The sequence below is a fragment of the Methylobacterium oryzae genome (assembly GCF_021398735.1).
Taxonomy (GTDB): Bacteria; Pseudomonadota; Alphaproteobacteria; order Rhizobiales; family Beijerinckiaceae; genus Methylobacterium.
The window spans coordinates 4415993-4470784 of record NZ_CP090349.1; the positions used below are offsets into that span (position 1 = coordinate 4415993).

The window sequence follows — 54792 nt, forward strand, 5'->3', positions numbered from 1 at the left end:
CCGTCCGGACGTGATGGAGAAGGCCTTCGCCATCGCGGGCTACGGGCACGAGGTGCTGGAGCAGAAGTTCGGCGGCATGCTCAACGCCCTGCGCATGGGCGCCCCGCCGCACGGCGGCATCGCGCCGGGCGTGGACCGCATCGTCATGCTCCTGTGCAACGAGCCGAACATCCGCGAGGTCGTGCTGTTCCCGATGAACCAGCGCGCCGAGGACCTGATGATGGGCGCGCCCTCCGAGGCGACCCCCAAGCAGCTGCGCGAGCTGCACATCCGCCTCAACCTGCCCGAGAAGAAGGCCTGAGGCGCCCATAGTCCCCCGCGGTGGCGAGCCTCGTCGCGATCGTCGTCGCCCACGACAGCGCCGACGTGCTGCCGGCCTGTCTCGCGGCGCTCGCCGGCGAGCATGTGCCGGCGATCGTCGTGGACAATGCCAGCCGGGACGCCTCCGCGTCGGTCGCGGAGGCGGCCGGCGCGCAGGTGATCCGCAACGCCCGCAACGAGGGCTACGGCCGCGCCAACAACCGGGGCGTCCGCGCGGCCGAGACGGCGGAGCACGTCCTCGTCGTCAACCCGGACGTCGTGCTGCGGCCGGGCACCGTGGACGCCCTGCTGGACGCGGCCCGCACCTGGCCGGATGCCGGGCTTATCGCCCCGCGCCTCGTCGAACCCGGCGGGCGCTTCTTCTTCCAGGCGCGGTCCCTGCTCGCGCCCTACCTGACCAATCCCGCGGGCCGGCTCGCGCTGCCGCAGGGCGATGCCTGCGCGCCGTTCCTCTCCGGGGCCTGCCTGATGATGCCGCGCGCCCTGTTCCTCGACCTCGGCGGCTTCGACGAGAACATCTTCCTGTTCTACGAGGACGATGACCTGTGCCGGCGCGTGGCCGATAGCGGCCGCGCCCTGATCCACGTCCACCGCGCCGAGGCGCTGCACGGTCGCGGCCGATCGTCGGCGCCGGAGCCGGGACGGGTGTTCCGCGCGCGCTGGCATCAGGCGTGGTCGCGCGCCTATGTCAGCCGGAAGTACGGCCTTTCGGACCCGAGCCTCGCCGTCCTGGGCGCCAACCTGCCGAAGGCGCTGCTGTCGGGTCTGGTCCTCCGGCGGGCCGGGCTCGAGCGTTACGGCGGCTCGGCCGCGGGCGCCCTCGCCTTCCTGCGCGGCCGGACCGCGCTGGCCCGCGAGGGTCTGACCGGATGAGTGCGCCGACGATCGCGACCGCTCTGGCGCGCGGGCGCAACGGCTTCACCGGCCTGCGGCTGATGCTGGCTCTGGCCGTCGTTGTGTCCCACGCGTTCAGCGTCGCGACCGGCGCGGCCGGCGACGAGCCCCTCGCCCGGCTCACCGGCTACACGCTGGGCGAACACGCGGTGAACGGCTTCTTCGCGGTGTCGGGCTTCCTGGTCACCATGAGCTGCGACCGCCGCGGCCTCCGGGACTACGCCCTCGCCCGGACCCTGCGGATCCTCCCGGGACTCGTGGCGGCGACGCTCATCGTCGCGCTCGGGCTCGGCGCGGCCCTGACCCGCCTGCCCGTCACCGAGTACTGGCGCGATCCCGCCCTGTGGTCGTTCATCCGCGGGACGCTGACGACTTTCAAGAGCAACGCCGCCCTCCCCGGCGTCTTCGAAGCGAATCCCTACCGGGCGCCCCTCGGCACGGTCTGGACGCTCAAGTACGAGGTGCTGTGCTACCTCGGCGTCCTCGTCGCTGCCCTGAGCGGCCTGCTCCGGCGCCGGTGGTCGGCGCCCCTGATCGTGGCCGGCCTGACGCTTGCCCTGACGATCGCCTGCGGCCTCCGCGGTCCGGACCTGCCCAAGGGCACCGAGACGGCGCTGCGCCTGCCGCTGATCTTCGCGGCCGGGGCGTGTCTCTACCTGTGGCGCGACCGCCTGCGTGTCTCGGCCGCGGCCCTCGCCTGCCTGGTCTTCGGCGCCTTCGTCCTCGCGCGGACGCCGGCCTACCCGGCCCTTCTGTTCCTCGCCGAGGCCTACGGCGTGGTCTGGCTCGCCCTCGGCCCCCTCGCGCGCGGCCTTTTCGACCCTGCGGCCGACCTCTCCTACGGGATCTATCTCTACGGCTGGCCGGTCCAGCAGACCCTGCATGCCCTGTGGCCGGCCGCCTCCGGGCCCGCGCTGCTGGTGCCGGCCCTCGCCCTCACGCTGCCGGTCGCGGCGCTGTCCTGGTACGGGGTCGAGCGGCCGGCCCTGTCGCTGAAGGCGCGCGCGCTCGGGCGGCGGCGCCTCGGCACGATCGAGCCGGCCGGGCCGTGACCGCCGACGGGCCTCTCCCGCCCCTGAAGACGCTCGCTCGCGCGGCGCGGATGCTGGAGGCGGACGGCTTCGCGATCGTCGCCCGGAACGAGCGCGGCGACAGCCTCTACCTGCGGCGACCGGACTGCGCCTGGCACCTGCGCGTCTCGAACCACCGGCGCACCGCCAAGCAGCGCGCCCGGCGCTCCGATATCCTCGCGAGCCTCGTCATCGACGGGCCGCGCTCCTCGGATCAGATCGGGAACCTCGTCCGCGAGGCCGTCCGGAACTTCGAGGCCGCCCTGGCGCGGGTGGCGGATCAGGCGTCCGCGGCGGGGTCGCGGAAGTAGGGCTCCACGGTGCCCTTCAGCTTCACGGTCATCGGGTTGCCGGCCCGGTCGAGGGCCTTGCCGGCCGAGAGGCGGACCCAGCCCTCGCTCACGCAGTACTCCTCGACGTTCGTCTTCTCGACGCCCTTGAACCGGACACCGACCCCGCGCTCCAGCACCTTCTCGTCATAGAACGGGCTGTTCGGGTTGGAAGCGAGGCGGTCGGGGGGCGTGTCGGTCATCGTCCGGATCTCGGATGGTCTTCGTATGGGGCCCCGCCGGTACGGGAATCCGCGCCCGCGCGCAACGCCGCGAGCAGGTCGGCGATCCGCCCGCTCTGGAGCAGCGGCACCAGCCGCGTCACCGCGTCGTGCGGGAGGTCCCACCACGCCGCCGCGACGAGCGCCTCCACGGTCGCCGCGTCGAAGCGGTGGCGCACGACCTTGGCCGGGTTGCCCGCCACCACGGCGTAGGCCGGCACGTCGCGGGTCACCACGGCGCGGGCCGCCACCACGGCCCCGTGCCCGACGGTCACCCCCGAGAGGATCATGCAGCCGGACCCGAGCCAGACATCGTGCCCGATCACCACGTCGCCCCGGGAGGCGTGGAAATCCTCCGGCGCCGCGGCGTCCGGGAACAGCCCGCGCATCGCCGCGAACGGATAAGTCGACGCCCAGTCGAGGCGGTGATCGCCGCCGAGCAGGATCTCGACCTTGTCAGCGATGGAACAATAGCGGCCGATCGTCAGCCGCCGACCGCTCTCCGGGAAGCGGACTTTTGGACGCCCGTACGAATAAGCGCCTATGGAGAACCCGTGGGTCCTCGCCAGCTCGGCGAGGTGGATCCGGGTCTCGTTGTGCGGGTTGCGCCCCCTGCGCAGCCGGTGCAACAGACCGGTCATGACGCGAGCCCGCGCGATGCGCGACTGCGTCGTCCTCGGTGAAAAAGGTGAGCGGGAGCGTGGGCGATGGCCGATAACATGTCCGAGGACCTCAAGGCCGGGGCGCTCGTCTACCACCGCCTGCCCAAGCCCGGGAAGCTGGAGATCCAGGCGACCAAGCCGCTCGGCAACCAGCGCGACCTCGCCCTGGCCTACTCGCCCGGCGTCGCCGCGGCCTGCATGGCGATCCACGACGACCCGCAGCAGGCCGCCGAACTCACGGTGCGCCAGAACCTCGTGGCGGTGCTGTCCAACGGTACGGCCGTGCTCGGCCTCGGCGATATCGGCCCGCTCGCCTCGAAGCCCGTGATGGAGGGCAAGGCCGTCCTGTTCAAGAAGTTCGCCGGCATCGACGTCTTCGACATCGAGGTCGACCAGAAGGACGTGTCGAAGCTCGTCGACGTCGTCTGCGCCCTCGAGCCGACCTTCGGCGGCATCAACCTCGAGGACATCAAGGCGCCCGAGTGCTTCGAGGTCGAGGAGCAGTGCCGGGCCCGGATGAACATCCCGGTCTTCCACGACGACCAGCACGGCACCGCGATCATCGTGGCCGCCGCCGTCCTCAACGGCCTGGAACTCGCCGGCAAGAACCTGTCCGACGTCCGGATCGTCACGTCCGGCGCCGGCGCGGCGGCTCTGGCCTGCCTCAACCTGCTCGTGTCGCTCGGAGCGACCCGCGAGAACATCACGGTCACCGACATCAAGGGCGTCGTCTACAAGGGCCGCGCCGAGCTGATGGACCGGTGGAAGGACGTCTACGCCCAGGAGACCGACAAGCGGACGCTCGCCGAGGTGATCCCGGGGGCGGACGTGTTCATCGGCCTCTCGGCCGGTGGCGTGCTCAAGCCCGAGTACCTGAAGGAGATGGCCGAGAAGCCGCTGATCATGGCGCTCGCCAACCCCTACCCGGAGATCATGCCGGATCTGGCCGAGAAGGAGCGGCCGGACGCCATGATCTGCACCGGCCGGTCGGACTTCCCGAACCAGGTCAACAACGTCCTGTGCTTCCCCTACATCTTCCGCGGGGCGCTCGATGTCGGCGCCCACAAGATCAACGAGGAGATGAAGAAGGCCGCCGTCAAGGCGATCGCGGGCCTGGCCCACGAGACCACCTCGGACGTGGTCGCACGCGCCTACGGCGGCGAGGCCCGGCCGTTCGGACCGAAATCCTTGATCCCGAGCCCGTTCGACCCGCGCCTGATCCTGCGCATCGCCCCGGCGGTGGCCAAGGCCGCGATGGATTCCGGCGTCGCCGGCCGGCCGCTCCCGGACCTCGACGCCTATGTCGAGAGCCTCGACCGGTTCGTGCACCGGTCCGGCCTGATCATGAAGCCGCTGTTCTCGAAGGCGAAGGCCGAGCCCAAGCGCGTGATCTATGCCGAGGGCGAGGACGAGCGCGTGCTCCGCGCCGTCCAGGCGATCGTCGAGGACAAGGTCGCCCTGCCGATCCTGGTCGGCCGGCCGCGGGTGGTCGAGACCCGCCTGAAGCGCTTCGGCCTGTCGATGGTGCACGGCCGCGACTTCGAGCTGATCGATCCCGAGGACGATCCCCGCTACCGCGCCTACGTCCAGACCTATCTGGAAGTCGCCGGTCGCCGCGGCATCACGCCGGACGCGGCCCGGACGCTGGTCCGCACCAACAACACGGTGATCGGCGCCATCGCGGTCCGCCGCGGCGAGGCCGACGCGCTGATCTGCGGCCTGGAGGGCCGCTTCGAGACGCGCCTGCGCATCATCCGCGACGTGATCGGGCTCGCGCCGGGCGTGGAGCAGTGCGCCGCGATGAGCCTCGTGGTGACGCATAACGGCGCCTACTTCCTGGCCGACACCCATGTCCGCCAGAACCCCACGGCCGAGGAGATCGCCGACGTGGCGCAGGCCTGCGCCAGCCACGTCAGCCGGTTCGGGATGACGCCGAAGATCGCGCTCCTCAGCCACTCCGATTTCGGCCAGTCGGATTCGCCCTCCGCGATGAAGATGCGCGACGCCCTCGCGCTCCTGCACACGCGGAATCCCGAGCTGCAGGTCGACGGCGAGATGCAGGCCGATTCCGCCCTCAACGAGATGGTGCGCGAGCGCGTCCTGCCGGGCTCGCGCCTCAAGGGCGCGGCCAACGTCCTGATCTTCCCGAATCTCGACGCCGCCAACATCGCCTTCCAGTTCGCGAAGGTGCTGGCGGACGCGCTGCCGGTCGGCCCGCTCCTGATCGGCCCGGCCAAGCCCGCCCACATCCTGACGCCGTCGGTGACGGCGCGCGGCATCGTCAACGTCACGGCCGCCGCCGTGGTCGAGGCCCAGGCGGACGAGGCCGTCGCGCGCGCCGAGGAGGGCGGCGTCGGCATGCTCTCGGAGTGAGGGGCGCCCGTCGGCGGCCGCCAGCGTGGCCGTCGATTTGCTTGCCCGCCCCGGGACCACGAAACCACCGGGAGACGACGCGATGTGCGCGGGCGACGATCCAACCTGCCACGCCTTCGAGGAGCACCGCCGCCGGTTCCGGCGGGATCTCGAGCCTGAGCGGCGCGCCTTCCTTAAGAGCGGCTTCGCGGCGACCGGCGCCGCGGCCGCGGCCCTCGCGGCCGGCGGTCCGTCGCTCGTGAGCCCGGCCCTGGCCCAGGCGAGCGGCGCCAAGATCGCCGCCACGGCGCATTACCACCTGCCGGCGAATGCCGAGACGGTCCACTGGGGCTTCTTCAGCCGCAGCCTCAAGCCCAAGGTCGAGATCGGCTCGGGCGACTTCGTCACGATCGAGACGCTCACCCACCAGGCGAGCGACGATGCCGAGCGCATGATCCAGGGCGATCCGGGCGCCGAGAGCGTCTATCTCTGGACCAAGGACAAGATGGGCGTCTCGCCCCGCGGAGCCGGCGCCATGGACGCCAAGGTCGGCCCCGGCGGTGGCCTCGGCGTGCACATCTGCACCGGCCCGGTGGCGATCCGCGGCGCCGAGCCCGGCGACGTCCTGGAGGTGCGCATCCTCGACGTCGCCCCCCGCCCCTGCGCCAATCCCAGGTACAAGGGACTGGCCTTCGGCAGCAACGCGGCGGCGTGGTGGGGCTACCACTACAACGACCTGATCACCGGCGATAAACCCCGGGAGGTCGTGACCATCTACGAGGTCGACGCCACCGGCGAGCGCGACTGGGCCCGGGCGGTCTACAGCTTCCGCTGGCCGGGCGTGACCGACCCGTTCGGCGTCTCCCACCCGACCATCGATTATCCCGGCCTGCCGGTGGACCACACGAAAACCCAGAAGACCTTCGAGGTCCTGAAGGGCATCCGCGTGCCGATCCGGCCGCATTTCGGCACCATGGGCGTGGCGCCCGCCGAGGCCGACCGGGTGAACACGATCCCGCCGAGCTACACCGGCGGCAACATCGACAACTGGCGGATCGGCAAGGGCGCGACCCTCTACTACCCGGTGGCGGTGCCGGGCGCCCTGTTCTCCGTGGGCGATCCCCACGCCAGCCAGGGCGATTCCGAACTGTGCGGCACCGCGATCGAGTGCTCGCTCACCGGCACCTTCCAGTTCATCCTGCACAAGAAGGCGGACCTGCCCGGCACGCCGCTGGAGGCGCTCGACTTCCCGATGATCGAGACCCGGGACGACTGGGTTCTGTCCGGCTTCAGCTACCCGAACTACCTGCGGGATCTCGGTCCGGACGCGCAGAGCGCGATTTTCCAGAAATCCTCGATCGACCTCGCCATGCGCGACGCCTTCCGGAAGATGCGCCAGTTCCTGATGCACGCGAAGGGCCTCACCGAGGACGAGGCGATCTCGCTGATGTCGGTCGCGGTCGATTTCGGGATCACGCAGGTCGTGGACGGCAACTGGGGCGTCCACGCCGTGGTCAAGAAGGCGATCTTCTCCGATCGCGTCGCCTGACGCCTGACCCGGTCACGCGGCCTTCGCGGCTCCGGTCATCGTCATGAGGCCGGCGATGACCCGGTAGGTCTCGGTCCAGGCTTCCCGGACCTCCGGCGTGAAGTCCGGGCCGAGCCCCTGCTCCAGGGTCCAGAGCAGTGCCGCCCCGACCGCCTCGAAATGCGCCTGCAGCGCGCCGTAGCCGACGTGCCGGTCCCCGAGATCGCGCACGGCGGCGACGAGCGCCTCCGGCTTGTCGAGGTTGGCCACCGCCAGTGCCAGCATGGCGACGAGTTTGCGCTTCTGCGCGGTCATGTCGTCCGGGAAGAGCGACCGGACCTGCGGCGCGATGTCGAACAGGCGTCCGTAGAACAGCTCTGCCGCGGTGTCGCCGAGCGCCTGCACCGTCGCGAAGCTGCGCTGCACGATCGCGACCTGGGCGGCGGAGACCGCGTAGGACACGCGAACGCTCGCCAGGAACCGTTCGACCTCGGCGGTCAGACGGTCCGACTGGTCCGACAGGGCGGAGGCCGCCGCGAGAACCTGGCTCGCGGCCAGGCCGGTGCCCTCGGCCGCCTGCGCGACGCCGGTCATGGTTGTGGTGACCTCGCCTGTGCCGGTGGCCGCCTGCCCGACGTTGCGGACGATCTCCTGGGTCGCCGCACCCTGTTCCTCGACAGCCGCCGCGATCGTGGTCGCCGCCCCGTTGATCTCGCGGATCCGCGCGGTGATCGCCGCGATGGCCTCCACCGCCTGCCCGGTGGACGCCTGCACCTGCGCGATCTGACCGGAGATCTCGTCGGTGGCCTTGGCGGTCTGCGCGGCGAGGGCCTTCACCTCGGAAGCCACCACCGCGAAGCCGCGGCCGGCTGCGCCCGCGCGGGCCGCCTCGATGGTGGCGTTGAGCGCCAGCAGGTTGGTCTGCTCGGCGATCGACGAGATCAGCCCCACGACGGCACCGATCTGGTCCACGGCGCTGCTCAGGTCCTGGACGCGCGCGGCGGTCCGGTCGGCCTCGGCCGCGGCCCTCTGCGCGAGATCCGCCGATCCGTCGGCCTGCCGCCCGATCTCCTGGACGGAGGTGCCGAGCTCCTCCGCGGCCGCCGCCACGGTGTTGACGTTGCTCGAGGCCCGCTCGGCGGCGGCCGCGACCGCCGTCGACTGCCCGGCCGTCTGGGTGGCCGTCGCGGTCATCGTCTGCGCCGTGACCTGCAGGGCGTTGGCCGAGGACGCGACCGAGCCGATCATGCCTCCGACGGCCTCCTCGAACCGTTGCGCCATCTGGCGCAGGCTGTCCCGGCGCTGGTCGTCGGCGTCCAGCCGCGCCCGCTCGGCCCCGGCCTCGAGGTCGCGCGTGCGGATCAGATTGTCCCGGAAGGCCTGCACGGCCACCATGATCGGCGCGAACTCGTTCCGGTACGCTTGCACCGGGACGGCGACGGCGGTGTCGCCCCCCGTCAGCGCGCGCATCGCGGTGGCGATGATCCGGAGGGGGCGCAGCACGCCCCCGAACAGAGCCATGAGGCCCAGCCCGACGAGCAGCAGGACGGCCAGCAGCGCCGCGGCACTGTGCAGGAGAACGCGGTCCGCCTCCGCGGCGAGGCTCTCGGCCCGCGCCACCATCTCGGCGAGGGCGGCATTGGCGAGATCGACGATCGTCATCTGCTCGACGCTGTTTCGCTTACGGAGATCTTGGAACGTGATGGGGGACGCGCGATGCTGGCTCAGGGCGTTGAAGATCGCGCGCGCCGCCTCCGCCGCCTCGCCCTCGAAATTGCTGCGCTTGGCCTTCTCGAACGCGGACCGCACGGCGTCCGAGCTCTGGGCGGCGGCCTCGCTGGTGCTCGACCACGCCGACTGGACCCGCGCCCGCTCCTCGGCCGCCGCCACGGTCTCGGGCAGCGACCACGACGTTCCCGCCGCCAGCGAGGTCTGCACGCGCAGGGCGACGTTCCCGATCGCGACACGGGTCGCCCAGGCGGACCGCTTGAGGACGAGGTAGTGCTGCAGGACGGCGTCGGAGCGCGGAATAGCCGAATCCACGGCGTCCGTGGTCGCCGTCAGCGCGTCGAGAAGTTCCTGAAAGGCCGTCAGCACGGCGGGCAGCAGCGCCGGGTCCCGCTTCGGCTTCGGTACGCGCAGGGCTTCATCGATCCGGGGGCGGAGCAGGTTCACGGCGTCCTGCGCCGCGTTGAGCCTCGCCATCGTCGCCGTCACGGAGGGCAGATCCCGGTCCCGCAGCAGGTCCTGAACGCTCGCGAAGCCCGCGACCATCGCGTCCCGGTTCGTCGCGTAGGCCTTCAGGCTCTCCGGGTCGGCGGACGCATCCCCGCCCAGGGCGAGCGCTGCCCCCCGCTCGAGGCGTGTCGGCAGGATCGTCCCGAGCAGCTGGCGACTCGCGCGGGTCAGCGTGACCGCGTCCCGGGCCTGTCGCGCCTGAAGACGCGCGTCGAACAGAGCATTCCCCGCGTAGGCCAGTAACATCATCGCCATGGCGAGTATCGTCGTGCACATGACGACTCGAATCGAGACGTAGCCAAGCCATCTCATCGCGTGAACATTCCGATGTGCGAGTGGGATCTGCGTGTTGCTCGCATCATAGGGCGAACGGCGCGCGCGTTCACGCTGCCGCTCGGCAGTGTTCGACAGTCTATCGCGCCGACATATTTTGCGGGCGGCGCGCTTTATTCCGGATTCAGAGGAGAATCGACATCAACCAATAAAAAAGTTGGCTTGGTGAATTAAGCCGACGTTACCGCGGCGATCTCGGTCGGCAGGCGCACGCTCACCGTTCCGGCGGCGTGCGGTGAGCGCCGGTGCGACGGTCATGAGGCCGCCCTCGGCCCCGGGACGCGTGAGCTCTCCCGCGCGACGGGCCCGGGCCATAGTGCGAGACCGGACCGCGGCGGCGAGCGAGGCCCTGCCCGGGTTAGGCGCCCGCGCCGCGCGGATCAGGGCGCGTCGTCCGCGAGCTCGACCCGCCCGTCCAGGCCGATGATGCGCCCGAGGCCGCGGACGCGGTTCAGCAGGCGGTCCCCGTTCAGGGCCTCCCAGTCCCGCGGCAGGCGCAGCACCACCCGGCCCTCCTCGACGGTGAGCGGCGCCCGTCCGAGGGCGCCGTCCATGCCGGCCGAGATCGGGAAGGCGATCCGGAGCAGGGCGCCCAGGAGGCGGGCGCGCTCGAACAGGCGCGGACCGGCCACGCTCCGGAGCATCGGGTTCGCCTTCTCGGGGGCCAAGCCTGTGTGCCTCAGGGACACCGCCAGGGCGAGATAGGCCCGGCCCGGATGATCCACGCCGACGAACGCGGCATTCTGGATCACCGCGATGCTCTGCTCACCGCGGTAATCCGGATGCGCCCGCCAGCCGACGTCGGACAGCAGGCAGCCGGCGTGCCGCAGCCGGCGCTCGTCGGTGGTCTCGTGGCCGTCCAGGGTCGCGACGAACCGGTCCGTCCAGGTGATCAACTCCTCGCCGTGGCGGGGCGAGCGCGCGCGCAGAACGTTGAATTCCGACGCCGAGGCCAGCAGCGGATCGATCAGACGGGTGTCGCGGTCGAGCTGCTCGAACAGCAGGCCCTCGCGCACGCCCGATGCCGAGATCGCCACCTCGCGGGGGCGCCCGACCCGGATGATCTCCTCGAGGACGACGGCGCCGTAGGCGAGGAGCGGGCGCCGCGCCTCGGAGATCGCGTCGACGTCCTGCAGCAGCGCCACGTCGGTCTGCTCGACGACCTGCAGGAAGCTGAGTTCGTCTGTGGGCTCCACCGTGTAGCCGTGCATCACGTGGACGGGGTAGCCGCGGGCCGCCTGATGGAGCCGCGCGATCGCCCGCCACGTGCCGCCGACCGCGTAGAAGGTCCGCCCGCGCAGGGTCTCGAGCTGCGGGGCGGCCTTGCGCATGTACTCGCGGACGATCTTGGCGGCCTTCTTGACCGAGCCGCCGGACAGGTCCTGCAGGGCGAGGCCGCCGAGGGGCATGGTCACCCCCTGTCCGACGACCGCCCCGCGGACGTCTACGAGTTCGAGCGAGCCGCCGCCCATGTCGCCCACGACGCCGTTCGGCGCGTGGAATCCCGAGACCACGCCGAGGGCCGACAGCTCGGCCTCGCGCCGTCCGGAGAGGAGCTGGATCTCCTGGCCACAGGCCGCCTCGGCGGCGCGGAGAAAGTCGGGACCGTTCTCGGCGTCCCGCGCCGCCGCCGTGGCGAGGACGTAGACCTGCCTGACGCGCATCGTCTGGCACAGCACCCGGAACCGCGCCAGGGCGGCGAGTGCGCGCGTCACCGCCTCCTCGTTCAGGCGGCCGGTCGTCAGGACGTTGCGGCCCAGGCCGCAGAGCACCTTCTCATTGTAGAGCGGCGTCGGCGCCCGGGTCAGTCCGTCGTACGCGACGAGGCGGACCGAGTTGGAGCCGATGTCGATAATCGCCACAGGATGGCGCGCGGTGCTGTCGATCGCCTCCGCGTCGTGCGCGAGGGTGAGGTTGGCAAGAGGGCTGCCCAAACGTCCGAGTCCTTCATCAGCCCGCCGCGCCGCCGGCGCGCCGTGCGGGAGGTTTAGCCCAGCGACGCCGCGCAGCGAAACTCAGCTGCGTTGGGCGCGGCGGCTCAGCGCCCGCGGGCTCGACTTCTTCGAGGCCTTGCCGCGCCCCGAGAGGCTGGGATTGGTCATGAAATACTTGTGTGCGTTGAAGGGCTCCTCGCCCTCGGCGGGCTGGATCCGCTCGCAGCCGCCCGAGGCCAGGAGCCGCCAGCTCTGACGATTGTCGAGAAGGTTGGCCAGCATGATCTGGTCGAGCACCTGCTGATGCACCGTCGGATTCGTGATCGGCAGCAGCGCCTCGACTCGGCGATCGAGATTCCGGCTCATCAGGTCGGCGGAGGAGATGTAGACCGTTGCCTTGGGGTGCGGCAGCCCGACGCCGTTGCCGAAGGCGTAGATTCGCCCGTGCTCCAGGAAGCGCCCGACGATCGACTTCACCCGGATCGTCTCCGACAGCCCGGGGATGCCCGGGCGCAGGCAGCAGATGCCGCGGACCACGCAGTCGATCTGAACCCCGGCCGCCGAGGCGTCGTAGAGCGCGTCGATGATCTGGCTGTCGACCAGGGAGTTGCACTTGATCCAGATGGCGGCCGGGCGCCCGGCCTTCGCGTGCGCGACCTCGGCCTCGATGTGCTCGAGGAGCTTGTTCTTGGCGGTCAGCGGCGAGACCGCCATGCGCTCCAGCTCGGCCGGCTCGGCGTAGCCGGTGATGAAATTGAAGATCCGCGACACGTCGCGCGCGATCGCGGGATCGGCCGTGAAGAACGACAGGTCCGTGTAGATGCGCGCGGTGATCGGGTGGTAGTTGCCGGTGCCGACGTGGCAGTAGGTGACGAGCTTGTCGCCCTCGCGCCGGACCACCAGCGACAGCTTGGCGTGCGTCTTCAGCTCGACGAAGCCGAACACCACCTGCGCGCCGGCCTTCTCGAGGTTGCGCGCCCAGCGGATGTTGGCCTCCTCGTCGAAGCGCGCCTTCAGCTCCACGAGGGCGGTGACGGACTTGCCGAGTTCCGCGGCCTCGGCGAGGGCCGCCACGATCGGCGAGTTGGACGAGGTCCGGTAGAGAGTCTGCTTGATCGCGACCACGTTCGGGTCACGGGCGGCCTGCGCGAGGAACTGCACCACCGAATCGAAGGATTCGTAGGGGTGGTGGACGATGAAGTCCTTCTGCCGGATCGCCGCGAACACGTCGCCGCCGCTCTCCCGGATGCGCTCCGGGAAGCGGGGATTGTAGGGCTTGAACTTCAGGTCGGGCCTGTCGATGCCGACGACCTGGGACAGCTCATTCAGGGCCAGCATGCCCTCCACGAGGAAGATCGCGTCCGCGGCGATCTCCAGTTCGTCGGCGACGAAGCTGCGCAGATCCTCCGACATGCCCGCCTCGACCTCGAGACGAATCACGACGCCGCGCCGCCGCTGCTTCAGCGCCGTCTCGAAATGCAGGACGAGGTCCTCCGCCTCCTCCTCGATCTCCAGGTCGGAATCGCGGACCACGCGGAACGCGCCGCTGCCCTTGACGAGGTAGCCCGGGAAGAGCCGCCCGGTGAACATCCCGATCACCTGCTCGATGGTGATCAGACGGGCGGAAGTCTCGCTGTCGCTCACCGGCAGGCGCACGAAGCGGTCGATGACGCCAGGCAGCCGGATCAGCGCGCGCAGCAGCCGGCCGTCCTTCGGCCGCACCAGCATCAGCGCGATGGTGGTGCCGAGATTCGGGATGAACGGGAACGGGTGGGCCGGATCGATCGCCAGCGGCGTCAGGACCGGGAAGACGTGGTTGAGGAAGTACTCCTCCAGCCACGCCGCCTGCTCGGCCGTGAGGGCCGCGGGCTCGACGATGTCGATGTCGCTCGTGTGCAGCTCTGTGCGCAGTTCCCGCCAGCGGGCCTGCTGGTCGGCGGCGAGGCGCGACACCTCGGTGCCGATCCGGACGAGTTGCTCGGACGGCGACAGGCCGTCCTGCGACGGGACCGTGATCCCCGCCCGGACCTGATCGATGAGGCCGGCGACGCGGACCATGAAGAATTCGTCGAGGTTGTTGGCCGAGATCGACAGGAAGCGGAGGCGCTCCAGGAGCGGGTGGTTGGGGTTCGACGCCTCTTCCAGCACCCGCCGGTTGAACTGCAGCCAGGACAGCTCGCGATTCACGTACCGCTCCGGTGAGTGGCGCAGGGTTCGCCCGGCTTCCACCACCGGCTCGCGAGCCGCGCCGACCGGCGGCTCCGCGGGAGTCGCGGCCGCCGAGGCCGGCCACTCGTCGTTGGCGTCCGGAATGGCTTCCGCCGGAGCCGCCGCCTCCGCGACCGGATCGGCCTGCAGGCGCTTGGGCGCGACCGCCCGCCGCGTCGCCGGATTGGCCGTCGCGCGCCGACGGGGCTCGGGCGCCTCATCGGCGGCGTCGCGGTCCACGGGCTTCTGCGTCGATTCCATCCCGGATCCCTGTCTCTGCTCCTCGCGGCGGCGGAGCGTGTATCACCCTAGACCGGCGGCCTTCACGACAGTTTCGTGACGGCCACTGTATTCCTCCTTCAGGCGTTCGGGTCCGGCTCGTCCTCCAGCCCCATGCGGCGCAGGACGGCCAGCGCGAGCGGCCGGCTGATGCGGCGGCCGCGCCCGAGGGCGTCGCGGTCGAGCTCGGCGACGACGTCGCGGGCTCGGCCCAGCGACCGGTCGATCCGCAGGGCCAGCGCCTCGATGACGCCGAGATCGACCACCAGCTGCCGGTCCACGAACAGCTTGACCAGGACGGCACGCAGGAGCGCGTCGTCCGGCGCCTCGATGGCGATGCGCGGCGCGAGGCGAAGCCGCGAGCGCAGATCAGGCGTCGTGAGGCCGAGGGCGTCGATACCCGTGGCGCTGGTCAGCAGAACCGGGCAGCCTCGCTCGCGGGCGCGGTTGAGCAGGTGGAACAGCGCCGCCTCGTCGCGCCGCTCCGCCCGGTCGATGTCCTCCACGACCAGCGCCCCGTTGGAGACGAGGTGCTGGACCGCGTCGGCACCCAGCTCGGCGGCCGGGAGGGTCCAGGCGTGGGCCCGCTCGGCCCAGATCGCCGCGAGGTGGCTCTTGCCGCTGCCGGAGGGGCCGGTGAGGACCAAGACGCTGTCGGGCCAGTCCGGCCACGCCTCGATCAGCGCGTAGGCGGCCTCGTTGGCCGGTCCGACGAGGAAATCCTCGCGCCCGTAGCGGGGGTCGAGCGGCAGGTCGAAGGCCAGCTGCCGGGGTGGGGCGTTCTCGCGCATAGGCCGCTCAGGATCATCCCGCGCCCGCGGAGGTCAAGGCCGAAGCGTCCTTGCCCTCGTGCTCGATCAGGATCGGCTGCCCGGCGTGGTAGAGGCGGCTCTCCAGGTAGCGGGCCAGGGCGAAGCGGACCAGCACGCCGATCGAGGCCGCGATCGGGACGGCGAGCAGCAGCCCGACGAAGCCGAACAGCGTCCCGAAGGCGAGCAGGGCGAACATTAGCCAGACCGGGTGCAGCCCCGTGGAATCGCCGACGAGCTTCGGCGAGATGACGTTGCCCTCCAGGAACTGGCCGACGAGGAAGACGGCGACGGTCAGGCCGAGATGCAGCCAGTCTCCGGAGGGCCAGAACTGGACGAGCGCGACGCCCACGGAGAGCATGAAGCCGGTGAGCGTGCCGACGTAGGGGATGAAGGTCAGGAACCCGGCGATCAGGCCGATCAGCACGCCGAAGTTGAGGCCGACCAGCCACAGGCCGACGGCGTAGAAGCTGCCCAGGATGAGGCAGACCAGGGTCTGGCCGCGGACGTAGCCGGTGACCGCCCCGTCGATCTGACGCGCCAGCTCGCGCACCGTCGCCCGATGCCGGGGCGGCACCCAGCCGTCGATGGCGGCGACCATCCGGTCCCAGTCGACGAGGATGTAGAAGGCGACGACCGGCGTCACGACCAGCAGGGAGGCGATCGAGATCAGCGCTTGGCTGCCCGACCAGAGCGATTTCAGGAAGGCCAGGAGCCACGTGCCGGCCTGGGTGGCGAGCGTCCCCACGGAGGATTGCAGCTCGTTAAGGACGTTCGCGCCGCCGACGCGCTCGAGCAGGGTCCCGGACCGCTCGGCGATGATCGCCTGGAGCCGCGACACCATTCCGGGCAGCGCGTTGACGAGCGCCACGACCTGGTTGGCCGTGAGCGGGATCAGGATCAGCAGCGTCACGACGAGGACGACGACGAACAGCGCCAGGATCAGCAGGCTGGCCGCCAGACGCCCGAGGCCGAGCCGCTCCAGCCGGTCTGCCAGGGGGTCGAGGAGGTAGGCCAGCGTGATGCCGGCCACGAACGGCAGCATCACCTCCCGCAGGAGGTAGACGATCAATCCCAGGGCCACGACAGCGGCCAGCCCGATCACAGCCCGTGCGCGCACGATGACGCTCCCCCCAGCAGCACACCACGCCAGCGGGCAGAGTGGGTATGCGGAGCGCGCCGATCAAGGCGCCGCCGGCACGACTCGCGCGGCGCGCGGGAAGCCGCTAGAGCGGGGCCAGTATTCAGCGAGGTGGCGCGGGCATGACGGCCAAGGACGGCAACGAGCCGAAGACGGGGCTGACCTACGCGGCGGCGGGCGTCGATATCGATGCCGGCAACGCCATGGTCGAGACGATCAAGCCGCTGGTGCGCTCGACCCGGCGCCCGGGCGCCGACGCCGAGATCGGCGGGTTCGGCGGCCTGTTCGACCTGAAGGCCGCGGGCTTCCGCGACCCGATCCTGGTCGCCGCCAACGACGGCGTCGGCACCAAGGTCAAGATCGCCATCGAGACCGGACGCCACGACACGATCGGCATCGACCTCGTGGCGATGTGCGTGAACGACATCATCGTCCAGGGCGCCGAGCCGCTGTTCTTCCTCGACTACTACGCGACCGGCAAGCTGGTCCCCGGCGTCGGCGCCGACATCGTGCGCGGCATCGCCGAGGGCTGCCGGCAGGCCGGCTGCGCGCTGATCGGCGGCGAGACCGCCGAGATGCCGGGCCTCTACGACGGGTCCGACTACGACCTCGCGGGCTTCTCGGTCGGCGCCGCCGAGCGCGGCGCGCTTCTACCGCGGCTTGGCATCCGGCCCGGAGACGTCGTGCTCGGCCTGCCCTCCTCCGGCGTCCATTCCAACGGCTTCTCGCTGGTCCGCCGGATCGTCGCGAAGACGGGTCTCGGCTGGGACGCGCCGGCCCCGTTCGCCCCGGGCCGCAGCCTCGGCGAGGCGCTGCTGGAGCCGACCCGGATCTACGTGAAGCCGCTGCTCGCGGCGCTGGGCGCCACCGACGGGATCCGGGCGCTCGCCCACATCACGGGCGGCGGCTTCCCCGACAACCTCCCCCGGGTCCTGCCGGACGAAGTCGGCATCGCCGTCGACCTCGATGCCGTGACCCCGCCGCCGGTCTTCGGCTGGCTCGCCCGCGAGGGCGGCGTCGCCGAGGCCGAGATGCTGCGGACCTTCAACTGCGGGATCGGCATGGTGGTGATCGCCGCCGCCGACGCGGTCGACGACGTCGACGAGGCCCTGACCCGGGCCGGCGAGACCCCGGTCCGCCTCGGACGGATCACGGCGCGCGGCCCCGAGCCGGTGACCTTCAGCGGCCGCCTCGCCCTGTGATGGCGTCCGCCCGCAAGACCCGCGTCGCGATCCTCATCTCGGGGCGCGGCTCGAACATGCTGGCGCTGCTGGAAGCCGCGAAGGATCCCGCCTTCCCGGCCGAGATCGTGCTGGTCCTGTCGAACCGCCCGGAGGCCGCCGGCCTCGCCCAAGCGGCCGAGGCCGGCATCCCGACGCAGGCCATCGATCACCGGGCCTTCGCCGACCGGGCCGGTTTCGACGCCGCCCTCGACGCGGCGCTGCGGGCGGCCGAGGTCGACCTCGTCTGCCTCGCGGGCTTCATGCGGATCCTGACGACCGACTTCGTTGCGTCCTGGGCCGGCCGGATGCTCAACATCCACCCGTCGCTCCTGCCCCTGTTCAAGGGCACCCACACGCACCGGCAGGCGCTGGACGCGGGCGTGCGCCTTCACGGCTGCACGGTCCACTTCGTGGTGCCGGAACTCGACGCCGGACCGATCGTCGCCCAGGTTGCGGTCCCGGTCCGCCAGGACGACGATCCCGACAGCCTCGCCGACCGCGTGATCGTGCAGGAGCGGCGGCTCTACCCCGCGGTGCTCGCCCTGGTGGCGGGCGGCCGCGCCCGTCTGGACGGCGATCGCGTCGTGATCGACGAGAGGGCGCCGGACGGCGCTCTGTTCAGCCTCTAGGCGGCGGTAGCACGGGCGTTTCCGTCCGCGCGAGCGGGGCGCCGCGATCCGGCCGCGCCACGCTCGCCATGTTCCGCCCCCGGGGCTGCTCCGCCGACGAAGACGGTGCGCGGACCCGGAGGCCTTCGAAGCTCTGGGCGCTCAGACCGGGCGCTGGAGCTTGCAGCTGTCCAGGGCCGAGAGCGCCTTAGCGCGGGCGGTGTCGTTGAAGTAGCCGGTGGTCCGGTAGGCCTCGATCTCGGAGGCGTCGAGGCTGCGCAGCGTCTGCCGCGCGTAGCAGCCGCAGGGACGCTCCAGGGAGGCCTCGCTGGCGCTGGTCATGCGGGCCTGGACCACCGTGCAGGCGTGGCGCACGCGGCCCTCGAGGTTGGTCTTGCTGGCGGTCTTGAGAGCGGGGTCCGGCTCGTACTGCTGGAACGGGGCCGAGGATCCGCCCGCGAGGGCGGCGGTCGCGCCGAGGGCGAACAGGCCGGTCGCGATCAGCAGGGGCAGGCGGCGCATCGTCATGGTCGGGGTCGTCCGGGGGCTGAGATTGGCTAAGCTCGGCCGTTGGACGCTCCCGGGCTCCGTCCCGTCAAGGACGACCCGGTCACACAGGGCGGCATTCCCGGCGCCGCCGGGTACGGGGCGCGCGAATGGCGGGTCGGTGTGCCCAACCCGCCACCGCGCGCCGCCTCGCCTCAGGCGGCGATGTCGGAATCCTTGAAGAACTGCGCGATCTCGAGCTTGGCGTTCTCGGCGCTGTCGGAGCCGTGGACGGTGTTCTCGCCGACGGACTCGGCGAACTTCTTGCGGATCGTGCCCTCGGCGGCCTGGGCCGGGTTCGTGGCACCCATCACCTCACGGTACTTGGCGACGGCGTTCTCGCCCTCGAGGACCTGAACCACCACCGGGCCGGAGGTCATGAAGGTCACGAGCTCGCCGAAGAACGGGCGCTCCTTGTGCACCTCGTAGAACTTCTCGGCCTGCTCCTTGGTCATGCGGATGCGGCGCTGGCCGACGATGCGCAGGCCGGCCTCCTCGATGACGGCGTTGACCGCGCCGGTCAGGTTCCGCCGCGTCGCGTCGGGCTTCAGGATCGAGAAGGTGCGCTCGGTGGCCATGGTGCGTCCGGTCTGTCTGTGGAAAAGATCTGCGGCGCGCCGGCGATCCGGACACGCCGCGGCAGCGAGAATTTCGCTTCGGCGCCGGGCTTATAGCGGGCGCCCCCCGGTGCCTCAAGCGGCCCGGCGCGCCCTGGCGGGGCAAGCGCGGCCGTGGCTCTGCCGCAACACCGCCGAAGAATCGCCCGATTGCGGCGGCTCAGTCGCGCACCAACCGACTTCGTACACCCCTCGGGCGCCCGCGGCGCCCCAATCCCGGAGACGAACCATGCGACTCGCTCTCAGCGCCAGCCTGCTTCTCGCCGGCCTCACCGCCGCCTCCGCCGACACGGGCAAGGACCCGTCCGGCACCTGGCTCACCGGCGACGGCCGCGCCAAGATCCGGATCGACCGCTGCGGCCCCGGCCAGAAGCTGGTCTGCGGCAAGGTCGTCTGGCTCAAGACGCCGACCTTCGACAACGGCGCCCCGCGCACCGACCTCAAGAATCCCGACCCGAAGAAGCGCGCCCGTCCGGTAATCGGTCTCCAGCTGATCGAAGGTCTGAAGCCGGACGACGCGAAGTTCACCGGCGAGCTCTACAATATCGAGGAAGGCAAGATCTACACGGTCAGCCTCGAGCGGGAGAGCGAGGCCGAGCTCAACGTGTCGGGCTGCATGCTCAAGATCCTGTGCGGGTCGCAGACCTGGACGCGCGTGCCGGACGTGAACCAGCAGGCCGCCAACAAGAACTGAGCTTCGTCAGATCGCCGCGAGGCCGCGCTGCACTGCCGGCCTCGCCAGGATGCTCTCGAGCCACCGGGCGACGTTCGGGAGGGTGTCGATGTCGACACCCTGCTTGAAGTTGAGCTTCGCCCAAGTGAACGTCGCGATGTCGGCGACGGAGTAGTCCTCGGCCAGGAAGGCGCGCCCCTCGAGGCGCCGCTCCAGCACGCCGTAGAGGCGCTTGGCCTCGGCGGTGAATCGGTCGATCGCGTAAGGCAGCTTCTCGGGCGCATAGATCTTGAAGTGGTGCGTCTGCCCGAGCATCGGCCCGAAGCCCGCCACCTGCCAGAACAGCCATTCGTCGACCGCCACGCGGGCGCGCTCGTCGGTCGGGTAGAACTGCCCGGTCTTCCGGCCGAGATACTGCAGGATCGCGCCTGATTCGAAGACCGAGATCGGCAGTCCGCCCGGACCGTCCGGATCGACGATGGCCGGGATCTTGTTGTTGGGCGAGATCGCCAGGAAGTCGGGCGCGAACTGCTCGTTCTTCGCGATGTCCACGGGAACGATGCGATAGGGGAGCCCGCACTCCTCCAGCATGATCGGGATCTTCCAGCCGTTCGGCGTACTCCATGTGTGGACGTCGATCGGCCGCCCGGACACCGCTGCCATGCTCTGCCTGCTCCTGGACCCGATCGTCGGCGGCGCGGTGGTCCTCCGCCGTTTCCGAATTGCCCCGGCAGTGAAGACGATTTCCCGGCCGCGCTCAAGGGCACCGCGCCCGTAGACGCGGTCGCACGGCGAAGCTGCGCCGGGGCTGGCGGCGGCGGCGCGGCCGGGCTTGCCGGCGCCGCAGGAGAGCGGCGAGATTGCGGCTCGGGCGCCGGAACGGCGCCCGAGGGGGAACATCCGATGATCGATCGTCTCGTCAGGATCGCGGTCCTGTCCGCGCCGCTGCTCGCCGCCTGCCCGGCTCTCGCCAAGGAGCCACCTGCCAAGGAATCACCCGCTAAGGAAGCACCCACGAAGGCGCCGCCCGCCGCCGAGGCGCCGGCCGCCAGGGCGCCGAGCGCGGGCCAGTCCGCCGCCCGCGATCGCCAGAAGACCTGCGGCACCGAGTGGCGCGCCCTGACCGACGCGCAGAAGGCCGCGCAGGGACCGAAATGGCCGCAGTACTGGAGCAAGTGCAACAAGCGCCTGAAAGGTGGCGACAAGGCCTGATCGGCTAGAACCGCGGGGCGTTCCGTTCGTTCGAACATCCGCGGCGGGTTGGCAGGAGGCACGAGGCGATGACGGACCCTTCTCCGTCCGGTCGGGCGGTGGACAGCGCGCCGCGCGGGGTCCGGCATGGCTGAGGCCCCCGCCGGCTCCGTCGCAGATCGCCGCCCCGAACCGCTCGGCGACCGCGTCCTGGCGTTCCTCGATGCCTGGGTGCCGAAGCCGGCCGCCTGGGCCTTCGCGCTGCGGATCTGGATGGCCATGATGCTGGCGCTGGCCGCCGCATTCTGGCTCCAGCTCGACAGCGCCTCGTCCGCCGCCACCTGCGTGGCGATCCTCGCCCAGCCCAAGCGGGGGCAGGCGATCTCGAAGGCGGTCTACCGCCTGCTCGGCACGCTCGTCGGCGCGGCGGTGGCGCTCGTCTTCATGGCGCTCTTCGGCCAGGACCGGGTGCTGCTGCTCCTCAGCTTCACCGTCTGGCTCGGCCTCTGCGTCTTCGTCGCCCAGTTTCTGCAGGACACGCGGGCCTACGGCGCGATGCTGTCCGGCTACACTGTGGCGATCATCGCGCTCGGCCAGATCGACGATCCGCAGGGGACCTTCGACGCCGCCGTGTCCCGCGTCGCCGCGATCGTGCTCGGCATCGTCGTGATCACCTTCATCAACGACGCCCTCGCCTCGCCGAGCACGTGGCGGGCGCTGCTGCCGCAGCTGCGCGCGGCCTGGGACCAGACGCGCGGCTACGCCCGCGAGACTCTGGCGTCGGGGGATCTCGGCGCCCCGCGCACCGCCGCGCTGATCCGCGCCATCGCGCCGATGCGGGCCGATGCCAGCGCCATCGCGGGCGAGCTGGACGACGGCCGGTACCGCGCGGCCGGCGCGCGCAGCTGCATCGCCGCGCTCTACGTGATGGCGGCGTCGATCCGCGGCCTCGGGGCCGCGGCCGCGTCCCTGCGCGATCCGAGCCCGGCCGTCGCGGAGGCGATGGCGATCTGCCGGCGGGTGGCCGACGCGCCCGATCCCGACGCCCTCGACCGAGACGACGAGCGCCTGCGCGACTTGGTCGACGCGGCTATCCGCGACGGGACCCGTCCCCTCGATGAGGTCGTTGTGCTCCAGCGCGCCCTCGACTTCGTCTGCGCCGCGACCTTCGCGCAGGACGGCATCCGCGCCGTCGCCGACGGCCACAGGCCTCTGCGCGACGCCGAACTGCCGACGCACCGCGATTTCCCGGTCGCCCTCCGCGGCGCCCTGCGGGTGGCCCTGAGTTTCGCGGTCACCGCCGCCACCTTCGCGGCGCTCGGCCTGCCCCAGGCCTCGTTCGCACTGGTCCAGGTGGCCGCCACCGCGGCCCTGTCGTCGATGACGCCGGACCCGAAGAAGTTCGCGAACGGCGTCGTCGTCGGCATGACGCTGGCCGCCGCCCTGGCGGGCATCGCCCGGTTCGCGCTCCTCAACGGTGTCCAGGGCTTCCCGATGCTGGCGCTCGTGATGGCGCCGGTGATCTTCCTGGGCTGCTTCCTCTCGCTGAACCCGAAGACCTTCGGGGTCGGCTTCATCCTGATCGTGTTCTTCCCCGTCCTGCTGGGGCCCTCGAACCCGCAGACCTACGACGCCCTGAGCTTTCTGCTGAACGCGTTCCTCGTCGTCGTGGCGGCCGTGATCCTGTCGATCATCGTCCGCCTCATCCTGCCGATCTCGCCGGCCCAGCAGCGGGTCTTCGCCCTCGGTTCGGCGCGGCGGGCGCTCGCCGACGCCCTCGTCGGCCAGGGCGGCGACGCCACCACCCGCACGAGCCTGAATGCCGACCGGCTGTTCCAGTTCGCCGCCTACAGCTCGGGGAGCGCGGCGGTGCGGCAAGCGAACCTGCACCACGCCTTCGCCCTCGCCCGCCTGGAGGCCGCCGCCGCCCGGGCCCACGCGGAACTGCGCCGCCTCTGGTCGGTCAAAGCCCTGCGCGGCGCGATCCCGCGGGCGCGGGACGCCCTCGCGGCAGGCGACGATCGCGGGCTCGAGATGGCGGCGCGCGACCTAATCCGCGCCGCCTCCAGCCAGGACCGGGCGGTGCGGCTCACGACGGCCCGTGCCGCCAGCGACCTCGTCACCGCGTCGCGGACCATCGCCCGCCACAGGCGATTCCTCCAACGCCTCGACATCGCGCTATTCTGATTGCCGCTTCTTCCGGGGTAACCATGCACGAGGACATCCATGTCGGCGGGGTGCTGGTCACGGCCTTCGTCGCTTACGCGCTCGCCGCGTTCGTGATCCTGGTCGTCCTTCGCCTCGTCTTCGCCCGCATCCGCTTCAGCCGCTACGTCGCCAACGCCCCGCTCGCCGAAGCCGGCCTCTACGTCTGTGTCCTCGCCCTCCTGATCGCGTTCATCTGATGCCCGACACGACCGCCGACGAGGACGATCCGAAGTCCGCCGCCCGCGACGGCGCGCCCGGGCGGAGCGACCCCCTGCCCGCAGTGCCGCGCCGGGGCCGGGCCGCCAAAGTGTTCCGCCTCGCGGCCACCGGCGTGATCCTGCTCGCGGCGATCCTGGCGGGAGCCTTCGTGTGGGAGTTCTACGTGGCGGCGCCCTGGACGCGCGACGGCACGGTCCGGGTCCAGGTCGCCAACATCGCCCCGCAGGTCGCGGGTCAGATCGTCGAGGTCCGGGTCCAGGACAACCAGAACGTCCGCAAGGGCGACGTCCTCTACGTCATCGACCCGGTCGATTTCGAGGTCGCCGTCACCTCGGCGGATGCCGAGGTCAAGAATCGCGAAGCCGACCTGCAGGTGAAGAACGCCGAGTCGGCCCGGCGCCAAGCGCTCTCGACCGTGTCGACCTCGATCGAGGAGAAGCAGCGATTCGCAGGCGCCGCGAAGATCGCCGAGGCGTCGCTGGAGAGCGCGCAGGCGCAGCTGCGGCAGGCCAAGGTGAATCTGGAGCGCACCCAGGTGAGGTCGACCGTCAACGGACGGGTGACCAACCTGCTGATGCGGGTCGGCGACTACGCCCGGACCGGCACCTCGAACATCAACGTGGTCGACACAGACTCCTTCTGGATCGACGGCTATTTCGAGGAGACCAAGATGTCCAACATCCGCGTCGGCGACCCCGCCGACGTGAAGCTGATGGGCTTCGATCCGCACCTGACCGGCACGGTCCACAGCATCACGCTCGGCATCTCCACGGCGAACGCCGCCGCCAGCACGCAGGGGCTGCCGGACGTCAACCCCGTCTACACCTGGGTGCGCCTCGCCCAGCGGGTGCCGGTCCGCATCCGCATCGACCACGTCCCGGCGGGCGTCCCGCTCATCGCCGGCATGACCGCGACGGTGTTCGTCAACGGCGGCCGCGGCCCGGCACCGAGCTGGTTCATGGACCTGCGCGACCGCGTCTCCGGCCTGGCAAAGCCGGCGGCCAGCCCCACCCGGGAGGCCGACCGGCGCTGAATCGCCGCGCGGACGCGACCTGGTTGGCGGGGGCGCGGTTTCCCGGAGACGCATCCGCGCCGGAGATCACGATGAACCGACTGCTCGCACTCGCCACCGTCCTGCTGGCCGCGGGACCGGCCGCGGCCGCGCCCCCGCGGGCCGCGGTATTCGATTTCCAGTTCTCGAACCTATCGCCGGTGCCGGGTGACGCCGCCGACACCGCGCGGCTGAAGCGGGTCAGCGCCGAACTGCGCGACCTCCTCCAGAAGAAGGGCCTGTTCGTCGTGGTCTCGACCGAGCCGGTGCGGGACGAGGTCACCAGAAGTGCCGACCTGCGCCGCTGCAATGGCTGCGCGGATGACTTCGCCCGCAAGCTCGGCGCGGATATCGCGATCACCGGCGAGGTGCAGAAAGTCTCGAACCTGATCCTCAACCTCAACGTCTACGTGAAGTCCCTCACCGGCGACGCGCCCGAGAAGGCCTACAGCGTCGACCTGCGCGGCGACACGGATGAGTCCTTCGACCGCGGCATCCGCTTTCTGGTCGAGAACAATATGGGCGCCGGCAAGTAGCTTGCGGGCCAATCAATATTTCGCAGCGCCACGGGATCGATCCAAGTGATTGAGCTCGCACGCGCTGCGGTGCGGCGGCGGAGGCAAGCGGATCGAAAAAGCCTTTTGCCGAGAAAATAGCTATTGACCGACTTGGAGGACGGGCGCAGTCTCCATCTGTGCTTAGCGAGAGCGGGCGCGGACCGGCATGAAATCTTGACGCGATCAGGTTTCGCAGCGGTGTCGGTCGTCGGAAGCTGGAGGAGACAGGGATGACTCCACCGCAGCGGAATGCCGCCTAGACGGTTCAGGGACAGGTTCGGCCCAAGACCCAGCGGCGCAACACGAACAGCCGGACGGACGCGGCTCCAGGGGCGCAGAAGCGGCCACACATGGCACGCCTTCGAATGCGCGAAAGGCCCCACTTCGAGCCGTTCCGCCGCGGTTTCTCTTCGAGGATCTGTTCGTGGCCCACCTGCCCGGTATCGCCGCGGCGGGATCTCGTCGTGGCTTTGGCGAGCATGGGACTGGCCGGCGACGTCGAAGCGACGGCCAGCCGATCCCGGCACTCATCCTAAGGCCGGGCGCGGACTGGCCGCTCGCCGCGGAACGCTCACTCGATCCCGAGCTTCGCCTTGAGCAGCGCGTTCACCGCCGCGGGGTTCGCCTTGCCGCCGGTGGCCTTCATGGTCTGACCGACGAACCAGCCGAGCAGGGTCGGCTTCTCCTTGGCCTGGGCGACCTTGTCGGGATTCGCCGCGATGATCTGGTCCACCGCCGCCTCGATGGCGCCCGTGTCGGTCACCTGCTTCATGCCGCGGCTCTCGACGACGGCGCGCGGGTCGCCGCCCTCGGTCCAGACGATCTCGAACAGGTCCTTGGCGATCTTGCCGGAGATGACGCCCTCGCCGATCAGGTCGATGATCGCGCCGAGCTGGTCCGCCGAGACCGGGGTCGCGTCGATGGACAGACCCTCCTTGTTGAGGCGCCCGAACAGCTCGTTGATCACCCAGTTGGCCGCGGCCTTGCCGTCCCGGCCCTTCGCCACCGCCTCGTAGTAGTCCGCAGAGGCGCGCTCGGCGACCAGCACGCCGGCATCGTAGGGCGAGAGGCCGAACGCCGTGACGAACCGCGCCTTCTTGGCGTCCGGCAGCTCCGGCAGCCCCTCGGCCAGGGCGTCGACGTAGGCCTGGTCGAATTCCAGCGGCAGCAGGTCCGGATCGGGGAAGTAGCGGTAGTCGTGCGCCTCTTCCTTCGAGCGCATCGAGCGCGTCTCGCCCTTGGTCGGGTCGAACAGGCGCGTCTCCTGGTCGATCTTGCCACCGTCCTCGAGGATGGCGATCTGGCGCCGCGCCTCGGTCTCGATCGCCTGCCCGATGAAGCGGATCGAGTTGACGTTCTTGATCTCGCAGCGCGTGCCGAGCGGCTCGCCGGGGCGGCGCACCGAGACGTTCACGTCGGCGCGGAGCGAGCCCTTCTCCATGTCGCCGTCGCAGGTGCCGAGGTAGCGCAGGATCGTGCGCAGCTTGGTCACGTAGGCCTTCGCCTCCTCGGACGAGCGCAGGTCGGGTCGGGAGACGATCTCCATCAGCGCCACGCCCGACCGGTTGAGGTCGACGAAGCTCCGGGTCGGATCCTGGTCGTGCAGCGACTTGCCCGCATCCTGCTCGAGGTGCAGGCGCTCGATGCCCACGGTGATCGAGGCGCCGTCGGCCAGATCCACCAGGACCTCGCCCTCGCCGACGATCGGGTCCTTGTACTGCGAGATCTGGTAGCCCTGCGGCAGGTCCGGATAGAAGTAGTTCTTCCGGTCAAACACGGAGCGTAGGTTGATCTTGGCCTTCAGGCCGAGGCCGGTGCGCACCGCCTGGGCGACGCACTCGGCGTTGATCACCGGCAGCATCCCGGGCATCGCGGCGTCGACCAGCGAGACGTGGTCGTTCGGCTCGGCCCCGAACTCCGTCGAGGCGCCGGAGAACAGCTTCGCTCGGCTGGACACCTGGGCGTGGATCTCCATGCCGACGATCACCTCCCAGTCGTGGAGGCCTCCCTTGATCAGCTTCTTGGGGTCGACGGGTGCGTTCATGGTCGGTCCGAAAGGCGGCTGGCGTTCGAGGCGTCGCCGTCTTCGCGAGCGCAGCGAAGCGATCCAGGGAAGCGCGAGGCTTCCAGGCGTTGCACCGCCGGATCGCTTCGCTGCGCTCACAGAGACGGCGGAGGCGCCGCATGCGTCGAGCGAGTGATTTTCTAGGAGGCCCCTGCCCGCAGGGTCAAGCGCGGCGTCCGACCGCCTGCCGGGCGCCGTAACCCACGACGGCCCAGAGCAGGGCCGCGACGGCGCGGACCGGGAAGAAGGTCGGGCCGTCGCGGGTAATCGGCGCCGGCCACGGGATGCCGGCCGCGCTGACCGCGTAGGAGAACAACACCGAGAAGCCCAGCGCCGCGATCGCCGCGATGAAGACCTTGCCGAACTGGCTGGCGGTCCAGCCGAGATAGACCGCCACCACGATCAGCGCCGGATCGAACGCGGCCCAGATCCAGACCGTCCAGGGATAGTACGGGACGGTCATGACCACCACGGCTCGGGCAGGACGGTGCGACCGGCCGCGTCCTCGATCACCTGGGCGACCGCGAACAGCGTCTCCTCGTCGAAGGGCCGGCCGATGAGCTGGAGGCCCAGCGGGAGGCCCTGGCCGTCGAGCCCCGCCGGCACCGCGATGCCCGGTAGCCCGGCCATGTTCACCGTCACGGTGAACACGTCGTTGAGGTACATCTCCACCGGGTCGGCCGAGGCCTTCTCGCCGATGCCGAAGGCGGCCGACGGCGTCGCCGGCGTCAGGATCGCGTCGACCCCGGCCGCGTAGGCGGCCTCGAAGTCGCGCTTGATCAGCGTGCGGATCTTCTGCGCGCGGACGTAGTAGGCATCGTAGTATCCGGCCGAGAGCACGTAGGTGCCGATCATGATCCGGCGCTTCACCTCGCGGCCGAAGCCGGCGGCGCGGGTGTTCTCGTACATCCCGGCGATGTCCTTGCCGGGCACGCGCAGGCCGTAGCGGACGCCGTCGTAGCGGGCGAGGTTCGAGGAGGCCTCGGCCGGGGCCACGATGTAGTAGGCCGGCAGCGCGTAGGCGGTGTGCGGCAGCGAGATCTCCCGGATCGTCGCGCCGGCGGCCTTGAGCCACGCCGCGCCCTCGTCCCAGAGCTTCTGGATCTCCGCGGGCATCCCGTCGACCCGGTACTCCTTCGGGATGCCGATGGTCAGGCCCTTCACGCCGCGCGACACGGCGGCCTCGAAATCGGGCACCGCGAGGTCGGCGCAGGTCGTGTCCCGGGCGTCGGCGCCCGCCATGGAGCCGAGCAGGATGGCGCAATCGCGCACCGTCCGGGCGATCGGGCCAGCCTGGTCGAGGGAGGAGGCGAAGGCCACCGTCCCCCAGCGCGAGCAGCGCCCGTAGGTCGGCTTGATCCCGACTGTGCCGGTGAAGGCGGCGGGCTGCCGGATGGAGCCGCCGGTATCGGTCGCGGTGGCGCCGAGGCAGAGGCGCGCGGCGACCGCCGCGGCGGAGCCGCCCGACGAGCCGCCGGGCACGATCGGCGCGTCCGATCCGGCGCGCCGCCAGGGCGAGACCACGTTGCCGTAGGCGCTGGTCTCGTTCGACGAGCCCATGGCGAACTCGTCGAGGTTCAGCTTGCCGAGCATCACGGCGCCGTCGCGCCACAGATTGGCCGACACGGCCGATTCGTAGTGCGGCTCGAAGGTCTCGAGGATCTTGGAGCCCGCCGTAGTCGTCACGCCGTGCGTGCAGAACAGGTCCTTGATGCCGAGGGGAATGCCCTCGAGCGGCCGCGCCTCGCCGGACGCGATCTTCTGGTCCGAGGCCTCGGCCATCGCCAGGGCGCGGTCCGGGGTCTCCCGGATATACGCGTTCAGGACGCGGGCCTTGGCCATGGCGTCCAGATGGGCCTGGGTCAGCTCGCGGGCCGAGATCCGCTTCGCCTTCAGGGCGTCGCGCGCTTCGGCCAGGGTAAGTTCGTTCGGATCCACGCTGTTCACGTCCCCGCGCGCGCCGCCGCGCGCCTGCCCGCCAGAAATCCGGTCCGCAAGGTTTGGGCCGTCCTCGGCCTACTCGACCACCTTCGGGACCAGGAAGTAATTGTCCTCGGTCTCGGGTGCGTTGGCGACGACGTCGGCGGCGCGGCCGCCCTCCGTGACGACGTCCTCGCGCTTCTTCATCGCCATCGGCGTCACCGAGGTCATCGGCTCGACGCCCGCGACGTCGACCGTGCCGAGCTGCTCGACGAAGGACAGGATGGCGTTCAGCTCGCCCTGCAGGGGCCCGACTTCGTCGTCGGTGACCGCGATCCGCGCCAGATGCGCGATGCGCCGAACCGTCTTCTCGTCGACCGACATGCCGTCCCGTTCGTCCCTGCCCGGGAGCGCTCTCCCGAAGTCGGTCGCGCTATAGCATCGGCGCTCGACGCGCCGCAACGCGGGTGGGCTATGCCGCGCCGCCCGCAGGGCGGCCGGCCGCGCTGGACCCGGCTGACCGCGCGCTCGGCGCGGGCGGGCGACGGGCGGATCAGGTCACGACGTGGTGGGGCGTCACCGACATCTCGATCGTGATTCCCGGTTGCCGGACCGGCTGGATCATGGCTTGGGTGAAGCCCGCGACCAGCACCTCGAAGGCGAGGAGCAGCATCCAGCGGTGCTTGCGCGGCATCGCCCGCCGGCGGCCGGACGGAGCGGAAGAGGAGAGCTGGCCGTTCGTCGACAAGGCGGACCCCTGCAGCGTGGTTTAACGGAACATTAACCTACCTAGACGCGAACGGCTCCGCGCGCACCGGGGGCGATCTGCGGAGGAACCGAAGTCTGTGGACGGTGGAGCGGTAGCGATGTGGGAGACGGTCTTCGAGGAGCTCGCGCCGGGCTTCGTGCCGGACGAGGCGGCCCTCGACCGTGCAGCGGAGGCGCTGGGCTTCGCCCTTCCGGCCTCCTACCGCGACTTTTGCCGGACCTGCGGCGTCGGCCTCGCGGGCGGGCAGTTTCGCGTCGCCGTGCCGGCACCGTCCGAGGCCTGCGATCTGGTGAGCCAGGCGGCCCTCATCGCCCACAGCGTCGGCGCCGCGGTCGCCATGCTGGAGGACGGGGCGGAGCCGCACCGCTTCGACGTCGAGGGCGGCGACGCCGGCGTCGTCGAGCGCGCCTGCTTCTTCGGCGCGGGCGAGGACGGCAGCTTCCTGTTCTGGGACGTCACCGGGACCGACGGCGAGTACGACGTCTGGCTGCTGGCGCCTGACCTGGAGACGGTGCGGTTCGGCGGCGATAGCCTCGACGACTTCTTCACCCGGGTCACGGCGCCGTCCGCGGCCCTGGTCCTGGGACCGGGCTCGGAGCCCCTCCCCGCCCGGTTCGAGGGCGTCACCGAGGCCATTCTGGCGCGCGTCGCGCGGGCGGAACCATGAATTTCGACGCGATCCGCGCCTTCGCGGCCGAGTCTCGCGGCGGCGCCCGCCTGATCGGCATCGATCTCGGCACCAAGACGATCGGCCTCGCCCTGTCGGATCTCGGCCGCCAGATCGCGACGCCGCTGGAGACGATCCGCCGGGTGAAGTTCACCCCCGACGCGCAGCGGCTCGCCGCCCTGTGCCGGCAGCACGCGGTCGGCGGCCTCGTCGTCGGGCTGCCGCTCAACATGGACGGGAGCGAAGGGCCGCGGGTGCAGTCGACCCGCGCCTTCATGCGCAACCTCGCGCCGATCCTCCCCCTGCCCCACGTCTTCTTCGACGAACGCCTCTCGACCGCCGTGGTCACCCGCGCGCTGATCGAGGCCGACGCCTCGCGGGCGCGGCGCGGCGAACTCGTGGACAAGCTCGCCGCCGCCTACATCCTCCAGGGCTGCCTCGACGTCATGCGCAACCTCGCGGACGCCGATGCGGACGACGATCCCGAAGAGGACTCCCTCAGCGGCTGACCAGCGAGACGGTGCCGCTGCCGTGGCGCTCGATCCGTCCGTCGAGCTCCAGTTCCAGCAGCACGCTCTGCACGGTCCGGGCACCGACCCCGGCGCTCCGCGCCAGCTCATCGGTGCCGACCGGGCTCGGGCCGAGCAGGGCCACGATCCGCGCCCGGTCGTCCTCGGCCTCGGGCGGCTCGTCGCGCGCGGGATTGTCGGCGGACGCGCCGTCGGCTCGCTCCGGTCCCGGGTCGAGAGCCGCGTCGAGCGCGATCTCGTCCCAGAAATCCGGCTGCTCGGCCAGGTCCGGCCGCCCGCGCGCCGGGGCCGCCTCGGCGTCCGGGCCGCGCTCGATGATCGGTCCCAGCACCTCCAGCACGTGGTCCACCTCGGAGACCAGGGTGGCGCCCTGGCGGATCAGGTCGTTGGTGCCCTCGGCGCGCGGGTCGAGCGGCGAGCCGGGAACCGCGAAGACCTCCCGGTTCTGCTCCAGGGCGTAGCGCGCCGTGATCAGCGAGCCGGAGCGGCGGGCGGCCTCCACCACCACCGTCCCGTAGGACAGCCCGGAGATGATCCGGTTGCGCCTCGGGAAGTCCCGCCCCCGGGGCTCCCAGCCCATGGGCATCTCCGCGAGGACCGCGCCGCCCTCCGCCAGGATGGCCTCGACCAGGGTCGCGTGGCTCGCCGGGTAGATCCGGTCCTGGCCGCCGGCCATGACGGCGATCGTGCCGGTCCGGAGGCTCGCCCTGTGGGCGCGCGCGTCGATCCCGCGGGCGAGGCCCGAGACCACCGTGAGGCCTGCCTCGCCGAGCCCGCGGGCGAGCCGCTCCGTGAAGGCGAGCCCCGCCGACGATGCGTTCCGCGAGCCGACGAGGGCGGCGGCCGGCCGGTTGAGGATCGGTGCGCCGCGCAAGGCCAGAAGCGGAGGCGCCGCGTCGACCTGTGTTAGGAGCCGCGGGTATTCCGCCTCGCCGGTGGCGATCAGCCGGCCGCCGAGGCAAGTCAGGGCCGCCAGCTCGGCCTCGGCCTCAGCGCGGGTTGGTGGCACGATCCGCCGCCCCTGGCGGCCGGAGAGCTCCGGCAGGGCGTCGATGGCGGCGGCCGCGCCGCCGAAACGGTTCACGAGCCTCCGGAAGGTGCGGGGGCCGACACCCTCGGTCCGGATCAGCCGCAGCCAGTCGAGCCGCTGGGCCTCGGTGAGCTGCATCCACCCCCACACCTGCCCGAAGGTCGGCGCGGCGCGCCGGCACTCAGCCCTTCTGGCCGATGCGCCCCTCGGTGCCGGACGCGAGTCGGCGGATGTTGGGCGCGTGCTTCCACCATAGCAGCAGGCCGAGGAGCAGGAACAGCAACGCCTGCGTCGGGGCACCCAGCGCCCAGAGGACGAGGGGTGTGGCCGCCGAGGCGGCGAGCGCCGCCAGCGACGAGTACTTGAGCGCGAAGGCGAGACCGAGCCAGATCGCCGCGAACGCTGCGAGGGCGGGCGGGCTGAAGGCGAGGAGCACCCCGATGAAGGTCGCGACGCCCTTGCCGCCCTTGAAGCCCAGCCAGACCGGGAAGAGGTGGCCGAGGAAGGCGCCGAGCCCGGCCGCGAGCGCCGGGCCCTCGCCCAACTGCCGGGCGATGAGGACGGCCGCCGTGCCCTTGAGGGCGTCGCCCAGGAGCGTCGCCGCGGCGAGGCCCTTGCGGCCGGTGCGGAGCACGTTGGTGGCGCCGATATTGCCGGAGCCGATCGCCCGCACGTCGCCGAGGCCGGCGAACTTCGTGAGGATCAGCCCGAACGGGATCGAGCCCAGGGCGTAGCCGAGGGCGAGGCCGCCGAGGGCGGCCGGGGTCGCGAGATCGGGGAACATCATGCGGCGGCCGCGAGGTCGTCGGCCGCGTGGACGATCCGGCCACCGACCAGCGTCAGCACCGCCGCGCCCTGGAGGCGCGCCTCGTCGAAGGGGGAGTTCTTGGAGCGCGACTTCAGCCGGCGCTTGTCGAGGACGTAGGGGAGATCGGGATCGATCAGCACGAGGTCGGCGGGGGCGCCGACCGCCAGCCGGCCGGCCTCGCGGCCGAGGATGCGCGCCGGATTCACGGTGAGCGCGGCGACGAGCTTGGGCAGCGCGAGGTCGCCGGTGTGGACGAGGCGCATGGCGGCGCCGAACAGCGTCTCGATGCCCAGCGCCCCGTCCGCCGCCTCGGCGAAGGGCAGGCGCTTGGTCTCCACGTCCTGCGGGTTGTGGTCGGACACGATCACGTCGATCACGCCCTCGTCGAGGGCGCGCACCACAGCCTGACGGTCGGTCTCGTGGCGCAGGGGCGGCGAGAGCCGGCAGAAGGTGCGGTAATGGCCGATGTCGTTCTCATTGAGGACGAGGTTGTTCACCGAGACGCCGCAGGTCACCGGCAGGCCGTCCTGCTTGGCGCGGCGGACGATCTCCACCGAATCGGCGCAGGAGATCATCGCCGCGTGGTAGCGGGCGCCGGTCAGCCGCACGAGGCGGATGTCGCGCTCCAGCATCACGGTCTCGGCCTCGCGGGGGATGCCCATGAGCCCGAGGCGCGAGGCGAGCTCGCCCTCGTTCATGACGCCCTCGGCGACGAGGGCGGATTCCTCCACGTGCTGCACGATCAGCGCGTCGAAATCCCGGGCGTAGGTCAGGGCGCGGCGCAGAACCTGGGCGTTCGCCACGGCCCTGAGCCCGTCGGTGAACGCGACCGCGCCGGCCTCCTTGAGCAGGCCGAACTCGGTCATCTCCCGGCCGGCCAAGCCCTTGGTGATGGCGGCGGCCGGCAGGACGTTGACGCTCGCCGTGTCGCGGGCGCGGCGGAGCACGAAGTCGACGATGGCCGGCTCGTCGATCACCGGATTGGTGTCGGGCATGCAGACGAGCGTCGTGACGCCGCCCGCGGCCGCCGCGGCGCTCGCCGAGGCCAGGGTCTCGCGGTGCTCCGCCCCCGGCTCGCCCACGAAGGCGCGCATGTCGATCAGCCCGGGGGTCAGCACGCGGCCGGCGCAGTCGACGCGCTTCGCGTCGGCCGGGGCGCCCGGCGCCGCGCCGGCGGCGATGTCGGCGATGCGGCCGTCCCGCACCAGCACCGCGCCGGAGGTCTGGCGGCCGGTCGCGGGATCGAGGAGGTCGGCGTTCGCCAGAAGGTAGCTGCTCACAGGGGCGCCCTCGCGGAAGAGGCCGGGCCGTCGAGGCGCATGGCGAGGCCGGCCGCCGCCATGTGCGCCTTCGCCTCGGCGACGCTCGCCTGCCCGAAATGGAAGATGGAGGCCGCCAGGACGGCGCTGGCGCCGCCCTCGGCCACGCCGGCCACGAGGTCGTCGAGGCCGCCGACGCCGCCCGAGGCGATCACCGGCACGGTGACGGCATCGCTGATCGCCCGCGTCAGGGCGAGATCGTAGCCGGAGCGCGTCCCGTCCTTGTCCATGGAGGTGACGAGCAGTTCGCCGGCGCCCTTTTCGGCCACCAGCCGCGCGAAGGCCACGGCGTCGATCCCGGTCGGGTCGCGGCCGCCATGGGTGAAGATCTCCCAGGCGGCCGGCGCGCCGGGGGACGAGACGCGCTTGGCGTCGATCGCCACCACGATGCACTGCGCGCCGAACTTCTCGGCGGCCCGGGCCACGAGGTCGGGATCCTTCACCGCGGCGGTGTTGATCGCGACCTTGTCGGCACCGGCGAGCAGCAGCGCGCGCACGTCCTCGACGGTGCGCACGCCGCCGCCGACGGTCAGCGGCATGAAGCAGGCCTCGGCGGTCCGGCTGACGATGTCGAGCAGGGTGCCGCGGGCCTCGCGGCTCGCGGTGATGTCGAGGAAGCACAGCTCGTCCGCGCCGGCCGCGTCGTAGACCTTGGCGGCCTCGACGGGATCGCCGGCGTCGCGCAGGCCCTCGAAGCGCACGCCCTTCACGACGCGCCCGTCCTTCACGTCGAGGCAGGGGATGATGCGGGTCTTCAGCACGGGCGGCGTCTCATGTCGCGAGCCTCTGGATATCACGCCGTCGGGCCGCGCGCCGCAGCGATCGCCGCCAGGGCCGCCTCCGGATCGATGCGGCCGTCGTAGAGCGCCCGGCCGGTGATCGCGCCGGCGATCAGGGCGCAGTCGGGCTGCAGCAGCCGGTGGACGTCGTCGATCGACGCGAGGCCGCCCGAGGCGATGACCGGGATGCGCACGGCCTGGGCGAGCGCCAGGGTCATCTCGACGTTGAGGCCCTTCAGGATCCCGTCGCGGGCGATGTCGGTATAGATGATCGCCGCGACGCCCGCGTCCTCGAACCGGCGCCCCAGCTCCTCCGCGGTCATGCTGGAGGTCTGGGCCCAGCCCTCAACGGCGACGCGGCCGTCCTTGGCGTCGATCCCGACCGCGATCTTCCCGGGATACTTGCGGGCCGCCTCCCGGACGAAGCCGGGATCGCGCACCGCCGCGGTGCCGATGATCGCGCGGGCAACGCCCTTGCTCAGCCACCCCTCCAGGGTCTTCATCTCGCGGATCCCGCCGCCGAGCTGGACCGGGATCGTCACCCGCGCGAGGATCGCGTCGACGGCCTCGGCGTTCCGCGGGGCGCCCGCGAAGGCGCCGTCGAGATCGACGACGTGGAGCCAGGAGAAGCCCTGCGCCTCGAAGATCGCGGCCTGCGCGGCCGGATCGTCGCCGAAGACCTTGGCCTGCGCCATGTCCCCCTGGATGAGGCGAACGCAACGCCCCTCTTTCAGGTCGATCGCCGGGTACAGGATCACGGGCGCTTCCGTCCTTCTTGCCTGGGCCGAACGGCGCTCACGGGCGCCAGTTCAGGAAGTTGGCGATGAGCGCGAGGCCCAGCCGCTGGCTCTTCTCGGGGTGGAACTGCGTGCCGGCGACGTTGCCGCGGGCGACGAGGGCGGTGACCGGACCGCCGTACTCGGCGCGCGCGACGACGTCGTCCGGGCGCTCCGCCTGCAGCGCGTAGCTGTGCACGAAGTAGGCGTGCAGCCCGTCCTCGCCGGTGGGAATGCCGGCGAGCAGCGGGTGGTCGCGCTCGGTCCGCAGGGTGTTCCAGCCCATGTGGGGAACCTTGAGGGCCGGATCCGACGGCCGGATCGGACCGACGTCGCCGGGGATCCAGCCGAGCCCCGGCGTTGTCGTGTACTCGAGCCCGCGGCTCGCCAGGAGCTGCATCCCCACGCAGATGCCGAGGAACGGACGGCCCGCCCCGTGGGCGACCCGCGTCATCGCCTCGACCATGCCGGGGACGGCATCGAGCCCGCGGCGGCAATCCGCGAAGGCGCCGACGCCGGGCAGCACGACGCGGTCGGCCGCGGCCACCACCTCCGGGTCCGAGGTCAGGCAGATCCGCGCGTCGCGCCCGCTCTCGCGGGCGGCGCGCTCGAAGGCCTTGGCGGCGGAGTGGAGGTTGCCCGACCCGTAATCGATGATCGCGACGGTCTCGGTGGTCATGCGCGTCTCGCCCGGGAACTCACCGGGCGCCTTCCTGGGCGGGGAACAGCCCGATCACCGGCTCGGCCCGCCGGCTGGGGCCGCTCGGGAACGGGGCCCGGGGGGCGCCCGGGATCGCCTCGATCCAGCGGTTCAGCGCCCGGGCCTCGGCCTCCTCGGGCGTCGCGGCGACCACCGCGTCGCGCGCCGGCCAGCCGCGCCGCGCCAGGGTCCAGCGGCGCAGGCTGGAGGCCTCGAGGCCGATCAGCCAGGCTGCCAGCAGGGTGACGATCAGGCCGGCACCGGCCGGGAGCCCGAGGGCAATGCCGGCAGCGGCCAGCGCCACGAGGCCGACGAGGACGAGCAGGGCGGCGAGCCAGAGGCGGTGGAACAGGAACCACAGCACCGTGAAGGCGAAGGCCGGCCATGAGAAGCCGTCACGTACCAGGAGAGCCCGGTCGAGCCCGACCGTCTCGCCGGGCCGCGCATCGGCCGGCAGGTGGAGCGTGTAGCTGCGCATCCGCATTGCGAAACTCCGACAGCGCGCGCCGCGACGGCCGTGTGGCCGATCCGGGCGCCCGACGACAACGGGTCTACAGAGAGCCCTTGGTTGAGGGAACGCGCCCCTCCTCCCGCGGATCGATCGCCACGGCCTTCCGCAAGGCGCGGGCCAGCCCCTTGTAGCAGCTCTCCGCGATGTGGTGGGCGTTGTCGCCGTAGAGGGTCTCCACGTGGAGCGTCAGGCCGGCATTCATCGCGAAGGCCTGGAACCACTCGCGCACCAGCTCGGTGTCGAACTGTCCGATCTTCTCAACGCGGAACGTCGTGCGGAACACCAGGAAGGGCCGGCCGGAGATGTCGACGCAGACCCGGGTCAGCGCCTCGTCCATCGGCAGGTGGATGTCGGCGTAGCGCGTGACCCCGCGCTTGTCGCCGAGCGCCTTGGCGAAGGCCTGCCCCAGGGCGATGCCGCAATCCTCGGCCGAGTGGTGCTGGTCGATGTGCAGGTCGCCGTCGACCTTCACATCCAGGTCGAACAGGGCGTGCCGCGCCAGCAGATCCAGCATGTGGTCGAGGAAGCCGATGCCGGTGGCGATCTTCGACCGCCCGGTCCCGTCGAGATTGACGGTGACCGCGATATCGGTCTCCGCGGTCTTCCGGCTGATGGAGGCGCTGCGCATTTCGGTCTGGACTTCGCGTCGGGGGCGGCCCGGGCCGCCCGCGCCTTCTAGAGGGACTCGTCGCCGAATGGAAAGGCCGGCCGGCTAGCCGTTGAGAACCCGCCCCGCCACGGCGTCGAGCTTGGCGAGCAGCGCCGGATCCCGGACGGCGGGCGCCGTCATGATCGCGCCGTCCAGGGCCCGGTGCGAACCCGCCGGGCACGGCTCCCGCTCGGTCGGGAAATCGCGGGCGAGACGGGCGACGAGCCGCGCCGCCTTGTCGGCGTTGGCCCGGGCGACGGCGATCACCGCGGCGACGTCGACGGCGTCGTGGCCCGGGTGCCAGCAATCGTAGTCGGTCACCATCGCGATGGTCGCGTAGGTGATCTCCGCCTCGCGGGCGAGCTTGGCCTCGGGCATGTTGGTCATGCCGATCACGTCGAAGCCCTGGGCCTTGTAGGCGCGGGATTCGGCCAGCGACGAGAATTGCGGCCCCTCCATGCAGACGTAGGTGCCGCCGCGATGGACCGCGATGTGCTCAGCCTTCGCGGCCTGGGCGATCCGCGCCTGCAGGCCGGGGCCCACCGGGTGCGCGAGGGAGACGTGGGCGACGCAGCCGTCGCCGAAGAACGACGAGGCTCGGCCGTGGGTGCGGTCGACGAACTGGTCGACGAGCACGAAGAGGCCCGGGGGCAGGTCCTCGCGGAAGGAGCCGCAGGCCGAGAGGGCGACGAGGTCAGTGACCCCGGCCCGTTTCAGGGCGTCGATATTGGCGCGGTAGTTGATGCCCGACGGCGAGAGCCGGTGCCCCCGCCCGTGGCGCGCCAGGAACACGACCTTGGTGTCGCCGATGTGCCCGATCCGCAGGGCGTCCGAGGGCTCGCCCCAGGGCGACGCCACGCGCTCCTCGCGGACGTCCTCGAGACCCGGCAGGTCGTAGACGCCGGACCCACCCATGACACCCAGTACCGCTGCGCTCATGCCGGACTCCCTCAACGCGCGACGCCTCGGCAGCGCGGCCTATCCCACCCGGCACCTCGTCCTCGGGTGCCGGAGCCATGCGGAGGCCTCGACGGAGACCTCCGGACGCCGCTCTGATCCCTGAAGCTCTCCTGCGAGGCCCGCTGACGCGGTCACCTCAGGATGAGGTGGTGCAGGGGACGGACGGTTTCGGAAGGCGGACCGTCGCGGCGGGCGAGCGGTAGCATGGAGTGCCGGCCGAAAAAAAGATGGGCCTCCGCGAGGGAGGCCCATCCGAACTGCGAGCCGATCCGGCCCGCCTCAGTAGGTCTTGTGCAGCTCCGGCTGGAGGCCGTGGACCTCGCCGCCGACATCCGCCCAGATCTTCTTCTTCACGTAGTAGAGCAGGCCCGACAGGATGATCAGGAACAGGATCACCCGGAAGCCCAAAGCCTTGCGGTCCATCATGTGCGGCTCGGCCGCCCACATCAGGAAGGCCGAGACGTCCTTGCCGTACTGGTCCAGTGTCTCGGGCACGACCGGCTGGCCCTGATCGTTCTTCGGGTAGGAGACCTGCCCGTCGGTGATCGGCGGCGGCATCGCGATGATGTGGCCCGGATAGTACTTGTTGTAGTGGCCGCCCTCCGGCAGCGCGAAGTCCTTCGGCGGATCCTGGTAGCCGTTGATCAGGGCGTGGATGTAGTCCGGCCCTTGTTCCGAGTAGCCGACCAGCGGCAACCAGTCGGTCAGGAAGTAGAGCGAGCCGCGGGAGAAGGTCCGCGCCTTGGCGATGACCGAGAAGTCCGGCGGGGCCTTGCCGCCGTTGGCCGCGGCCGCAGCCTGATCGTTCGGGAAGGGCGGCGGGAAGGTGTCGGCCGGGCGGCCCGGCCGCTCGAACATGTCGCCGGCGTCGTTCGGCCCGTCCTTCACCTGGTAGGTCGCGGCCAGCGCCTTGACCTGCCCGGCCGAGAAGTGCGGCCCGCCCTCCTGCGCGAGGTTGCGGAAGGAGACCAGCTTCATCGAGTGGCAGGCGGAGCAGACCTCCTTGTAGACCTGGAATCCGCGCTGCAGCTGCGCGGTGTCGAAGCGGCCGAACACGCCGGCGAAGCTCCAGTTCACGCGGGCCGGGATCGGCCCGCCATGTCCTTCCTGGGCGGAGACCGGCACGGCGCCGATCAGCAGGGCCGCCAGGGCGGCCGCGGCGGTCGTCGAGAGGACGCGGGTCATCATCATGGTCCTGTCGTCAGCCCGTCAGCCTTTGGTGGTCGGAGCGGCGGCGGCGCCCGCCGGCATGCCGGATCCGGTCACCTGCTTGCCCGGTCCGGTCACACTCTCGAGGATCGAGCCCGGCAACTTCTTTGGCGTCTCGAACAGGCCGCAGAGCGGCATGACGATCAGGAAGTGCGCGAAGTAGTAGGCGGTGCAGACCTGGGCGGCGAGCACGTAGCCGCCCTCCGGGGGCTGCGAGCCGAGCCAGCCGAGGAGCAGGGTCGCGCCGATGAACACCCAGAAGAACTGGCGGTAGATCGGCCGGTAGTTGCACGACCGGATCCGCGACGTGTCGAGCCACGGCGCGAAGGCCAGGATGATCACCGCCGAGAACATCAGGATGACGCCGCCGAGCTTGCTCGGGACCGCGCGCAGGATCGCGTAGAACGGCAGGAAGTACCATTCCGGCACGATGTGCGCGGGCGTCACCGCCGGGTTCGCCTGGATGTAGTTGTCGGCGTGGCCGAGATAGTTCGGCTGGTAGAACAGGAACCACGCGAACAGGATCATGAACACGCAGGTCGCGAACACGTCCTTGACCGTCGCGTAGGGCGTGAACGGCACCGCGTCCTTGCCCGACTTGATCGGGATGCCGGCCGGGTTGTTCTGCCCGGTGACGTGCAGGGCCCAGACGTGCAGCACGACCACGCCGGCAATCATCCACGGCAGCAGGTAGTGCAGCGAGAAGAAGCGGTTCACGGTCGGGTTGCCCACCGAGTAGCCGCCCCACAGCAGGGTCTGAATCGTGTCGCCGACCACCGGGATCGCCGCCAGGATGTTGGTGATGACGGTCGCGCCCCAGAAGCTCATCTGGCCCCACGGCAGCGTGTAGCCGAGGAAGGCGGTCGCCATCATCAGGAGGTAGATGACGACGCCTAGGATGTAGAGCACCTCGCGCGGCGCCTTGTAAGACCCGTAATAGAGGGCGCGGAACATGTGGACGTAGACGGCGACGAAGAACATCGAGGCGCCGTTGGCGTGCGCGTAGCGCAGCAGCCAGCCGTAGTTCACGTCGCGCATGATCTTCTCGACGGAGGTGAAGGCACCTGTCGCCGAGGGCTCATAGTGCATCGCCAGCCAGATGCCGGTGACGATCTGGATTCCCAGGAAAGCGGCGAGGATCGCCCCGAAGGTCCAGAAGTAGTTGAGGTTCCGCGGAACCGGGTAGGCGATGAAGGACGAGTGCACCAGCCCGGCGATGGGCAGGCGCGCCTCGAACCATTTGGCCACGCGGCTCTTCGGGACGTAGGTGCTGGCTGTTCCGCTCATGCTTCCGTCCTCCTCAGGCCGCTTCCTTGCCGCCTTCGCCGATCCGGATCTTGGTATCGGTCTGGAAGGCGTAGGGCGGGATCGGCAGGTTGATGGGCGCCGGTCCGTGGCGCACGCGACCCACCGCGTCGAATTGCGAGCCGTGGCACGGGCAGGCCCAGCCCTCGAAATTGCCCTGGTGGCCGATCGGCACGCAGCCGAGATGTGTGCAGTTGCCGTAGACCACCAGCCACTGGTCGTGGCCGCTCTTGACCCGCGTCGGGAAGGCGGCCGGGTCGATCATGGCCGAGAGCGGGACCGCCTTCATGTCGGTCACTTCCTTGGCGGTCAGCTTGCGCACGAAGATCAGCTTGCCGCGCCAGAAGACGTTGATGATCTGGCCGTCCTGGATCGGCGTCAGGTCGACCTCGATCGGCGCGCCGGCGGCGATCGTTTCGGCGTCGGGTGCCATGGAGGAGATCAGCGGCCAGACGACGGCCCCCGCCCCGACCGCCAACCCGGCGCCCGTCGCCAGGAACAGAAAGTCACGGCGGCTGCCCTCATGACCAGAGACCGCGGCAGCGGCGGCTGATGTGTTCGCCAAGGTTCGGAACTCCATGCGTCGGCGTCAGGGCCGCAGGTGCCCTCGTCCCGGCTCGTCCCGGGAACAAAGCATTATGGTTCTAATCTGAGCAATGAGACCGTCTGCCGCCCCCGAGTCAAGCCGCAGTGTGCGGCGCGGCGATAAGGTCGCCCCTCGATCGTAGCGGTATGTTGCCGGCAATCTCGCTCCTCCGACGCTCAGGCGACGGCGCTGTCGTACCGGGCCGTCCCGTCGTCGAGAAAGCCGCCCGACTGTCGCGTCCAGAGGCCGGCATAGACGCCGCCGGCGGCGACCAACTCGGCGTGAGTCCCCTCCTCGATGATCCGGCCGCGGTCGATCACGACCAGCCGGTCGAGGGCCGCGATCGTCGACAGGCGGTGCGCGATGGCCAGCACGGTCTTGCCGGCCATCAGCGTGTCGAGGGATTCCTGGATCGCCGCCTCGACCTGGCTGTCGAGCGCCGAGGTCGCCTCGTCGAGAATCAGGATCGGCGCGTCCTTCAGCATGACGCGGGCGATGGCGATGCGCTGGCGCTGGCCGCCGGACAGCTTGACGCCGCGCTCGCCGACCTGGGCATCGTAGCCGCGCCGGCCCTTGTGGTCGACGAGATCGGCGATGAACGTGTCCGCGTGGGCGAGCCGCGCGGCCCGCTCGATCTCCGCCTGGGTGGCGCCGGGGCGGCCGTAGGCGATGTTGTCGCGGATGGAGCGGTGCAGCAGGGAGGTGTCCTGGCTGACCATCGCGATGGCCTCGCGCAGGGATTGCTGGGTCACCGTCGCGATGTCCTGGCCGTCCACCAGGATCCGCCCGCTCTCCACGTCGTAGAGCCGCAGGAGCAGGCCCGCCAGGGTCGACTTGCCGGCGCCGCTGACGCCGACCAGCCCGACCTTCTCGCCCGGATGGATCGTCAGGGAGAAATCCTCGATGACGGTGGCGTCGCCGCGCCCGTAGTGAAAGCCGACCTCCGCGAACCGGATCTCGCCGCCGGTGACGGCGAGCGTCCGCGCGTCCGGCGCGTCGACGAGGGCGTGCGGCTGGGCCATCGTCTGCATGCTCTCCTGGACCACGCCGACATTCTCGAAGACGCCGCGCACGGTCTGCATGACCCAGCCCGACATGGCGATGAGCCTGAGGACCAGGGCGAGCCCCGCCGACGCCTCGCCGGTCGTCATGCCGCCGTCGCGCCACAGCACGAGGCAGGCCGCGCCGGTAGCGATCAGGAGCCCGCTGTTGAGCAGGCCGAGGAGGCTCGTCGTCAGGGTGACCAGCCGGAACTGGTGGAGATAGGCGGCGGTGTGGACTTCCACGGCGTCCTGCACCGCGGCCCGCTCCTCGCGGTCGCGGGCGAAGAGCTTCACCGTCAGAATGTTGGTGTAGCTGTCGACGATGCGGCCGATCAGCGTCGAGCGGGTGTCGGCGGTCTTGTGCGAGCGCGCGCGGGCCCGGGGCACGAACCACGCGGTCAGGGCCGCGTAGGCGGCGATCCAGAGCAGCACCGGGACGGCGAGCCACGGCGAGATCGCGCTGAACAGCCCGACCGCGGTGATCGCGTAGATCGCCACGTACAGGAGGGTGTCGATGAAGACGACGGCGAGTTCCCGCACCGCCGGGCCCACCTGGACGACGCGGTTGGCGAGCCGTCCCGAGAAGTCGCCCTGGAAATACGAGAGCGCGTGCCCGAGGGTGTAGAGATGCGCCCGCCAGCGGATCTGGCTGGTCGATTGCGGCACGACGAGCTGGTTGGACAGCACCTCGTGGGCCCAGATCGACAGCGGTCGCACCACGGCGATCAGCAGGACCACCAGCCCGAGCTCGACCGCGTGGTCCGACAGCACCGTCGCCCGGTCGGCCGAGCCGAGTAGGTCGATGAACCAGCGCATCACGAGGTAGAGGGAGGCCTCGACCGTGCCGGCGATCACCGCGATGACGAACAGCGCCGCCAGGGCGGCGCGGATCGGGCGCAGGTAGAACCAGGCGAAGCCGAGCACCGACCGCGGCGGCATCCGCGCCTCGTCGAAGGGCGCGAAGGGGTCGACGCGGCGTTCAAGCCAATCGAGGAACATGTTGACAGGGGCGTGACGCGGCGGGAGCCCCTCATGTAAGCGCCTCCCGCCGCGCGCCAACCGCGCGGCGTGGTCGCGCCGCCCGGCCTCAGCGGTTCAGGGCGAGGGCCGCGCCGGACTTGGTGAGGGCGCCTTCCAGGCCGCCGCCGCCCTGGCGCAGCCGCGCCGCCACCGAGCCGCCCGGCTGGTAGAGGTAGACCTCGCCGTCGCGGAAGTCCCAGGCCGAGACCCGCGCGAGATCCTTGTTGGCGCAGCCCGCGGCCGTCGCCCGGTAGAGGTCGAGGGCCGGGGTGCTCGAGAGCGTGACCTTGCAGTTCGCACCGGTCGCGTCCCGCGCATCCCAGCTTCCGACCACCGACGAGCGGCCGCCCGTGGCGACCGGCGGCGGCGGCGCCGGCGGGGCGACCGGCTCGGCGATCACGGTGGGGCCGCCGGCGGGCGGCGCGGCCGCCTGGGCACCGGGCGGGGGCGGCGCGTCGGGGCTCGCCGCGACGCCGGGCGGCGGCGCCAGCGGGGCCGCCGTCACCGTGCCCGACGGCATGGCCGGCACCGTGTCCAGGGACGCCTGGGGCGACGGCCCCCGGGTGCGCGGCCCGTCGAGGCGGCTGGAGGCGCAGGCGCCGAGGCTGGCGGCCAGACAGAGAACGGCGAACGTCGACAGGCTCGGGCGCAGCATCGGTCCACTTCGGGTCAGGATTCACGGCGCGGAGGCGCTTCGATCCTGACTCCGTGGCAATTGCGCTGTCCGCAAGGCAGCCCTCTCAGCCCGGACCAACTCTGCTGCGGAGAGCCGGCCTTTTCGGCCGGGTGTGGCCCTCAGGCCTCAACACCCGACTCGACTGCGCGATCAGAGCGTGCGCTCGACCATCATCTTCTTGATCTCGGCGATGGCCTTCGCCGGGTTCAGGCTCTTCGGGCACGTGTTGGCGCAGTTCATGATCGTGTGGCAGCGGTACAGCCGGAACGGGTCGTGCAGCCCGTCGAGGCGGTGGCCCGTGTTCTCGTCGCGCGAGTCGATCAGCCAGCGATAGGCCTGCAGCAGGGCCGCCGGGCCGAGGAACTTGTCGCCGTTCCACCAGTAGCTCGGGCACGACGTGGTGCAGCACGCGCACAGGATGCACTCGTAGAGGCCGTCGAGGCGGGAGCGGTCCTCCGGCGTCTGGCGCCACTCCTTCTCGGGCGCGGGCGTCTCGGTCTGGAGCCAGGGCTCGATGGCGGCGTGCTGGGCGTAGAAATTCGTCAGGTCCGGCACGAGATCCTTGAGGACCGGCATGTGCGGCAGCGGGTAGATCCGGATCGCACCGTCCTTGTCCTTGCGGGTCATCACCGGCAGGGCGTTGTCGGGACTCTTGCACTCGTCGATGCCCATCGTGCAGGCGAGCGCGTTCTGCCCCTCGATGTTCATCGCGCAGGAGCCGCAGATGCCCTCGCGGCAGGAGCGGCGGAAGACCAGCGTCGGGTCGACCTTGTTCTTGATCCACAGCAGCGCGTCGAGGACCATCGGGCCGCAATCCTCGCGGTCGACCTGATAGGTGTCGATCCGCGGGTTGGCCCCGTCATCCGGGTTCCAGCGGTAGATCTTGAAGGTCTGCAGGTTCCTGGCGCCGGGCGGGGCCGGCCAGGACTTGCCCTGGGTGATCTGGGAATTCTTCGGAAGGTTGAACTGAGCCATGGTTCTCGACGGCTTCCGCTGGAGCAGGACGCGGCGGCCGGAGGGGTGAGGCCCCGCCGCCGCAGTCGTTGTGCAGAGTTGCAGATCAGTACACGCGCGCCTTGGGCTCGATGTACTGGATCTCGTTGGACATCGTGTAGGTGTGGACCGGGCGGTAATCGATGACCACTTGGTGCTGGCCCTCGTCGAGCCAGGACAGCGTGTGCTTCATCCAGTCCTTGTCGTCGCGGTCCGGGAAGTCCTCGCGCGCGTGGGCGCCGCGCGATTCCGTGCGGTTGGCGGCCGATTCCATCGTCACCACCGCCTGGCCGATCAGGTTGTCGAACTCCAGAGTCTCCAGGAGGTCGGTGTTCCAGACCAGCGACCGGTCGGTGATCTTCACGTCGGCGGCGGCGTTCCAGACCTTGTGGATCAGGCCCTTGCCCTCCTCCAGCACCTCGCCGGTGCGGAACACGGCGCAGTTGTTCTGCATCGTCTTCTGCATCTCGGCACGGAGGTCGGCGGTCGGCGTCGAGCCGTTGGCATAGCGGAACCGGTCGAGGCGCTCGAGGGCCTTATCGGTCGCGCCCTTGGGCAACTCCATGGCCCGGCCGTTCGGCTCGACGATCTCGGCGCAGCGCTTGCCGGCGGCGCGGCCGAAGACCACGAGGTCAATCAGCGAGTTCGAGCCGAGGCGATTGGCGCCGTGGACGGAGACGCAGGCCGCCTCGCCGATCGCCATCAGCCCCGGGACCACCGTGTCGGGGTTGCCGTCGCGCAGCGTCAGCACCTCGCCGTGATAGTTCGTGGGGATGCCGCCCATGTTGTAGTGGACCGTCGGGATGACCGGGATCGGCTCCTTGGTCACGTCGACGCCCGCGAAGATCCGCGCGGATTCCGAGATGCCCGGCAGGCGCTCGTGCAGGATCTTCGGGTCCAGGTGGTCGAGGTGCAGGTAGATGTGGTCCTTGTTCTTGCCGACGCCGCGGCCGTCGCGGATCTCCATGGTCATGGAGCGCGAGACCACGTCGCGCGAGGCGAGGTCCTTCGCCGACGGCGCGTAGCGCTCCATGAAGCGCTCGCCCTCGGAATTGGTGAGGTAGCCGCCCTCGCCGCGGGAGCCTTCGGTGATCAGGCAGCCCGCGCCGTAGATGCCGGTCGGGTGGAACTGCACGAACTCCATGTCCTGCAGCGGCAGGCCGGCGCGCAGCACCATGGCGTTGCCGTCGCCCGTGCAGGTATGGGCGGAGGTCGCCGAGAAGTAGGCGCGGCCGTAGCCGCCGGTCGCCAGGATGGTCATCTGGGCGCGGAAGCGGTGGATCTCGCCGGTGGCCTGATCGAGGGCGATGACGCCGCGGCAGCGGCCCTCGTCGTCCATGATCAGGTCGAGGGCGAAGTACTCGATGAAGAAATCGGTCTGGTTCTTCACCGCCTGCCCGTAGAGGGTGTGCAGCATCGCGTGGCCGGTCCGGTCGGCCGCCGCGCAGGTGCGCTGGGCGGTGCCCTTGCCGTAATCGGTCGTCATGCCGCCGAACGGGCGCTGGTAGATCTTGCCCTCCTCCGTGCGGGAGAACGGTACGCCCCAGTGCTCCAGCTCGTAGACGGCGGCGGGCGCGTTGCGCACGAGGTACTCGATGGCGTCCTGGTCGCCGAGCCAGTCCGATCCCTTCACGGTGTCGTACATGTGCCAGCGCCAGTCGTCCGGGCCCATGTTGCCCAGCGAGGCCGAGATGCCGCCCTGCGCCGCCACCGTGTGCGAGCGCGTCGGGAACACCTTGGTGATGCAGGCGGTGCGCAGGCCCGCTTCCGAGCAGCCCACCGTGGCGCGCAGTCCTGCGCCGCCCGCGCCGACGATCACGACGTCGAAGGCGTGATCGTGGATGGTGTAGGCAGGCCCGCTGCCGTTTGTGCCGTTGGCGGCCATGTTCGGCTCCTCGAGATCGATGTTGACGGGGTCAGGCCGGCTGTCCGAAGCCGATGCGCAGGACCGCGTAGAGGCAGGCGACGGCCACGACGACCGCGTAGGCGTTGTTGGCGAACACCGCCGCGATCTTCGTCGCCGGCGCGTGCACGTAGTCCTCGATGATCACCTGCATGCCGAGGCGCATGTGGACCGTGACCGACAGTAGCGCCAGGATCAGGAGGATCGACACCAGAGGGGTCGCGACGAGGAGCCGCGCCTCCGGGTAGCCGCGGCCCGCCATCTTGGCGATGATCACCACGAAGCTCAGCATCAGCACGACGTTGGCGACGGCGGTCAGCCGCTGCAGCCACCAGTGCCCGGCGCCGTGATGGGAGACGCCGAGGCCGCGCACGCGGGCGCGCGGCGTGCGGATCGAGACGCGCGTGTCCTGCCGGACCTCTTCCTTAGCCATGTCGTCCTCCTCAGCGGACCAGAAGGGCGACCGCCCAGATGACGAGGGTGAGGGCCACCGAGCCGATCAGCGTCAGCCGGGCCATCGAGAGGCGCTTCTCCCGGTCGAAGCCGACACCGGTGTCCCAGATCAGGTGCCGGATGCCGCCGAGCATGTGGTGCATCAGGATCCACGTGTAGACGAACAGGATCAGGCGCCCGAAGATCGAGCCGAAGAACCCAGCCACGTAAGAGTAGCCGGCCGGTCCCGAGGCCAGAGCCACGAGCCAGATCGCGACGAGAGCAGTCCCGCCGTAGAGCGCGGTGCCGGTGATGCGGTGGAACACCGACATCGCCATCGTCCAGGTCCAGCGATAGATCTGGAGATGCGGCGACATGGGCTGAGCCACTGTCGGGCGGGCGGTGGGTGCCATCGTGTTGAAGCCTCGCAGCTGCGAACTGGACCGTCTCTAATCTGGTAGCGCTAGAGCCTGAGCGGGCAACCCGCAATCCGTCATGGTGCGGCGCAATGTGCCCTCTGGGGCGACACTTTGCCGATTCTGTCACTTCAGCTGTCCCAGGAGGCGCCACCACGCGTAGTCGAGCGGCGCCGCCACGAGGAGCGACAGGAAACCGAAGCTCAAGGTGAGCCGGGTCGCGTCCCGGAGACGGACCCGCCCGAGCTCGCTGGCGAACACGATCGGGGGCGCCTGATAGGGGAAGAACAGGGTCGAGTAGCCGATCACCTGCAGCGAGACGACCGCGAAGGGTGACAGGCCGCTCGCCTCCGACATCTCGCCCGCGAGCGCCGTGTACAGGGCCGGGGCGCCGTTGGCGGTGACGAGGAGGGTCAGCACCGTGGCGATGCCGGTGAGCACCGCGAAGTTCTGCGTCGGCGCGTTGTGCGCCAGGGGGGCGACGGTCAGCAGCAGATGGCCGAGGCGCTCGCCGAGCCCGGTCTCGTTGACGAGGGCGACGAGGCCGAGCAGCGCCGCGATGTAGAAGCAGGTCCGCAGGTTCACCTGTTGGAACGCCTCCGGCGGCAGGACCCCGATCCGCGGCAGCAGGCAGACGACCGCGGCGGCGAGGCCGACCCAGGCGGGGGCAAGGCCGTGGAGGCTGTCGGTCATCCAGAGGATCAGCGTGCAGGCGAGGATCACCGCGAGGCGCCGCTCGGGCGCGGACAGCGGGGGAAGGTCCGACAGGGCCGGAGCGGCGGAGCCGAGGTTGTCCGGGAACAGCCGGACGATGAGGCCGACGAGCAGCACGCCCTTCACCAGGGCCAGGACCGGGGCATGCAGAAGGAAGTAAGAGAGGTACGACAGGTGCAGGCCGAGCAGGTGCTCGGCCGAGCCGGCCATCACGAGGTTCGGGACGTTGGCGGGCAGGATCGCCGCAGAGAGGATCGGGGTGGCGAGGCCGACGGCTAGGACCGCACCCGTCCGCCCCGGGCGCCCGGCCGCGAGGCCGAAGGCGTCGCAGAGTGCGAGGGTGACGGGGATCATCAGGGCAATGCGGCCCAGATTCGACGGCATGACGAAGGCGATGAGGAAGCTCAGCGTCACCAGCCCAGCGATGAAGCGGCCGTAGGAGCCGGAGAGCCGCAGGGCGAGGGTGCGCGCCATCCGGGCGCCCAGGCCGGTCCGGGTCATGCCCTGCCCCACTACCATGCCGGACAGGACCAGCCAGAACGCGGAGGACGAGAAGCCCGAGAACACCGTTGCGGCCGAGCCGAGACGCAGCAGCATCGCCAGTCCGAAGAAGGCGAGTGCCGTGACGATCTCGGGCAGCAGCGCGGTCGCCCACAGGCCCATGCACAGCACGAGCAGCCCCGCCGTCGCCGCAACCAGTCCCTCGCCGCTCACCGCGATCGTCCCCGCACCACGCTACGCCGGAAGCGGCATCCTCATCGGATTGGAACGGTTCGCAATTCGGGACTTGTTGAGCGAGCCTTCGCCTGCGGCGAAGGCTGTGGATCCGGTGGGCCGATCTGGCCCAGGGGTCCTCACGACATTGCCCGACCGAAGGCCGGCCGGGCGTCGCGCGGTTTCGAGGATGCGCCGCGGGGACGAGACCCGCGCCGCCTGACTCAGTAGCCGTAGCCGTAGTAGCCGTCGCAGGCAGCCGGGTCGTAGGCGCCGTAGCCGTAAGTGTAGGCGCAATTGTCGTAGCCGTAGTCGAGACCGCCCAGGCCGTAACCGACGCCGAGGCCGAGCCCGAGGCCGGCGAGTCCGTAGCCGACGCCGCGTCCGTAGCGGTGGCCGTAATAGCCGCGGTTGACGAAGCCGCGACCGGCGATCCCGCGGTTCCCGACCCCGCCGAACCGGCCGGCCTGGTTATATCCGCCGGCCCGCAGGCCGCCAGTCCGGACGCCGCCGACGCCGGCCACGCCGAGCCCGGCCCCGCGGAAGCCGCCGCCCAGTCCGCCGACCCGCGCCCCGCCGACGCCGTTCTGGAAGGCGCCGCCGCCGAAGCCGCCGTTCCGGAACGCCCCGCCGCCGACACTGCCGCCGCGGAAGCCGCCGCCGAAACCGCCACCGTGGAAGCCGCCCCCGCCGAATCCGCCGCCGTGGAAGCCACCGCCGCCGAAGCCGCGGGCATCGGCGACGGTCGGCGCGAACGCGACGGCCGTCAGGAGGGCGGTGGAGACGAGTGCGATACGAGTCATGGGAAAGCTCAGCCTGATGTGTGGTGCTTTAACCACTCAACCCGGCTCTAAGGTGGCTGTATCCAAGCTTGAGTATGACCGATGGCGTGGCAGTCGGTCGCTGAGTTGGCGATATGTACGTCGGGCTCGAACGTCACCCTGGACTTCACGAAGTCTCACCGGAAGGGCGGTTCATCGAAACTGCGCAGCTTGCGCGAGTGGAGACCTTGCCGATCGGCCCGAAGAACGTCGAGGGCCGCCAGCCCGACCCGGAGGTGCTCCGAGACGGCCCGATCGTAGAAGGCGTTGGCGGCACCCGGCAGCTTGATCTCGCCGTGGAGCGGCTTGTCTGAGACGCAGAGCAGCGCGCCGTAGGGAACGCGCAGGCGGAAGCCCTGGGCGGCGACCGTGCCGCTCTCCATGTCCACCGCCACGGCGCGGGACTGGTTGATCCGACGCCGCTCCTGGCTGAAGCGCAGTTCCCAGTTGCGATCGTCGTAGGTCACCACCGTGCCGGTGCGCAGGCGCCGCTTGAGCGCGTCAGCCTGCTCGCCCGTCACCGCGGCGGCGGCGTCCTGAAGGGCGACCTGCACCTCGGCGAGGGCCGGCACCGGCACGTCCGGCGGCACGAGCTCGTCGAGGATCCGGTCGCGGCGGAGGTAGGCGTGCGCCAGCACGTAGTCGCCGATGGTCTGCGACTGCCGCAGGCCGCCGCAATGGCCGACCATCAGCCAGCAATCCGGGCGCAGCACCGCGAGGTGGTCGGTGATCGTCTTCGCGTTCGAGGGGCCGACGCCGATATTGACCAGCGTCGTGCCCTGCTGGGTCCCGTCGGAATCGCGCGCCACCAAGTGGTAGGCCGGCATCTGATGGCGATGCCAGGGCGAGGCGGCGATCACAGCGGCCGGGTCTGCATCCACCGCCTCGGCACGGGTCACGGACACGCCGCCCGGCAGGACCAGCCGCTCGAACCCCTCCGCGCCCGAGGCGAGCCGCTCCAAGCCGTGGCGGACGAACTGGTCGACGTAGCGGTGATAGTTGGTGAGCAGGATCCAGGGCTGGACGTCGCGCCAGTCGCAGCCGGTGTAATGGACGAGGCGCCGGAGCGAGTAATCGACCCGAACCGCGTCGAACAGCGCCAGGGGCAGCGGCTCGCCAGGGATCTGGTCGAACAGCCCGTCCGCGATCTCGTCGCCCACGAGCGACAGGAGCGGCACCGGGAAATAGGTGGCGAGGTCCGCGCCGTCGACGCTCCGCCCGCGCGCGTCCAGCCCGGCCTCCAGCACGTAGGGATAGGGAATCTCCTGCGCGCTGAGACCGACCTCGAGGGCGATGCCGTAGTCGGCGATCAGCGGCTCCAGCTGGCGGGTCAGGTACGTCCGGAAGAATCCCGGATGCGTGATTGTGGTGGCGTAGGTGCCGGCGGCCTGGAGCTTGGCGGTGGCGCGCCGGACCCGGGGCAGCGGCCCGTCCGGGCGGTAGCTGATCCGTAGTTCCGGGTAGCGGAAGGCGAGACGCTCCGTGGCGTCCGGCGGCGGCCCGCCGGCGAGGTAGCGCTCCAGCGCGGTCCGCAGGGCGCCGGCCGCGTCGTCGTAGAGCTCGACCAGCCGGTCGATGGCGGTCGCGGCATCCGCCACCGCCTGCATCGGCCGCAATTCCCGCTCGATCATGTCGCCTCCGTTCCTGCTGCCGGATCTACACCCCGCGCCATCCGGGGGCGAGATGCGGGGTTGCGAGCCGCGGACACATGGCCGACAAGCCGGCCGGCGCGGAGCGCGGCGGCGAGGACGCGGGCATGGACACGGGGCTGGACGCAGATGAGTTCGGGACCCGTCCCGGTGAAGAGAGGGCCACCCTGCCCGCGACCTTCGACGCGGGCCTCCACTTCATCGGCCGACTGCGCACGCCCTGGCAGGCGCGGTCCGACTGTCCGAAGAACGGCCTGCAGGCCGACGCAATCTGCACCGTCGAGGTCGACCCGGCCTACGCCCCCGGCCTGCGCAACGTCACGGGCTGCACGCACCTGATCCTCCTCTACTGGATGGACCGGGCGACCCGCGGCCTCGTGATCCAGCGGCCGCGCCACGCCGACGGCCCCAGGGGCACGTTCTCCCTGCGCTCGCCCGCCCGTCCCAACCCGATCGCCCTGTCGGTCGTGGAACTGCTCGGCCGCGTCGGCGACACGCTCCGCGTGCGCGGGCTCGACTGCCTCGACGGCACGCCGCTCCTCGACATCAAGCCCTACTACGCCTCGACGGACGCGCGGCCCGACGCCCGGGTCGACCGGGCCGGGGCCGAGCCGTGAAGCGCGTCGTTTCCCTCGTTCTCGGCGGGCTCGCCCTCCTGGCGATCGGCGGCTTCGCCGGGTGGCGCCTGCATCGGCCGGGGGCCGACGCGCGGGCCTACGCCGAGATGCGCCTGATCGCCGTGCAGGTCAGCCTCGACGAGGCGCCGCCGGACTACGTGTTCTGGGCCGGCGATTCCCAGGTGGAGCTGCAGCCCGGTAGCCAGCGCCCCTGCGGGCTCGATTTCCTCAACGGCGGGATCAGCGGCGCGACCGCGGGCAGCTATGCGGACTATCTCGCGCGCCTGACCTTCAAGGTGCAGCCCCGGCTCGCGGTCCTGACTATCGGGACCAACGACATCCTGGTGAAGAACAACCCGCAGCTGCACAAGCCGACGGAGCAGTTCGAGGCCGCCGCCGAGACGATCGTCAAGCGGCTGCAGACCCTCAGCTCGCGCGTCGTGGTGACCGCCCTCCCCCCGGTCGGTCGCGAGATCGGCAAGCTGGTCGATGCCGGCGCGGTCGCGGATTACTCGCGCCGGTTGCAGAACCTCTGCGGGCGGCTCGGCTGCGTCTTCACGGATCCGTTCGCCGCCCTTCGCGACGGCGATACGGGCTACGCCAAGCCCGGCGCCCTGCGCGACGGGCTGCACCTCGCGGCGTTCCGGCCGGCGCTGAAGGCGGTCGAGCCGGCGCTCTGCACCCCGTGAGGACCGGCGCCGCGTCATCGCGAGCGGAGCGAAGCAATCCAGGAGCGCGACACGGATCGAAGCGTCATGCTGCTCTGGGTCGCTTCGCTCCGCTCGCGATGACGGCGCGGGATCGGGCCGGACGCCGGCTCACTCCCACTCGATCGTGCCAGGCGGCTTCGAGGTGATGTCGTAGGTCACCCGGTTGATGCCCTTCACCTCGTTGATGATCCGGGTCGCGACCCGGCCCAGGAAGGCCATGTCGAACGGGTAGAAGTCGGCGGTCATGCCGTCGACCGAGGTGACGGCGCGCAGCGCGCAGACGTGGTCGTAGGTGCGCCCGTCGCCCATCACGCCGACGGTCTTCACCGGCAGGATCACCGCGAAGGCCTGCCAGATCGTGTCGTAGAGGCCGGCCTGCCGGATCTCGTCGAGGTAGATCGCGTCGGCCTTGCGCAGGGCCTCCAGCTTCTCGCCGGTGATCGTGCCGGGGCAGCGGATCGCCAGGCCCGGGCCCGGGAACGGGTGGCGGCCGACGAAGCCCTCGGGCAGGCCGAGCTCCTTGCCGAGCACCCGGACCTCGTCCTTGAAAAGCTCGCGCAGCGGCTCCACGAGCTTCATGTTCATGCGCTCGGGCAGGCCGCCGACATTGTGGTGGCTCTTGATGGTCACGGACGGGCCGCCGGTGAACGACACGCTCTCGATCACGTCGGGGTAGAGCGTGCCCTGCGCGAGGAACTTCGCCCCGCCGATCTTCTTTGATTCAGCCTCGAAAACGTCGATGAACAGGCGGCCGATCGTCTTGCGTTTTATTTCCGGGTCGCTGACGCCCTCCAGAGCCGCGAGGAACATCCCCGACGCCTCCACGTGGACCAGCGGGATGTTGTAGTGGTCGCGGAACAGTGCCACGACCTGCTCGGCCTCGCCGAGGCGCAGGAGCCCGTGGTCGACGAACACGCAGGTCAGCTGATCGCCGATCGCCTCGTGGATCAGCACCGCCGCCACGGCCGAATCGACGCCGCCCGACAGGCCGCAGATCACCTTCTCGGAGCCGACCTGCTCGCGGATCTTGGCGATGGCCTCTTCGCGGTAGGCGCCCATGGTCCAGTCGCCCGAGCAGCCCGCGACATCGCGCACGAAGTTGCGGATCAGCAGGGCGCCGTGGGGCGTGTGCGCCACCTCCGGGTGGAACTGGACCGCGTAGTAGTTGCGGGCCTCGTCGGCAACCGCCGCGAAGGGGGCGTTCCTGGAGATCGCCACGGTGGTGAAGCCGTCCGGCAGCTTGGTGACGCGATCACCGTGGCTCATCCAGACCGGGTATTTCTCGCCCT

55 protein-coding genes (2 of these 55 only partly in view) are annotated in these 54792 nt (G+C 70.9%); 18 read left to right on the forward strand and 37 right to left on the reverse strand.

All coding sequences use genetic code 11. The features are described 5' to 3' along the window. The 4 genes in view from aspS to LXM90_RS21130 are tightly spaced (at most 20 nt apart) and all read left to right on the forward strand, a layout consistent with a single transcriptional unit that may run on beyond the window. Positions 1–301: the 3' end of an aspartate--tRNA ligase gene (aspS, locus tag LXM90_RS21115; RefSeq protein ID WP_026604739.1), read on the forward strand. The gene continues 1544 nt to the left of window position 1, outside the view; only the last 301 of its 1845 coding nucleotides appear in the window; its start codon lies off the left edge, out of view; its stop codon occupies positions 299–301. A gap of 20 nt (positions 302–321) precedes the next feature. Then, a complete protein-coding gene (locus LXM90_RS21120; RefSeq protein ID WP_020091815.1) occupies positions 322–1194 on the forward strand; it encodes a glycosyltransferase family 2 protein in 873 nt (290 codons plus the stop codon). After that, positions 1191–2267, forward strand: coding sequence for an acyltransferase family protein (locus LXM90_RS21125; RefSeq protein WP_020091814.1), 1077 nt, complete (start codon positions 1191–1193; stop codon positions 2265–2267). Before LXM90_RS21120 ends, LXM90_RS21125 begins: the two co-directional genes overlap by 4 nt. Further along, the gene (locus LXM90_RS21130) at positions 2264–2596 is read left to right on the forward strand and encodes a hypothetical protein (protein ID WP_020091813.1); all 333 of its coding nucleotides are present in this window, start codon (positions 2264–2266) and stop codon (positions 2594–2596) included. Before LXM90_RS21125 ends, LXM90_RS21130 begins: the two co-directional genes overlap by 4 nt. Here the strand turns inward: LXM90_RS21130 and LXM90_RS21135 are convergent. Further along, complete coding sequence (locus tag LXM90_RS21135; RefSeq protein ID WP_020091812.1) at positions 2566–2817, reverse strand: DUF3297 family protein; 252 nt, start codon at positions 2815–2817, stop codon at positions 2566–2568. The two genes, LXM90_RS21130 and LXM90_RS21135, sit on opposite strands and share 31 nt — an antisense overlap. Then, entirely contained in the window at positions 2814–3476 is a 663-nt protein-coding gene (locus LXM90_RS21140) for a CatB-related O-acetyltransferase (RefSeq protein ID WP_020091811.1), read from the reverse strand. The genes LXM90_RS21135 and LXM90_RS21140 overlap by 4 nt, the downstream gene beginning before the upstream one ends. Positions 3477–3542: 66 nt before the next feature. Here LXM90_RS21140 and LXM90_RS21145 point away from each other — a divergent pair, with 66 nt between their 5' ends. Both LXM90_RS21145 and LXM90_RS21150 read left to right on the forward strand, forming a co-directional pair. Next, the gene (locus LXM90_RS21145) at positions 3543–5870 is read left to right on the forward strand and encodes an NADP-dependent malic enzyme (RefSeq protein WP_020091810.1); all 2328 of its coding nucleotides are present in this window, start codon (positions 3543–3545) and stop codon (positions 5868–5870) included. A gap of 82 nt (positions 5871–5952) precedes the next feature. Then, entirely contained in the window at positions 5953–7398 is a 1446-nt protein-coding gene (locus LXM90_RS21150; RefSeq protein ID WP_020091809.1) for an acetamidase/formamidase family protein, read from the forward strand. 12 nt (positions 7399–7410) lie between these two features. On the opposite strand, the gene LXM90_RS21155 is transcribed toward LXM90_RS21150, so the two are convergent. The 5 genes from LXM90_RS21155 to LXM90_RS21175 form a co-directional block, all read right to left on the reverse strand. Beyond that, positions 7411–9927: a methyl-accepting chemotaxis protein gene (locus tag LXM90_RS21155; protein ID WP_326491891.1), complete on the reverse strand. Its 2517-nt coding sequence runs from the start codon at positions 9925–9927 to the stop codon at positions 7411–7413. Positions 9928–10328: 401 nt separating this feature from the next. Continuing rightward, entirely contained in the window at positions 10329–11882 is a 1554-nt protein-coding gene (gene ppx / locus LXM90_RS21160; RefSeq protein ID WP_020091807.1) for an exopolyphosphatase, read from the reverse strand. A gap of 81 nt (positions 11883–11963) precedes the next feature. Further along, a complete protein-coding gene (locus LXM90_RS21165; RefSeq protein ID WP_020091806.1) occupies positions 11964–14351 on the reverse strand; it encodes an RNA degradosome polyphosphate kinase in 2388 nt (795 codons plus the stop codon). 98 nt (positions 14352–14449) lie between these two features. Next, positions 14450–15160, reverse strand: coding sequence for a DnaA/Hda family protein (locus LXM90_RS21170; RefSeq protein ID WP_020091805.1), 711 nt, complete (start codon positions 15158–15160; stop codon positions 14450–14452). 13 nt (positions 15161–15173) lie between these two features. After that, complete coding sequence (locus LXM90_RS21175) at positions 15174–16298, reverse strand: AI-2E family transporter (protein WP_026604737.1); 1125 nt, start codon at positions 16296–16298, stop codon at positions 15174–15176. A gap of 143 nt (positions 16299–16441) precedes the next feature. Here LXM90_RS21175 and purM point away from each other — a divergent pair, with 143 nt between their 5' ends. Further along, positions 16442–17521 carry a phosphoribosylformylglycinamidine cyclo-ligase gene (gene purM, locus LXM90_RS21180; RefSeq protein ID WP_020091803.1) on the forward strand — a complete coding sequence of 360 codons (1080 nt, stop codon included), beginning with the start codon at positions 16442–16444 and terminating at the stop codon, positions 17519–17521. Further along, complete coding sequence (gene purN / locus LXM90_RS21185) at positions 17521–18171, forward strand: phosphoribosylglycinamide formyltransferase (RefSeq protein ID WP_020091802.1); 651 nt, start codon at positions 17521–17523, stop codon at positions 18169–18171. The genes purM and purN overlap by 1 nt, the downstream gene beginning before the upstream one ends. Before the next feature lie 141 nt (positions 18172–18312). On the opposite strand, the gene LXM90_RS21190 is transcribed toward purN, so the two are convergent. Both LXM90_RS21190 and ndk read right to left on the reverse strand, forming a co-directional pair. Then, positions 18313–18678 (reverse strand): hypothetical protein, encoded by a 366-nt coding sequence (locus tag LXM90_RS21190; protein WP_020091801.1) that lies wholly within the window; start codon positions 18676–18678, stop codon positions 18313–18315. A gap of 173 nt (positions 18679–18851) precedes the next feature. Then, a complete protein-coding gene (ndk, locus tag LXM90_RS21195; RefSeq protein WP_012317495.1) occupies positions 18852–19274 on the reverse strand; it encodes a nucleoside-diphosphate kinase in 423 nt (140 codons plus the stop codon). Between the two features lie 268 nt (positions 19275–19542). On the opposite strand from ndk, the gene LXM90_RS21200 reads away from it, so the two are divergent. After that, positions 19543–20007 carry a DUF2147 domain-containing protein gene (locus tag LXM90_RS21200; RefSeq protein WP_020091800.1) on the forward strand — a complete coding sequence of 155 codons (465 nt, stop codon included), beginning with the start codon at positions 19543–19545 and terminating at the stop codon, positions 20005–20007. Between the two features lie 6 nt (positions 20008–20013). On the opposite strand, the gene LXM90_RS21205 is transcribed toward LXM90_RS21200, so the two are convergent. Beyond that, on the reverse strand, positions 20014–20649 hold the full coding sequence (locus LXM90_RS21205; protein WP_026604736.1) for a glutathione S-transferase N-terminal domain-containing protein: 636 nt from the start codon (positions 20647–20649) through the stop codon (positions 20014–20016). Positions 20650–20889: 240 nt separating this feature from the next. Between LXM90_RS21205 and LXM90_RS21210 the strand changes: the two genes are divergently transcribed. The 5 genes from LXM90_RS21210 to LXM90_RS21230 all read left to right on the forward strand — a co-directional run bounded on the left by LXM90_RS21210 (position 20890) and on the right by LXM90_RS21230 (position 25191). Beyond that, on the forward strand, positions 20890–21198 hold the full coding sequence (locus tag LXM90_RS21210; RefSeq protein ID WP_020091797.1) for a hypothetical protein: 309 nt from the start codon (positions 20890–20892) through the stop codon (positions 21196–21198). A gap of 126 nt (positions 21199–21324) precedes the next feature. Continuing rightward, positions 21325–23364 carry an FUSC family protein gene (locus tag LXM90_RS21215; RefSeq protein ID WP_234081036.1) on the forward strand — a complete coding sequence of 680 codons (2040 nt, stop codon included), beginning with the start codon at positions 21325–21327 and terminating at the stop codon, positions 23362–23364. A 23-nt stretch (positions 23365–23387) separates the two neighbouring features. Then, a complete protein-coding gene (locus LXM90_RS21220; protein WP_020091795.1) occupies positions 23388–23582 on the forward strand; it encodes a DUF1656 domain-containing protein in 195 nt (64 codons plus the stop codon). After that, positions 23582–24637: an HlyD family secretion protein gene (locus LXM90_RS21225; protein WP_020091794.1), complete on the forward strand. Its 1056-nt coding sequence runs from the start codon at positions 23582–23584 to the stop codon at positions 24635–24637. Before LXM90_RS21220 ends, LXM90_RS21225 begins: the two co-directional genes overlap by 1 nt. Positions 24638–24708: 71 nt before the next feature. Continuing rightward, positions 24709–25191 carry a DUF3280 domain-containing protein gene (locus LXM90_RS21230; RefSeq protein ID WP_020091793.1) on the forward strand — a complete coding sequence of 161 codons (483 nt, stop codon included), beginning with the start codon at positions 24709–24711 and terminating at the stop codon, positions 25189–25191. A gap of 592 nt (positions 25192–25783) precedes the next feature. Here the strand turns inward: LXM90_RS21230 and gatB are convergent. The 5 genes from gatB to LXM90_RS21255 form a co-directional block, all read right to left on the reverse strand. Beyond that, positions 25784–27256: an Asp-tRNA(Asn)/Glu-tRNA(Gln) amidotransferase subunit GatB gene (gene gatB, locus LXM90_RS21235; protein WP_020091792.1), complete on the reverse strand. Its 1473-nt coding sequence runs from the start codon at positions 27254–27256 to the stop codon at positions 25784–25786. Positions 27257–27440: 184 nt separating this feature from the next. Continuing rightward, entirely contained in the window at positions 27441–27740 is a 300-nt protein-coding gene (locus LXM90_RS21240) for a hypothetical protein (RefSeq protein ID WP_020091791.1), read from the reverse strand. Continuing rightward, complete coding sequence (gene gatA, locus LXM90_RS21245) at positions 27737–29215, reverse strand: Asp-tRNA(Asn)/Glu-tRNA(Gln) amidotransferase subunit GatA (protein WP_020091790.1); 1479 nt, start codon at positions 29213–29215, stop codon at positions 27737–27739. Before gatA ends, LXM90_RS21240 begins: the two co-directional genes overlap by 4 nt. A gap of 78 nt (positions 29216–29293) precedes the next feature. Then, positions 29294–29581 carry an Asp-tRNA(Asn)/Glu-tRNA(Gln) amidotransferase subunit GatC gene (gene gatC / locus LXM90_RS21250; protein WP_020091789.1) on the reverse strand — a complete coding sequence of 96 codons (288 nt, stop codon included), beginning with the start codon at positions 29579–29581 and terminating at the stop codon, positions 29294–29296. A 169-nt stretch (positions 29582–29750) separates the two neighbouring features. After that, on the reverse strand, positions 29751–29891 hold the full coding sequence (locus tag LXM90_RS21255) for a hypothetical protein (RefSeq protein WP_012317484.1): 141 nt from the start codon (positions 29889–29891) through the stop codon (positions 29751–29753). Positions 29892–30063: 172 nt separating this feature from the next. Here LXM90_RS21255 and LXM90_RS21260 point away from each other — a divergent pair, with 172 nt between their 5' ends. Then, entirely contained in the window at positions 30064–30633 is a 570-nt protein-coding gene (locus LXM90_RS21260) for an SMI1/KNR4 family protein (protein ID WP_020091787.1), read from the forward strand. Then, the gene (gene ruvX / locus LXM90_RS21265) at positions 30630–31142 is read left to right on the forward strand and encodes a Holliday junction resolvase RuvX (RefSeq protein ID WP_020091786.1); all 513 of its coding nucleotides are present in this window, start codon (positions 30630–30632) and stop codon (positions 31140–31142) included. The genes LXM90_RS21260 and ruvX overlap by 4 nt, the downstream gene beginning before the upstream one ends. Here the strand turns inward: ruvX and dprA are convergent. The 21 genes from dprA to LXM90_RS21370 all read right to left on the reverse strand — a co-directional run bounded on the left by dprA (position 31132) and on the right by LXM90_RS21370 (position 52158). Then, a complete protein-coding gene (dprA, locus tag LXM90_RS21270; protein ID WP_020091785.1) occupies positions 31132–32331 on the reverse strand; it encodes a DNA-processing protein DprA in 1200 nt (399 codons plus the stop codon). The genes ruvX and dprA overlap by 11 nt on opposite strands. Before the next feature lie 43 nt (positions 32332–32374). After that, positions 32375–32977: a glycerol-3-phosphate 1-O-acyltransferase PlsY gene (plsY, locus tag LXM90_RS21275; RefSeq protein ID WP_026604735.1), complete on the reverse strand. Its 603-nt coding sequence runs from the start codon at positions 32975–32977 to the stop codon at positions 32375–32377. Beyond that, a complete protein-coding gene (locus tag LXM90_RS21280; protein ID WP_020091783.1) occupies positions 32977–34281 on the reverse strand; it encodes a dihydroorotase in 1305 nt (434 codons plus the stop codon). Before LXM90_RS21280 ends, plsY begins: the two co-directional genes overlap by 1 nt. Beyond that, positions 34278–35081, reverse strand: coding sequence for an imidazole glycerol phosphate synthase subunit HisF (gene hisF / locus LXM90_RS21285; RefSeq protein WP_020091782.1), 804 nt, complete (start codon positions 35079–35081; stop codon positions 34278–34280). The genes LXM90_RS21280 and hisF overlap by 4 nt, the downstream gene beginning before the upstream one ends. Positions 35082–35113: 32 nt before the next feature. Beyond that, on the reverse strand, positions 35114–35857 hold the full coding sequence (gene hisA, locus LXM90_RS21290; RefSeq protein WP_020091781.1) for a 1-(5-phosphoribosyl)-5-[(5-phosphoribosylamino)methylideneamino]imidazole-4-carboxamide isomerase: 744 nt from the start codon (positions 35855–35857) through the stop codon (positions 35114–35116). 37 nt (positions 35858–35894) lie between these two features. Then, positions 35895–36554: an imidazole glycerol phosphate synthase subunit HisH gene (hisH, locus tag LXM90_RS21295; RefSeq protein ID WP_020091780.1), complete on the reverse strand. Its 660-nt coding sequence runs from the start codon at positions 36552–36554 to the stop codon at positions 35895–35897. 19 nt (positions 36555–36573) lie between these two features. Further along, entirely contained in the window at positions 36574–37053 is a 480-nt protein-coding gene (locus LXM90_RS21300; RefSeq protein ID WP_026604734.1) for a DUF2628 domain-containing protein, read from the reverse strand. A 73-nt stretch (positions 37054–37126) separates the two neighbouring features. Continuing rightward, positions 37127–37714 (reverse strand): imidazoleglycerol-phosphate dehydratase HisB, encoded by a 588-nt coding sequence (gene hisB, locus LXM90_RS21305; RefSeq protein WP_020091778.1) that lies wholly within the window; start codon positions 37712–37714, stop codon positions 37127–37129. Between the two features lie 84 nt (positions 37715–37798). Next, on the reverse strand, positions 37799–38674 hold the full coding sequence (locus tag LXM90_RS21310; protein WP_026604733.1) for an S-methyl-5'-thioadenosine phosphorylase: 876 nt from the start codon (positions 38672–38674) through the stop codon (positions 37799–37801). A 300-nt stretch (positions 38675–38974) separates the two neighbouring features. After that, positions 38975–39886 (reverse strand): cytochrome c1, encoded by a 912-nt coding sequence (locus LXM90_RS21315; RefSeq protein WP_020091776.1) that lies wholly within the window; start codon positions 39884–39886, stop codon positions 38975–38977. Positions 39887–39904: 18 nt separating this feature from the next. Beyond that, positions 39905–41191: a cytochrome b gene (locus LXM90_RS21320; RefSeq protein WP_020091775.1), complete on the reverse strand. Its 1287-nt coding sequence runs from the start codon at positions 41189–41191 to the stop codon at positions 39905–39907. Positions 41192–41204: 13 nt separating this feature from the next. After that, positions 41205–41789 (reverse strand): ubiquinol-cytochrome c reductase iron-sulfur subunit, encoded by a 585-nt coding sequence (petA, locus tag LXM90_RS21325; protein ID WP_081636448.1) that lies wholly within the window; start codon positions 41787–41789, stop codon positions 41205–41207. Positions 41790–41971: 182 nt separating this feature from the next. Next, entirely contained in the window at positions 41972–43837 is a 1866-nt protein-coding gene (locus tag LXM90_RS21330; RefSeq protein WP_020091773.1) for an ABC transporter ATP-binding protein, read from the reverse strand. Between the two features lie 88 nt (positions 43838–43925). Continuing rightward, positions 43926–44513 carry an AprI/Inh family metalloprotease inhibitor gene (locus LXM90_RS21335; RefSeq protein ID WP_020091772.1) on the reverse strand — a complete coding sequence of 196 codons (588 nt, stop codon included), beginning with the start codon at positions 44511–44513 and terminating at the stop codon, positions 43926–43928. A 171-nt stretch (positions 44514–44684) separates the two neighbouring features. Next, on the reverse strand, positions 44685–45509 hold the full coding sequence (locus tag LXM90_RS21340; RefSeq protein WP_020091771.1) for a succinate dehydrogenase iron-sulfur subunit: 825 nt from the start codon (positions 45507–45509) through the stop codon (positions 44685–44687). A gap of 85 nt (positions 45510–45594) precedes the next feature. Further along, complete coding sequence (gene sdhA, locus LXM90_RS21345; protein ID WP_020091770.1) at positions 45595–47412, reverse strand: succinate dehydrogenase flavoprotein subunit; 1818 nt, start codon at positions 47410–47412, stop codon at positions 45595–45597. 31 nt (positions 47413–47443) lie between these two features. After that, positions 47444–47863 (reverse strand): succinate dehydrogenase, hydrophobic membrane anchor protein, encoded by a 420-nt coding sequence (sdhD, locus tag LXM90_RS21350; RefSeq protein WP_042674306.1) that lies wholly within the window; start codon positions 47861–47863, stop codon positions 47444–47446. Positions 47864–47873: 10 nt separating this feature from the next. Then, positions 47874–48275, reverse strand: coding sequence for a succinate dehydrogenase, cytochrome b556 subunit (gene sdhC, locus LXM90_RS21355; RefSeq protein WP_026604731.1), 402 nt, complete (start codon positions 48273–48275; stop codon positions 47874–47876). A gap of 129 nt (positions 48276–48404) precedes the next feature. Continuing rightward, positions 48405–49655: an SLC13 family permease gene (locus LXM90_RS21360; RefSeq protein WP_199778763.1), complete on the reverse strand. Its 1251-nt coding sequence runs from the start codon at positions 49653–49655 to the stop codon at positions 48405–48407. A gap of 275 nt (positions 49656–49930) precedes the next feature. Continuing rightward, the gene (locus LXM90_RS21365; protein ID WP_020091766.1) at positions 49931–50509 is read right to left on the reverse strand and encodes a hypothetical protein; all 579 of its coding nucleotides are present in this window, start codon (positions 50507–50509) and stop codon (positions 49931–49933) included. A 155-nt stretch (positions 50510–50664) separates the two neighbouring features. Continuing rightward, entirely contained in the window at positions 50665–52158 is a 1494-nt protein-coding gene (locus LXM90_RS21370; protein ID WP_020091765.1) for an AMP nucleosidase, read from the reverse strand. 125 nt (positions 52159–52283) lie between these two features. Here LXM90_RS21370 and tsaA point away from each other — a divergent pair, with 125 nt between their 5' ends. Together tsaA and LXM90_RS21380 are read left to right on the forward strand one after the other, a co-directional pair. Beyond that, positions 52284–52793: a tRNA (N6-threonylcarbamoyladenosine(37)-N6)-methyltransferase TrmO gene (tsaA, locus tag LXM90_RS21375; RefSeq protein WP_042674310.1), complete on the forward strand. Its 510-nt coding sequence runs from the start codon at positions 52284–52286 to the stop codon at positions 52791–52793. Beyond that, the gene (locus LXM90_RS21380) at positions 52790–53482 is read left to right on the forward strand and encodes an SGNH/GDSL hydrolase family protein (RefSeq protein WP_020091763.1); all 693 of its coding nucleotides are present in this window, start codon (positions 52790–52792) and stop codon (positions 53480–53482) included. The genes tsaA and LXM90_RS21380 overlap by 4 nt, the downstream gene beginning before the upstream one ends. 129 nt (positions 53483–53611) lie before the next feature. Here the strand turns inward: LXM90_RS21380 and guaA are convergent, their stop codons facing one another. Beyond that, positions 53612–54792, reverse strand: the 3' portion of a protein-coding gene (gene guaA / locus LXM90_RS21385) for a glutamine-hydrolyzing GMP synthase (protein WP_020091762.1). The gene runs 376 nt beyond the window's last position; the window shows 1181 of its 1557 coding nt (coding positions 377–1557); its start codon lies beyond the right edge, outside the window — the gene reads right to left on this strand; it ends in the stop codon at positions 53612–53614.

What these genes read in the sequence shown, in the direction of transcription:
- sdhA (WP_020091770.1), bottom strand. Translation starts at nt 47,412, where the DNA reads ATGGCCGCCAACGGCACAAACGGCAGCGGGCCTGCCTACACCATCCAC.
- sdhC (WP_026604731.1), bottom strand. Translation starts at nt 48,275, where the DNA reads ATGGCACCCACCGCCCGCCCGACAGTGGCTCAGCCCATGTCGCCGCAT.
- ruvX (WP_020091786.1), top strand. Translation starts at nt 30,630, where the DNA reads ATGAATTTCGACGCGATCCGCGCCTTCGCGGCCGAGTCTCGCGGCGGC.
- LXM90_RS21255 (WP_012317484.1), bottom strand. Translation starts at nt 29,891, where the DNA reads ATGCCGCGCAAGCACCGCTGGATGCTGCTCCTCGCCTTCGAGGTGCTG.
- gatC (WP_020091789.1), bottom strand. Translation starts at nt 29,581, where the DNA reads ATGTCGGTCGACGAGAAGACGGTTCGGCGCATCGCGCATCTGGCGCGG.
- LXM90_RS21230 (WP_020091793.1), top strand. Translation starts at nt 24,709, where the DNA reads ATGAACCGACTGCTCGCACTCGCCACCGTCCTGCTGGCCGCGGGACCG.
- LXM90_RS21150 (WP_020091809.1), top strand. Translation starts at nt 5,953, where the DNA reads ATGTGCGCGGGCGACGATCCAACCTGCCACGCCTTCGAGGAGCACCGC.
- LXM90_RS21360 (WP_199778763.1), bottom strand. Translation starts at nt 49,655, where the DNA reads ATGGGCCTGTGGGCGACCGCGCTGCTGCCCGAGATCGTCACGGCACTC.
- tsaA (WP_042674310.1), top strand. Translation starts at nt 52,284, where the DNA reads ATGGACACGGGGCTGGACGCAGATGAGTTCGGGACCCGTCCCGGTGAA.
- petA (WP_081636448.1), bottom strand. Translation starts at nt 41,789, where the DNA reads ATGGAGTTCCGAACCTTGGCGAACACATCAGCCGCCGCTGCCGCGGTC.
- hisH (WP_020091780.1), bottom strand. Translation starts at nt 36,554, where the DNA reads ATGACCACCGAGACCGTCGCGATCATCGATTACGGGTCGGGCAACCTC.
- LXM90_RS21240 (WP_020091791.1), bottom strand. Translation starts at nt 27,740, where the DNA reads ATGACCGTCCCGTACTATCCCTGGACGGTCTGGATCTGGGCCGCGTTC.
- LXM90_RS21225 (WP_020091794.1), top strand. Translation starts at nt 23,582, where the DNA reads ATGCCCGACACGACCGCCGACGAGGACGATCCGAAGTCCGCCGCCCGC.
- gatB (WP_020091792.1), bottom strand. Translation starts at nt 27,256, where the DNA reads ATGAACGCACCCGTCGACCCCAAGAAGCTGATCAAGGGAGGCCTCCAC.
- LXM90_RS21165 (WP_020091806.1), bottom strand. Translation starts at nt 14,351, where the DNA reads ATGGAATCGACGCAGAAGCCCGTGGACCGCGACGCCGCCGATGAGGCG.
- ndk (WP_012317495.1), bottom strand. Translation starts at nt 19,274, where the DNA reads ATGGCCACCGAGCGCACCTTCTCGATCCTGAAGCCCGACGCGACGCGG.
- LXM90_RS21190 (WP_020091801.1), bottom strand. Translation starts at nt 18,678, where the DNA reads ATGACGATGCGCCGCCTGCCCCTGCTGATCGCGACCGGCCTGTTCGCC.
- LXM90_RS21200 (WP_020091800.1), top strand. Translation starts at nt 19,543, where the DNA reads ATGCGACTCGCTCTCAGCGCCAGCCTGCTTCTCGCCGGCCTCACCGCC.
- LXM90_RS21370 (WP_020091765.1), bottom strand. Translation starts at nt 52,158, where the DNA reads ATGATCGAGCGGGAATTGCGGCCGATGCAGGCGGTGGCGGATGCCGCG.
- purN (WP_020091802.1), top strand. Translation starts at nt 17,521, where the DNA reads ATGGCGTCCGCCCGCAAGACCCGCGTCGCGATCCTCATCTCGGGGCGC.
- LXM90_RS21210 (WP_020091797.1), top strand. Translation starts at nt 20,890, where the DNA reads ATGATCGATCGTCTCGTCAGGATCGCGGTCCTGTCCGCGCCGCTGCTC.
- dprA (WP_020091785.1), bottom strand. Translation starts at nt 32,331, where the DNA reads ATGCAGCTCACCGAGGCCCAGCGGCTCGACTGGCTGCGGCTGATCCGG.
- LXM90_RS21170 (WP_020091805.1), bottom strand. Translation starts at nt 15,160, where the DNA reads ATGCGCGAGAACGCCCCACCCCGGCAGCTGGCCTTCGACCTGCCGCTC.
- plsY (WP_026604735.1), bottom strand. Translation starts at nt 32,977, where the DNA reads ATGTTCCCCGATCTCGCGACCCCGGCCGCCCTCGGCGGCCTCGCCCTC.
- sdhD (WP_042674306.1), bottom strand. Translation starts at nt 47,863, where the DNA reads ATGGCTAAGGAAGAGGTCCGGCAGGACACGCGCGTCTCGATCCGCACG.
- LXM90_RS21125 (WP_020091814.1), top strand. Translation starts at nt 1,191, where the DNA reads ATGAGTGCGCCGACGATCGCGACCGCTCTGGCGCGCGGGCGCAACGGC.
- LXM90_RS21300 (WP_026604734.1), bottom strand. Translation starts at nt 37,053, where the DNA reads ATGCGCAGCTACACGCTCCACCTGCCGGCCGATGCGCGGCCCGGCGAG.
- LXM90_RS21205 (WP_026604736.1), bottom strand. Translation starts at nt 20,649, where the DNA reads ATGGCAGCGGTGTCCGGGCGGCCGATCGACGTCCACACATGGAGTACG.
- purM (WP_020091803.1), top strand. Translation starts at nt 16,442, where the DNA reads ATGACGGCCAAGGACGGCAACGAGCCGAAGACGGGGCTGACCTACGCG.
- LXM90_RS21145 (WP_020091810.1), top strand. Translation starts at nt 3,543, where the DNA reads ATGGCCGATAACATGTCCGAGGACCTCAAGGCCGGGGCGCTCGTCTAC.
- hisB (WP_020091778.1), bottom strand. Translation starts at nt 37,714, where the DNA reads ATGCGCAGCGCCTCCATCAGCCGGAAGACCGCGGAGACCGATATCGCG.
- LXM90_RS21220 (WP_020091795.1), top strand. Translation starts at nt 23,388, where the DNA reads ATGCACGAGGACATCCATGTCGGCGGGGTGCTGGTCACGGCCTTCGTC.
- LXM90_RS21155 (WP_326491891.1), bottom strand. Translation starts at nt 9,927, where the DNA reads ATGAGATGGCTTGGCTACGTCTCGATTCGAGTCGTCATGTGCACGACG.
- LXM90_RS21215 (WP_234081036.1), top strand. Translation starts at nt 21,325, where the DNA reads ATGGCTGAGGCCCCCGCCGGCTCCGTCGCAGATCGCCGCCCCGAACCG.
- LXM90_RS21330 (WP_020091773.1), bottom strand. Translation starts at nt 43,837, where the DNA reads ATGTTCCTCGATTGGCTTGAACGCCGCGTCGACCCCTTCGCGCCCTTC.
- LXM90_RS21310 (WP_026604733.1), bottom strand. Translation starts at nt 38,674, where the DNA reads ATGAGCGCAGCGGTACTGGGTGTCATGGGTGGGTCCGGCGTCTACGAC.
- LXM90_RS21365 (WP_020091766.1), bottom strand. Translation starts at nt 50,509, where the DNA reads ATGACTCGTATCGCACTCGTCTCCACCGCCCTCCTGACGGCCGTCGCG.
- LXM90_RS21335 (WP_020091772.1), bottom strand. Translation starts at nt 44,513, where the DNA reads ATGCTGCGCCCGAGCCTGTCGACGTTCGCCGTTCTCTGTCTGGCCGCC.
- LXM90_RS21320 (WP_020091775.1), bottom strand. Translation starts at nt 41,191, where the DNA reads ATGAGCGGAACAGCCAGCACCTACGTCCCGAAGAGCCGCGTGGCCAAA.
- LXM90_RS21140 (WP_020091811.1), bottom strand. Translation starts at nt 3,476, where the DNA reads ATGACCGGTCTGTTGCACCGGCTGCGCAGGGGGCGCAACCCGCACAAC.
- LXM90_RS21260 (WP_020091787.1), top strand. Translation starts at nt 30,064, where the DNA reads ATGTGGGAGACGGTCTTCGAGGAGCTCGCGCCGGGCTTCGTGCCGGAC.
- LXM90_RS21340 (WP_020091771.1), bottom strand. Translation starts at nt 45,509, where the DNA reads ATGGCTCAGTTCAACCTTCCGAAGAATTCCCAGATCACCCAGGGCAAG.
- LXM90_RS21315 (WP_020091776.1), bottom strand. Translation starts at nt 39,886, where the DNA reads ATGATGATGACCCGCGTCCTCTCGACGACCGCCGCGGCCGCCCTGGCG.
- LXM90_RS21135 (WP_020091812.1), bottom strand. Translation starts at nt 2,817, where the DNA reads ATGACCGACACGCCCCCCGACCGCCTCGCTTCCAACCCGAACAGCCCG.